This is a genomic window from Yoonia sp. 2307UL14-13 (genome assembly GCF_037572755.1).
Taxonomy (GTDB): Bacteria; Pseudomonadota; Alphaproteobacteria; order Rhodobacterales; family Rhodobacteraceae; genus Yoonia.
This window is the reverse complement of the sequence record NZ_JBBIFZ010000002.1, coordinates 358,286-411,586: the sequence shown is the minus strand read 5'-3', so window position 1 is coordinate 411,586 and position 53,301 is coordinate 358,286. Positions and strand designations below refer to the sequence as shown.

Below are 53,301 nucleotides of genomic sequence, written 5' to 3'. Positions count from 1 at the left end.
GGGATATTGTATATGATGATCGGCAACCCGCATTCCGCGGCCGCGGTGAAATGCGCGATGAGGCCCCGCTGCGTGGGCTTGTTGTAGTAGGGCGTCACAACAAGCGCCGCATCGGCACCCGCGTCTTTGGCTGCCTGCACCAACCGGACGGTTTCGTCAGTGTTGTTCGATCCGGCGCCGGCAATGACGGGGATGCGCCCCGCGGCCTCTTGCACCACGGTTTCGACAACCAGATCGTGTTCTTCATGGCTGAGCGTCGGGCTTTCGCCCGTTGTTCCCACCGGCACCAACCCGTGCGAGCCTTGCGCGACATGCCAGTTTACCAGTTTCTTGAGCGTGTCCACGTCGACTTGGCCGTTCGTGAACGGCGTGACGAGGGCGGGGAGTGATCCCTTGAACATGGCACGCTTCCTTCTGGTTGGTGGCGGGAGACCCGCCTTTCAAATCGCGCGGACATTAGGGGCCATTGCCCGGCCCGGCAAGCCCCCGATTTGCCGCCGATTGCCGCCATTGTGAGTTGTCATGATGTGTGGTGCAGTTAGGTTAGTAGCAATGAAATCGCGCGGTGAGCCTTGATGCGTCTTCTTTCCCTGATTGCCTTTTGTTGGCTGGCCACACCGGTAGCCGCGCAAGATGTCGATGCCACCGATATCGCGGCGATCAAAGCGGCTGGGCAGGGCTGGAATGTCGCCTATGCGCTGACGGATGATCCCGTGACCCAGGACGTGTTGACCTGGACGCGGCTGCGCGAAGGCGAGGCGGGCTTTGGCGAATACCCTGCGTTTTTCGAAAAACGGCCTGATTGGCCGGACCAGGAGCGCCTGCGGCGCGCCAGCGAAGAGGTGATCCCTCCGAATGCGAACCCCCGCGATGTGATCGCTTGGTTCTCCGACGTGCCACCTCAGACAGGCGAGGGTGCAGTGCGGCTGGCCGCCGCGTTGATCGCGACCGGCGATGAAGAGGCCGCGGTCGAGGCCTTGCGCCAGGCTTGGCTGGACCTGCGGCTAAGCGACGACGGGCACAAAGCGATGATCGATGCGTTTGGCGAACGGCTGGAACCCTTCCACGTCGCCCGCAGCGATGCGATGCTCTGGCGTTGGCGCACGAGCGATGCCCGCCGCATGTTGCCCCTGTTGGAAGCTGATCAGCGTGCTTTGGCGCAGGCGCGGATCGCCTATATCACGAATGCCGGTGACCGGCAGAAACGGTTCAATGCCGTCCCCGCTGGCCTGAAACAGGATGCCGGGCTGGCCTATGACCGCTATAGCTGGCTGGCTGATCGCGGCAGCCGCACCGATGCCGTCAAGATCATCCTTGAACGGTCCACCAGCCGTGCCGCCCTGGGCGAACCGTTTCGGTGGGCGGGCTGGCGCCGGTCACTCGCCCGTTGGGAAATGCGCGAAGGCCGGGTCGAACAGGCCTATCAACTGGCGTCCCGTCATTATCTGGATGACGGCTTTGCCTATAGCGATCTGGAATGGTTGGCAGGGTACATATCGCTGACCTATCTTGGGGACCCCGAACAGGCGTTGGAGCATTTCGAGAAAGCGGCACGGGCCGTAGAAACGCCTATCTCGGTTGCGAGGATGCAGTACTGGATCGGCCGTACCCATGAAGTGAAAGGCAATGCCGACGCGGCCGCCGAAGCCTTTGCCTTGGCGGCTGAACACCAGACGGCGTTCTACGGCCTCTTGGCAGGGGAAAAGCTGGGCCGGTCTTTGGACCGTATATGGTCGGATACGCCGATCATCCCGCAGACGGATGCCTTGGACGCCGATCTGACCCGCGCCGCCTTTATGCTCATGGAAGGCGGCCAGCGCGGCCATGCCGTGACTTTCTTTGCCGAACTTGGCGCAACGCTGAACCCCGGTGAACTGGCCGCCGTAGGTGCCGCGCTGGATGCGCGGGATGAGCAATATTACACGCTGCTTCTGGGCAAACGCGCCGCCACCCGCGGTGTGATCGTCCCGCAGAATTATTTCCCGATCCACGACCTGGCCCGGATGGATTTGCGCGTCGATCCGGCGCTCGCCCTGTCCATCGCGCGACGCGAGAGTGAATTCAACATCGGTATCGGCAGCCCCGTCGGCGCACTTGGCCTGATGCAGTTGATGCCCGGCACGGCGGAAGAGGTGGCGGGTTTCCTCGCGCTCCCCTATTCCCGCGCCCGTCTGACCCGCGACTGGCGTTACAACGCGACGCTTGGGGACAAATACCTCGATATGCTGACCGAACAATTCGGGCCCACCCCGGTCATGATCGCCGCCGGATACAATGCCGGCCCCAGCCGCCCTGAACGCTGGATGGACGAACGGGGCGACCCGCGTTTGCTGGAAATGGACGTGATCGACTGGATCGAACACATTCCGTTTCGCGAAACCCGAAACTATGTGCAGCGCGTAACGGAAAGCCTGCCACTCTACGAGGCGCGGTTAGGGGGCACCGCCGGACCGATCCGGTTCACCGAATTGCTGATCGGGCGCAAACCCCTGCTGCGCCCCATCGCGCGGCCCTTGCCGCAGGTGGTTGGGGATCAGCCCGCGATCCGGCCCCTGGCGCGTCCGTTGCCGCAAGTAGCAGAGGAAAGCCCCGATGTCCGCCCCGTCGCGCGACCAGAGCGTGGGGGTTAGAGACCCGGGGTGAAGCTCCGGGGCCTCTGGCATCCGCGCCACACCCGCGCTACCACTATCGCGATGCAAATGAATGTCCCAAATATCCTGACCATCCTCCGCCTGTTGGCGGCGCCTGGCGTCGTGGTGATGTTTCTATACTTCGCACGCCCGTGGGCCGATTGGTTCGCCTTGATCCTGTTCGTGGCTGCCGCCCTCACCGATTTCCTCGACGGCTATCTGGCCCGCGCGTGGAAACAGGAAAGCAAGCTGGGCGCGATGCTGGACCCGATCGCGGACAAGGCGATGGTGCTGATCGCTTTGCTCATGATTACGGCTTTGGCCAGTTTTCAAGGGCTTGATCCATGGATCCTGTTGCCCGCGACGGTGATTATCTTTCGCGAGGTGTTCGTTTCGGGCCTGCGCGAATTCCTGGGCGACACGGCGGGCACGCTGAAGGTCACCAATCTGGCCAAATGGAAGACGACCGCGCAGATGATCGCCATCGCGGTCCTCTTTTCGAATGGTGCATTCGAACATTATCTGACCGTGCAGTCCCTCGCCATGACCGAAGAAATGTTCACGGATGCGATTTCCGGCACCGGCCCCGATGAATTGGGTCTTTGGTGGAAGTATCAAGGCTGGTGGTTCAGCTGGTGGGGCGGTGTGCTGCTTTTGTGGTTGGCGGGCATTCTGACCCTGATCACCGGATGGGACTACTTTGCCAAGGCCCGCCCCTATCTTAAGGATGTCGGCTGATGAATGTGATGTATTTCGCCTGGGTGCGCGAACGGATCGGCGTCCCGCAAGAAGAGGTCGAGACGGATGCGGCGACCGTCAACGATCTGGTGGCCGAATTGAAAGCGCGGGAAGAACGCTATGCCGCCGCTTTTGCAGACACCAGCGCCTTGCGCGTTGCGTTGGATCAGGAACTGGCCGAATTCGACGCCCCTTTGGCAGGCATTCGCGAAGTCGCGTTCTTCCCTCCGATGACGGGCGGCTGATGCCGGTCCGTGTGCAGGCTGAACCGTTTGACGCCGGGGCGGAGTTGAACGCCTTTTCTGCGGGCCGGACGGATGTGGGGGCGGTGGTCAGCTTTACCGGTGTCGTCCGCGATACGGACGGCAATCTGACCGAGATGGTGATCGAGCATTATCCGGGCATGACCGAAAAGGCGATTGGCGGGATGGTGGATGAGGCGACAAAGCGTTGGGCGCTGGCGGATGCCTTGGTCATTCATCGTCATGGTCCGCTGCGCCCTGGTGAGCCGATCATGATGGTCGCCACGGCTGCGGCCCATCGTGCAGCGGCGTTCGCGGCAGCGGATTTTCTGATGGATTACCTGAAATCCCGCGCACCTTTCTGGAAGAAAGAGGTGACGGGAAAAGGCGCGGATTGGGTTGTGGCGAAGGATGCGGATGAGGACTCGCTGAAGCGGTGGTGAGGGCGCTCCCCAGTCCCGGGCTTGACCCGGGACCTCTACCTCAGCCCCCGTACGTGGCCCGGATCAGGTCCGGGGCGGGTGCTTGGGCTCAGCCATCGCCGCACATTCCGCATGCCGAAAGCACCCGGTCAGGTGGTTGTTGAACAAGCCGGTCGCCTCCATGAAAGCATAAACAATCGTGGGGCCACAAAACTTGAACCCTGCCGTCTTCAAATCCTTCGAAATCTGCGCCGATAAAGGCGATTGGGTCGGCACCTCTGCTCGATCCGCCGCGTCCGTCTGCAACGGCACACCGTCCACATACCGCCACAGAAACCGATCAAACCCCTCACGCGCCTCGATCTCTTGCCATGCCCGCGCGTTCCCGATGGTCGCCTCGATCTTGCCGCGGTGACGGATGATACCGGGATCGGCCAGCAGGCGCTGCACGTCGGCCTGACCCCAACCGGCGATCACATGCGGATCGAAACCGGCAAAGGCCGCCCGAAAATTCTCGCGCTTCTTCAGGATCGTGATCCAGGACAACCCCGCCTGAAATCCGTCCAGGATCAGCTTCTCCCACAGGGCTCGGCTGTTATATTCCGGCACGCCCCATTCGGTGTCGTGATAGTCGACATAAATCTGCTCGGGTCCGGCCCAGCCGCAGCGCTCTGGCATGATCGCCTCTTAAACAATTATTAGCAGGCCGTGGGCCATGGTACCGGCAGAGTATGGAACCTATGGATGCAAAACGCCACGCTTGCCCGCGCCGATATTGACGATGCCGCGCTGACGGACCCGCTGAGCTATGCGATGGCCAGTCGCGATGCCGACGTGATGTCACTGGTCGGCGATGCGCTGCAGGCGCAGCGGGCGCGGCTGGCGTTCCATCCGATCGTGACGGCGGCGGAACAACCGCGTGTCGCGTTTTACGAGGGGCTCGTGCGGCTGTTGGATGATGCAGGGCGCACGATCCCTGCCGCGCATTTCATGCCCACGGTCGAGGAAACGGGGTTCGGGCGGCAGATCGATTGCATTACGCTGGCGCTTGCCTTGAACACCTTGCGGCAAAATCCGCAGATCCGATTGTCGGTGAACCTTTCGGCGCGGTCGATCGGCGACGGGGAATGGCGGCGCATTCTGGACGATGGGCTGCGCCACCGCGATAACCTCGGCGACCGGCTGATTTTCGAGATCAGCGAAACCTCGGCCATGATGCTGCATGAAAACGTGATCCGGTTCATGGCGGAAATGCAGCCCAAGGGTGTGACATTCGCGCTGGATGGGTTCGGGGCCGGTATGACCGCGTTTCGGTATCTCAAGGATTTCTTTTTCGATCTGGTCAAGATCGACAAGAGTTTCATCAAAAACATCCAGAACGACCCCGACAATCAGGTCCTGACCGAGGCGCTGATTACCGTCGCCCATCAGTTCGAAATGTTTGCGATTGCCGATGGCGTGGAAACCGCGGAGGAGGCGGCGTTTCTGCGCGGGATCGGGGTGGATTGCCTGCAGGGTTATCATTTCGGGGTACCGCGCCTCGAACTGTGATCGTTATGCGCTGTCTGCATAGGGGAATCGCATTGCCCTGCGTCACCCAAGCCAATAAACAAGAGGAGAGCGGCAGGGGGGCCTGCTCACGCCAAGGCGCATCCGGCCTCGTCCTGCCAAGGGAGCAAACCTGAAGGGACCTTTCCATGACCAACGTTGTTATCGCATCCGCCGCCCGCACCGCCGTGGGCAGTTTCGGCGGCGCATTCGCCAACACGCCCGCCCATGATCTGGGCGCCACCGTGCTCGAGGCCGTCGTCGAACGTGCGGGCATCGACAAATCCGAGGTGAGCGAGACGATCCTTGGTCAGGTCCTGACCGCCGCCCAGGGCCAGAACCCCGCACGGCAGGCGCATATCAACGCAGGTCTGCCCCAAGAATCCGCCGCCTGGGGGATCAACCAGGTCTGTGGCTCCGGCCTGCGCGCCGTCGCTTTGGGCGCACAGCATATCCAGTTGGGCGATGCCGATATCGTCGCCGCTGGTGGGCAAGAGAATATGACCCTGTCGCCCCATGCGGCGCATCTGCGCGCTGGGCAGAAAATGGGTGATATGAAGTATATCGATACCATGATCCGCGACGGTCTCTGGGATGCATTCAATCAGTATCACATGGGTCAAACGGCCGAGAACGTCGCCGAGAAATGGCAGATTTCCCGCGACCAGCAGGATGAGTTCGCCGTCGCCTCCCAGAACAAAGCCGAGGCTGCGCAAAAGGCGGGCAAGTTCGCCGATGAGATCACAGCCTTCACGGTCAAGACCCGCAAAGGCGATATCGTCGTCGATCAGGATGAATACATCCGCCATGGCGCGACGATGGAGGCGATGCAAAAGCTGCGTCCGGCCTTCACGAAAGACGGGTCGGTAACGGCAGCGAACGCATCCGGCCTCAATGACGGGGCTGCGGCGACGATCCTGATGTCAGCAGACAATGCCGAAAAGCGCGGGATTGAACCTCTGGCGCGCATCGCGTCCTACGCCACTGCTGGCCTCGACCCATCGATCATGGGTGTCGGCCCGATCCATGCCTCGCGCAAGGCGCTCGAAAAAGCCGGGTGGAAGGTCGAAGACCTTGATCTGGTTGAAGCCAACGAAGCCTTCGCGGCCCAAGCCTGCGCCGTGAACAAGGATATGGGTTGGGACCCGGCCATCGTGAACGTCAACGGCGGCGCGATTGCCATCGGTCACCCGATTGGCGCGTCCGGCTGCCGGGTGCTGAACACGCTCCTGTTCGAAATGAAACGGCGCGATGCGAAAAAGGGTCTCGCAACCCTTTGCATCGGCGGTGGCATGGGCGTCGCGCTTTGTGTTGAACGCCCGTAAGTAATATCGTTGCGCCCACCACGGCGTGACGATAACAAGATTACGTCAATAAATTCCCCGGAGGAGAAATCATGTCCCGTGTTGCAATCGTAACAGGCGGCTCGCGCGGTATCGGCGCGGCCATTTCAACCGCGTTGAAAGACGCAGGCTATTCCGTCGCCGCGACCTATGCTGGTAACGATGAAAAGGCCGCGGCATTTACGTCGGAAACCGGCATCAAGACCTACAAATGGAACGTCGCCGATTACGAGGCCTGCACTGCGGGTGTGAAACAGGTCGCGGATGATCTCGGCCCGGTCGACATTTTGGTCAACAACGCTGGCATCACCCGCGACGCGCCATTCCACAAGATGACCCCCCAACTTTGGCACGAGTGCATCGATACGAACCTGAATGGCGTCTTCAACATGACCCACAACGTCTGGGGCGGCATGCGTGAACGCAAGTTCGGGCGGATTGTCACGATCAGCTCGATCAACGGTCAGAAAGGCCAGTTCGCGCAGGCCAACTATGCCGCGACGAAGGCCGGTGACATTGGTTTCACCAAAGCGCTGGCGCAGGAGGGTGCGCGGGCCGGGATCACGGTGAACGTTGTCGCGCCGGGTTACATCAATACCGAGATGATGAGCACGATCCCCGAAAAGGTGATGAACGAAGTCATCCTGCCGCAGATCCCAGTCGGGCGTCTGGGCGAGGCGGCAGAGATCGCGCGCGCGGTCCAGTTCCTTGTGTCTGATGAGGCGGGCTTTGTCACCGGCTCGACCCTGTCGGCCAATGGTGGTCAGTACATGAGCTAAGGCTTTCCAGCCTGACAAAACAAAGGCCGCGCTGATCAGGCGCGGCCTTTTTCGTTCGGCTACGGTGACGCAGCCGGAGCGAATTCTGGCGATTACCTGCGGAACGTCAACCAACGCCATGCGTCACGGACGGCCTTCGCGCGTTCCTCATGCGCTTTTTCGATGCCTTGGCGGATGCGTTCGTTTGTCGCGATCTCGATCATGGTTAAACTCCATTGTCGTGTGTGCTTGATTGCCCTCAATATGGCGATTGATATGCAAGCCGACAAACGAGACTTCCTATAGCTTCAGTTAAGCTGTATTGAACTGAACCATGAATGATCGTCTGCCACCCCTGACCGCCCTCCGCGCATTCGAGGCCGCCGCGCGCCATATGTCCTTCGCCAAGGCAGCCGCAGAGTTGAACGTGACACCTGCCGCCTTGTCCTATCAGATCAAATCGCTTGAGGCTGATCTGGGCCAACCTGTGTTCCGCCGCTTGAACCGTGCCGTGGAATTGACCGAGGCCGGGCGCGCGCTGGCACCGGGTACGACGGATGCCTTTGCGGCCCTATCCGCAGCCTGGCGCAAGACCCGACGGATGACGGATAGCGGCGTGCTGACGGTGACGGCGGGGCCTGCATTCACGTCGAAATGGCTCGCGCCGCGCCTCTATGCGTTTGCGCAGGCACATCCGGATATCGAATTGCGGTTCAATGCCAGCCTGCGTATCGCAGATTTCGACCGGGACGAAGTGGATGTGGCGATCCGCTTTGGGCTGGGCACGGACAAGGATGTTCATTCCGTCGATCTATCAAATGAATGGATCACGCCCATGATGACGCCAGCCATGGCGGACGACATAAAGACCCCCGGCGACTTGGCACAGGCGACGCTTATCCACGATGAATCGATGGCCAGCTTCAAGATGTCGGCGGATTGGACGGCATGGTGCGCTGTCGCTGGCATCGCGGCCGATACGACCCATGGCCCCCGGTTTTCACAAGCCGATCACGCGCTGGATGCTGCGATCGCGGGGGCTGGCGTGGTACTTGGGCGCATCTTGCTGGCGTCGCGCGATCTTGAGGCCGCGCGGTTGGTCGCCCCATTTGCGTTGGGGCTGGTGCCGACGTCGCAGTTTCGTTTTGTCTGCCCAAAAGGAACAGAAGACCGCCCACCGATCAAGGCGTTCTATGATTGGGTCGTCGCCGAAGTCGCAATGGCCGACCGTTTCGGGCACGGTCGGCGGTTGGTCCACACGTCGGATATCGGCGTGAAGGACGGCTAGGCGCTCAGCCGCGTGATTTCTTCCTTAAGCTGCAGCTTTTGCTTTTTCAGCTTTGCAATCTCAAGATCGTCAGTCGCTGGACTGCGCTGAAGCGCCTCGACATGTTCCGAGAGGTGTTGGTGCTTCTTCTTCAGTTCCTGCAAATGCGAACTCAAGCTCATGGTCGTCCTCCTCTGGATGTGGTTATGGTTGTATTGCAACACATATGCACGGCCCTGTCACGCCGCAAGGCAGCGAAAGATGCTTTACCCACAGACTTGCCCAGAAGTCTTGCCAAATAATTAGGCCGGAAAGGGGAGGGCGGCGCCGTTTCTAAGGCTATCGGCCACATCGGATCGGTAACTTTCCGAATCTGTCAGATGTGCCGCACCCTCATGCATGATCAGGGGCGCGGTCATGCGAAATGACGCGCGCCCACCCTGACGTGCCTGCAGCAGGAAGCGGTCCGGCGCCTTTCCGCTGCGCCCGGCGATAGGCCGTACCGTCAGCGATCCCAGACGCCCGGTCAGCGACGACAGAGTTTCGGGCAGCCGCTCCATCCGTTGGATCAAGGTCAGATATCCTTTGGGTGCCAGCCGCCGCGTTCCGATATCGATCCAGTCCGACAGGTTCGTTTCGCCGCGTAGCGCTATGTTGCGCCCACCGTCATTGGACCCGCTCCCTTTGCTCTGATCGAAATAGGGCGGGTTCATGATGACATGGTCAAAACGCTGCTGACGCAACCCTGTGGGCAGTTGCCGCAGATCGGCTGTGATGACATCGAACGGCAGGTCGTTTTCAATGGCATTGCGGCGGGCGAGGTCGGCATAGTCTGCCTGCATCTCAACCCCGGTCAGCGTCAGGCCATCAACGCGGGTCGCAAGGCAAAGCGCCGCAACCCCCACGCCGCAGCCAAGCTCAAGCACGGTTTGCCCCGGTTTGGCAGGCACCGATGCGGCCAACAGCACCGGATCGACCCCGGCACGATACCCAAGCCGCGGTTGCCAGATATCCAGCCGCCCGCCCAGAAATGCGTCTTTAGTCGCGTCCAAGATCGATCTCACCATCGCGCATGATCGCCTCTGCGATGAACAGATCCCTGTCCAGCACCATCAGCCGACGCGGCATTATGCCTATGCTCCCCTCGAGCACGCTCATATTTACGTCGAAGGTGAACCAGTCTATACCCTCGGCGTCCAGAAGGGCGGTTGCAAAGGCGATGATGGTGGGGTCGTTCGTGCGCAAAAGCTCTTTCATTCCCAAGACGTAAGGCGACGCCGCGCCGTTGTCTATTCACATGACGGAACCCTTGATGAGCCTTGATAGCGCCGCGACCAAACCGCATGAACAACTGGCGGCTGCCCTTTCTGATGACCTTGATCTGGTCAATGCAATGATCCGCGCGCGTATGGCCTCGGAACATGCCCCGCGCATCCCCGAAGTGACCGCGCATTTGGTTGAGGCGGGCGGCAAGCGTCTGCGCCCCATGCTGACCTTGGCAGCGGCGCGCATGTGCGGCTACGACGGCCCCTACCATGTGCATCTGGCCGCGACGGTCGAATTCATTCATACCGCAACCCTGCTGCATGATGACGTGGTCGACGAAAGCAAACAGCGGCGGGGCCGGCCCACGGCCAACCTCTTGTGGGACAATACATCCAGTGTGCTGGTCGGCGACTATCTGTTCGCCCGGTCGTTTCAGTTGATGGTCGAAACCGGGTCACTTCGTGTCTTGGACATTCTGGCCAACGCGGCTGCGACGATTGCCGAAGGCGAGGTGCTGCAGCTGACCGCCGCCAGCAATCTGGCCACCACGGAAGGGATTTACCTGAACGTCGTGCGCGGCAAGACCGCCGCACTCTTCTCGGCGGCGATGGAGGTGGGCGGAGAGATCGCGGGGCAGGACGCCGCGACCAAGCAGGCCCTGTTCGATTACGGCGATGCGCTGGGCATCGCTTTTCAGATCGTCGATGACCTGCTGGACTACGGCGGCACCGACGCGACAGGCAAGAACATCGGCGACGACTTCCGTGAACGCAAGCTGACCTTGCCCGTGATCCGCGCCGTGGCGAAAGCGGATGCCGATGAACGGGCGTTCTGGGTGCGGGTCATCGAAAAGGGCAAGCAGACCGACGGTGATCTGGACCATGCGCTGACGCTGCTGGCCAAGCACGGAGCGATGGAAAGCACCCGCATCGATGCCGTGAACTGGGCGGGCAAGGCCAAAACGGCCTTGGCCAAGGTCCCCGACCACCTGTTGAAAACCATGCTGATCGACTTGGCGGATTATGTCGTCGCGCGGGTGACCTGAGACCGCAAAACCTCCGCCGGGGCCACCCACCAGCCCATCTCTGACACCTGGATCACGCGGGCGACCTGCCGTGCCGTCGCCATGTCCTTGACCAGCCCATAGCATGTCGCGCCCGACCCGGACATGCGGGCGACGCTGACCGTGGGATTCGCCCTCAACTTCGTCAGGGCCGCCTTGATCTCGGGTGCGATTTTTATCGCGGCGGTCTCCATATCGTTGCGCTGCGCCTTCAGCCAATGGCCGAACCCGTCGAAATCAAGACCTTCGGGCAGCGGGTCCATGGCGGTACCGTTCTTGTTGGTCATGCCCGCGAAGACGTCCACCGTCGGCACCTCGACCGGGGGGCGGACAAGGACCATTGCGCAAGGGGGCAGGGCTGCAACCGGTGACAGGACCTCGCCAATGCCCGACATTCGTGTCGGCGCGGGCGCGCGCATGCACACCGGAACGTCGGCGCCAAGCGCCAGAACCTCTGGCGCGGTCGATGGCAAAGGCGGGACGGACCAAAGCTCGGCCAGCATCTTCAACGCGGCGGCTGCATCGGACGATCCGCTCCCGATCCCCGCGGCATGGGGCAGATGCTTTTCCAACATGATCGCGGCCCCTTGGGTCACACCACGCATATCGCGCAGGGCCCGCGCGGCACGCAGCACGAGGTTGCTGTCATCGGTCGGCACGCCAAAGCCAAATGGCCCACTGACCTGCAAGCGCAAGTCAGGCGCGACAGAGGCGGAAAGCTGATCACTGACCCCGCCGAACACCACCAATGAATCCAGCAGGTGATACCCATCATCACGCTGGCCGGTGACATGCAGGGTCAGGTTGACCTTGGCCGGGGCCTCACATTTCAGCGTGGCCACGGCGCCGTCTTACTCGTTCCCGCCGCCGGCAATGCGGATCGGGTCCAGCCCTTCGTTCAGGCGCACATGGTTCAAACCGCGCGCCAGTTTGTCGCGGATGCGGTCGGCATCCGCCGCCTTGGGGCCGAAGGACAGGGCGCGCTGCCATTGAAAATGCGCTTCGTTGACGCGACCAACGGCCCAGTACACATCGCCCAGATGGTCGTTGATGACTGGATCGACCGGTTCCAGTTCGGCGGCGCGCTCCATATGGCCCACGGCCTCTTCGTACCGGCCCAGCTGGAACAGCACCCAGCCCAGGCTGTCGATGATCGCGCCGTTATCCGGGCGGGCCGCAGCGGCGGCTTCGATCATTTCCAGCGCTTCGTCCAGCTTTTCACCGCGTTCGACCAGCGAATAGCCAAGATAGTTCAGCACCTGCGGGTGACCCGGGCGCAAGGCAAGGGCCGCGCGAAAGTCAGCCTCTGCCGACAACCAGTTATCCGTCTTGTGGTGCGAAATGCCACGGGTGTAATGGACGAACCATTTCACCGGGCTGGCCGCATCATAGATATCCAACGCACGGGAATAGGCCGCGACCGCATCACCATAGCGGCCCGCGCGACGCAGCGTATCGCCCTTGCTGGCATGTACCTGTGGCAGGTCGGGATGCGTGACCGCCAACGCCTCGAGCACCGCGATCGCCGCATCTTCCTGACCGGATGCATTCAGAACCTGGGCCCGGCCCAGTTCAGCCGCGTGAAAGTCTGGGTCCTCGCGCGACACCATGGCATAGGTTTCGTTTGCCAGATCGTATTGTCCCAGATCATCAAGGATCTCGGCACTCAGCAGGACCGCATCGGTGTTTCCCGGGTCCAGATGGGCCGCCGCGCGGGTATAAAGAAGGGTATAGGCATCCGGCGCATCATTTTTGATCGCCGCGGCGACCGCATGATAAATATCCGCCATGCCCTGCACCGGCCCGGCCACCGCGTCGAATGGCACATTGTCACCGGCCGCCAGCGCGTCGCGCGTGGTCGTGACGGTCGGGCCCATTGCGCCATCGAAAATGCTGTCGATAACGGCGATCGCATCGTCATTACGACCCAGCTGGCTCAGGATTTGGGCATGTGCTGTCGCGCTGCGGGCGCTATAGCGCAAAATGCCGCGTGTCCCGGCCTCGGCAAAGATCGCCTCGGCCCCTTCGAAATCACCGACCGACGCCAGCGCATAGGCCTTGTGGGTCATGCCATATAGCGCCATTCCCTCGGCTTCGATCACCTGATCGAAACTCGCCAGCGCCTTGGTGATGTCGCCTTCACCCAGATGCGCCCAGGCCTGTGACAGCCCATCGATCAGCGGCGCGACGCTGCGGCCCTGTTCGAGGGCTGCAAAAATCTGTGACCAATTCCCGCTTTCCGCTGCTTCGATATTCAGCAACAAATGCGCCATCTGGCTTTGATAACCATGTTCGACGATCCGATGCGCCACCGGGATCGCCCGTTCGACCTGACCCAAGGCAAAGAACGATGTCATCGCGTTTTCCAACAGATAACCGTTGGTCGGGTCCGACATCAGCGCCTTGGTAAAGTGGCGGGCACCGCTGATAAAATCGCTGTCATATGCTGCATGTTTCGCCGCAAGATAAGCACCGGCATCAAGGTCGGCCGTCGCTTGTGTTGCGGGGGAAAGAAGGCACACCAGCGCCAGGGCGGAAATAGAACGTCTAAGCACAGTCACAGAACACCCATTGTCAGTTTCGAAAAAGCCTAGTTGGGGGAACGCTGACATGCAAATGCGACATTGTCTGGGCGGCAAATTGTTGCGGGTAGGGCCACGATCCCCGCTTTGCAACCATGATTAGCCGCGACACTGATATCATTTAAAATTTTCCCATTTGGTGAGCCGGCACGGCGCCCCGCGTACGCCGACTTTTCTGGCAACAGTGCAACATACAAAGGTTAATCGCGTCTTCACATTTGCGGCGCGCGGTCAATTAATGGGCGCAATGCCGGGATTTGAGTCATATGGAATTCCGATGAAAGTCCGATAGAATTCCGATCGCGTGATCACTTACAAAACAAGGCGATTAACCACGATTCGCGCCCTTTCGACGATTTGCACCGCCAAGCCCCACCGAACGTTGAGCTACAGATGCAAAAAAGGGCCCCGAAGGACCCCGTTTTCGGATCACATATTCGGATAATTCGGCCCGTCCCCACCCTGCGGCACCGTCCAGTTGATGTTCTGGGCCGGGTCCTTGATATCGCAGGTCTTGCAGTGGACGCAGTTCTGAAAGTTGATGACAAAACGGGTATCCTTACCCTCTTCCTCGACGAATTCATACACCCCGGCGGGGCAGTAACGTGCTGACGGGCCTGCATATTTCGGCAGGTTGATGTTCACGGGCACCGACGGATCTTTCAGCTGCAAGTGGGCAGGCTGGCTTTCCTCATGATTGGTAAAACTGAACGACACGTTGGTCAGGCGATCGAAAGACAGCACGCCATCGGGCTTGGGATAGTCGATCGGCTTGTGTTTGCTGGCCTCTTCGGTCGCATCCGCATCCGATTTCCCGTGCGACAGCGTGCCCAGGATACCGCCGCCGAACGTATTCATCCACATATCCATTCCGCCGATACCAAGCGACGCCAATAGCCCATACTTGGACCACAATGGTTTGACATTACGGACTTTTTTCAGATCCTTCCCAATCTCGCCTTGGCGCACTGCGGCGTCGTAACCATCCAGCAGATCCCCCTCGCGACCGGCTTTCAGCGCCTTGACCACGGCCTCTGCGGCTTCGATGCCGGACAGCATCGCGTTATGGTTACCCTTGATCCGGGGGACATTGACCATGCCCGCCGCACAGCCCAGCAGCGCGCCGCCGGGGAATTCGAGTTTCGGCATGGATTGGAAACCGCCTTCGGAAATCGCACGCGCGCCATAGGCGACGCGCTTGCCGCCTTTCAATAGGTCGGTGACCAGCGGATGATGCTTGAACCGCTGGAATTCCATATAGGGGAACAGATGCGGGTTCTTGTAGTTCAGGTGAACGACGAAGCCCACATAAACCTGATTGTTTTCAAGGTGATAGATGAACGATCCCCCGCCCGCATTTTTCTCGAGCGGCCAACCCATCGTATGGGTGACGGTGCCTTCCTTGTGCTTGGCCGGGTCGATTTCCCAGATTTCCTTCATGCCCAGACCGTATTTCTGGACATCGGATTTTGCAGAAAGGTCGTATTTCGCGATCACTTCCTTGGACAGTGACCCACGCACCCCTTCACCCAGCAGCACGTATTTGCCGTGTAGCTCCATGCCGGGCTCATACCCGTCGCCATGCGTGCCGTCGGGGTTTTTACCGAATTCGCCGGCGACGACGCCTTTGACCTCACCGTTTTCGCCATAGACCAGTTCCGAACAGGCCATGCCGGGGAAAATCTCGATGCCCATTTCCTCGGCCTGTTCAGCCATCCAGCGGCAGACATTACCCATGGAGACGATGTAATTGCCATGGTTGTTCATCAGAGGCGGCATGACAAAATTAGGGATACGCAGCTTACCCGCCTCACCCAGCATGAAAAAATTGTCTTCTTTCACCGGCACGTTCAGGGGCGCGCCTTTGGCCTTCCAATCTGGGATCAGTTTGTTGAGGCCGATCGGATCCAGCACAGCGCCTGACAGGATATGCGCGCCAACCTCGGACCCTTTTTCAAGGACGACGACATTCAAATCGGCATCCATCTGCTTCAGGCGGATCGCCGCCGACAGACCGGCAGGGCCCGCACCCACGATGACCACATCGTATTCCATGCTTTCGCGTTCAATCTCGGCCATCGATTTTTCCTCTCAACGGGGGCGACACCCCTTTTCTTTAACGAGAGCAAGGGTTACCTCATGACCCGATCCGGGGCAATCAAGACACGACGTCAAAACCGCCCGACGCGACACCACATCGCGGGCAGGCTTGACTTTTATCTGCCCCGTTGCGCTATGAACGTCCGATTGAAGCACTTTGCCTTGGGGGCAAACATGGAAAAGATACCTTTGACCCGTGCGGGGTTCGAAAAACTGGATGCCGAGCTGAAACACCTGAAATCGGTGGAACGCCCGGCCATCATTCGCGCGATCTCCGAGGCGCGCGAGCATGGCGATTTGTCCGAGAATGCCGAATATCATTCGGCCAAGGAAAAGCAGTCTTTCATCGAAGGCCGCGTGAAAGAGCTGGAAGGCGTGATTTCGCTGGCTGACGTCATCGATCCGGCCAAGCTGTCGGGTGCGATCAAATTCGGCGCGACCGTCAAGCTGGTCGACGAAGACACAGATGAGGAAAAGACCTATCAGATCGTCGGCGAATACGAGGCGGATCTTGAGAGTGGTAAGTTGAACCTGAAATCCCCCCTCTCACGGGCCTTGATCGGGAAAGAGGAAGGTGACAGCGTGGATGTACGTACCCCCGGGGGCACGCGCAGTTACGAGATTTTGGAAATTTCCTACGTTTAGGTGAGGCGCAAGCGATGGCGCAGCCCTCGGACAACGCTTCCCCTGACGGGCTGAACCGGATTGCGATCGGCTTTTCGGTAGGCTGGCTTGTGGTCGTTGGTTTGTTTTTCTGGATCCTGCCACCCGCGCGCCAGTCAGAAGGCTTTGACAGCCTGCGCTTTGTCATGGTGTTGATCGCGGTTTTCATGCCGCTCGCCATGGTCTGGCTGGCTGTGGTAGCGGCCCGCGCGGCGCGCGAGGCCAAGGATGAAGCGTTTCGCCTGCAATCCGAGATCGACCTGCTGCGGCAGGCGTTCAAGGCGCAAAATCAGGAGGAGGCGAAGCCAGCCAAAAGCAGGTTCACCACACGGCGCGAGGTATCGCGCCTGATCGTACCCAAACCGGCGCCGCAGCCAGTGGCCCAGCAAACGCTGCCATTGGATGCTGAGAAGGAAGAAGAGCCGCCGCTGGATCGCCGCGATCTGATCAGCGCGTTGAACTTTCCCGATGATGAAAACGACACGGAAGGCTTTGCAGCCTTGCGTCGTGCCTTGCGCGACCGTTCTGCGCGCCGTTTGATCCAGGCCAGCCAGGATGTGCTGACGCTGTTGTCACAAGACGGGACATATATGGATGACCTGCGGCCGGGGCCGACCAGCGCCGATCTGTGGCGGCGCTTCGCGGGCGGCGAACGGGGCGGCGTCATGGGCATTCTGGGTGGCGTGCAGGATGAGGGGCGTCTGTCCGCCGCGACCACACGGATGCGCGAAGACGCGATTTTTCGCGACACCGTGCATCACTTCCTCCGCAAATTCGACCAGATGCTGGTGACATTCTCGGAACATGCGACGGATACCGATCTTTTGGCGCTGGCGGATACACGGACGGCACGCGCATTCATGCTGATGGGCCGGGCCGCTGGCACGTTCGACTGATGGTCGACATTTTTCTTAAGACTCTGCCGTTCTTTATGTTGATCGCAGTAGGTTATGGCGCCGGGCGTACCCGGTTCTTTTCACCCGAGGCGACGGCCTATCTGACGAAATTCGTCTTTTACTTTGCCTTGTCGGCGATGCTCTTCCGATTTTCGGCGAACCTGTCACTGGCAGACATCATCAACTGGCCCTTCGTGTGGGCCTATCTGGTGGCCTCTTTCGTCGTCTATCTGCTGGCGACATTCATCGCGATGCGCCGCGGGCGTGGCGTGGCCGAGGCGGCGGTCGAGGCGCAATGCGCCGTGATCGGCAATGTCGGTTTCCTGGGTATTCCGATGCTGGTGCTGTTGCTGGGCGAGGCCGCGATTGGTCCGATCATGCTGGTCCTCGCCGTCGACTTAATCGTCTTTGGCAGCCTGATCGTGATCCTGATCACCGGGTCCCGCGATGGGCGGATGTCGCCGCGTGTCTTGGTCACGGTAGGGCGCGGGTTGATCGAAAACCCGATGATCGTGTCGATTACCTTGGGCCTGATCGTATCGGCCTACGCAATTCCGATCCCTGATCCTGTGAACGAATTTCTAACATTGCTGGGCAATGCCGCGACGCCCGGCGCCTTGTTTGCCATCGGTGCGTCGCTTGCCACGAAATCGGCTGAGCGGGTGGTCGTCGCTGGGTGGCTCAGTATATGTAAATTGGTGTTGCACCCCGCGGCAGTGGCCATCGCCGCTTTGTTTATATTCGACATTCAACCCTATGCGGCGGGCGTCATGATCGCCGCGGCCAGCTTGCCGGTTGCGGGAAATGTTTACATTATCGCGCAACACTATCATGTAGCGCCTGCGCGGGTTTCGGCGTCAATCCTGATTTCGACGATGCTGAGCGTATTGACCGTGTCGGCCGTTATTGCTTGGGTGACCGGATTGTAGTGGCGTATTGATTGGGATGTATGTGATGGAAAAGATCGCGGAAAATCGGTGTTTTGGCGGAGTGCAGGGCGTGTACAAGCATGCCTCGACCACGTGCCAATGTGACATGACCTTTGCCGTCTACCTTCCGCCCGAGGCGGCGCATCGTACCGTGCCCGTGCTGTGGTTTCTGTCCGGTTTGACCTGCACCTACGAAAACGCCATGACCAAGGCGGGCGCGCAAGCGTGGGCGGCACGATCGGGTATCGCGCTGGTCTTTCCTGATACCTCGCCACGGGGCGACGGCGTCGCGGATGATGAGGCTTATGATCTGGGCCAAGGGGCCGGGTTCTATGTGAACGCGACCGAGGCGCCGTGGCAGCCGCATTATCAGATGTGGGACTATGTCACCGTCGAGCTGCCCGCGCTTTTGCGTGAGAATTTTCCGCTGGATATGGAAAATCAGGCGATTACTGGCCACTCGATGGGGGGGCATGGCGCGTTGACCATCGCGATGTCATTGCCCGGGCGGTTCCGGTCCGTTTCCGCCTTCGCGCCGATCTGCCATCCAACCGCCGGCGATTGGGGGCGCAAACAATTCGCGGCTTATCTTGGAACGGACGAGGAAACGTGGGCGCCCTATGACGCTTCGCTATTGATGCGCGATCATGGTTTTTCGGGGCCGATGCTGATCGATACGGGCACGGATGATCAGTTCGGTGATTTGCTGGGGACTGAGCATATGGCCGCCGCCATCGCCGCCCGTCGCCAATATGCGCATATCCGGCTGCAGCAGGGCTATGACCATTCGTATTTCTTCATCGCGAGCTTCATGGAAGATCACGTCAACTTCCACGCCGATACGTTATTGTCGTGATCTATGTCGATGCCGATGCCTGCCCGGTGAAGGCCGAGGTGGAGCGGGTGGGCACGCGGCATAAGCTGAAGATGTTCATCGTGTCGAACGGTGGGATCCGCCCGTCGCAGAACCCGTTCGTGGAAACCGTGGTGGTGCCGGATGGCCCGGATGTGGCGGATATGTGGATCGCCGATCGCGCGACGGCGGGGGATGTGGTGATCACCGGGGATATCCCTTTGGCAGCGCGTTGTGTCGAGAATGGGGCGCTGGCGCTGAAGCACAATGGCGAAGCGCTGACGGCTAAGAATATCGGCAATGCCTTGGCGACCCGCGATCTGATGACTGATCTGCGCGCGGCGGACCCGTTTCGACAGGGCGGTGGCAAGCCGTTCGGAAAGGCAGATCGCGCGCGTTTTCTGGACGCGCTGGAACGGGCCGTCCGCGCTGCCGCGCGACAATGATCGCGGCGCTGTCACCGGCCCGGCTGGGCGCGCTATGTGCTTTGGTGGCGGTGATGTTCCTGTCGATCAACGATGTGGCGATCAAGTTTCTAAGCGAGGATTACGCGCTGCATCAGGTCGTGCTGATCCGATCCATCATCGGCCTGTTCGTGATCGTCGCCCTGATTGCGCCCATGACCAACGGCCGCGCGGTCGCCCGCACGAAACGGTTGAAGATGCATATTTTGCGTGGGCTTTGCGTTGTCTTCGCCAACATGACGTTCTTTCTGGGCCTTGCCGCGATGCCGCTTGCCGATGCAGTGGCGATCTTTTTCGTCAGCCCGCTGCTGATCACCGTCTTTTCGGTGATCTTTCTGGGTGAGACCGTGGGCCCCCGCCGCTGGACCGCTGTCGCGCTTGGTCTGATCGGTGTGCTGTTGATGATGCGGCCCGGCACGGAGTCGTTTCGGATCGCCTCTTTGTTGCCCGTGGCAGCGGCGGTGTTCTATGCCACGATCCACATCATCACGCGGCGGATCGGTGCGACGGAGTCCGCGTCGACGATGGCGTTCTATATTCAGGTCATGTTCATCATCGTCTGTCTGGGCTTGGGGTTGGCCATCGGTGACGGCAAATTTGGCAATCAGTCCGACCCATCACTTGCCTTTCTGTTCCGTGCATGGGCCTGGCCCGCCATGGCCGATTGGCCGCTTTTCTTGATCATCGGCGTTGGCATAGGCATTGGGGGTTACTTGATCAGCCAAGCCTATCGCGTCACCGAAGCATCCTATGTCGCCCCGTTCGAATATCTTGCCCTGCCGATGTCGGTGGTTTGGGGGATGACCATTTTCGGCGAGTTTCCCGTTATGCGGGACTATCTCGGCATGGCGCTGATTCTCGGCGCCGGGCTTTTCATGGTTTGGCGTGACGGGCGGAGGCGATAGTTTACACAAGGTCACGGTCCGCTAAGGTGATCATCCAAAGCGGTTCGAAACCCGGAGATTGTCCATGACGGTGACCATTTCGTTCGAAGACGGCGAGGTGGGTCTAGATTGGCTGGCGCTGACCGATGCGTTGGCAGAGGGGCATTTGCGGTCCAGGGCCGAGGTGGCGGATACGTTTCTGTATCAGGGTGACAACACGTTGTTGAACCGATCGGCCTGGATCGAGGGGTTGGGGATCGCCGTCAAATGCGCCACGATTTTCCCGGGCAATACCGGCCGTGGGCAACCAGCAATCGGCGGTGCGGTCAATCTGTTTTCCGCTGATGACGGCGTGCTCGAGGCGATTTTGGATTTCCATCTTGTGACGAAATGGAAGACGGCTGGGGACAGCCTGCTGGCTGCCCGGCGGCTGGCGCGGCCCGATAGCCGCGACATTCTGATCGTGGGTTCGGGCACCGTCGCCCATTCACTGCGGGCGGCTTATGGTGCGGCTTTCCCGGACGCGCGGTTCACGGTCTGGAGCCGATCCCGGCAAAGTGCGAAGGTTTTCCACAAGGCGCATCCCGACGTAACCATCGCCGACGATCTGGAAACGGCGGTGCGCGCGGCGGATATCATTACCTGTGCGACGATGGCCACCGATCCTGTCATCAAGGGGGCGTGGCTGCGGCCGGGTCAGCACCTCGACCTGATCGGGGCCTACCGTCCCGACATGCGCGAGGCCGATGATGCGGCGCTGCAAAGTGGCACACTTTTCGTCGATAGTCGGGACACCACGATCGACCATATCGGAGAATTGAAAATCCCGATCGCCGCCGGTGTCATCACCCCCGATGCGGTACGCGCGGACTTTTATCAGCCTGATGTGTTCCGCCGCACAGATGACAAAGACATCACAGTGTTCAAGAATGGTGGCGGTGCGCATCTTGATTTGATGACCTGCCGTTACATACTACGCGCCTGGAGGGCACGTCGGACAAAGTAAGGAAGACATTCGGATGTCGTGGTTGATCGTTTTAGGTTTTTTTGTCGTCCTGGCCGCGCTTCCGTTCGTTATCGAACGTTTCCGCCCCGCCATCGGCTCGACCGCGCGTCATGGGGCCAGCGGTGATTTCGCACAGCTTTCACAAGGGGTGACGCATTATACATGGGTCGGCCCGACCCGCGGCCCGATCGCGGTACTGATCCATGGGCTGGCCTCGCCATCTGTCGCGATGGAGGGTGTGGCCGAGGGTCTGGGTGCCATGGGCTATCGCGTGTTGGCGTACGATCTTTACGGGCGGGGTCTGTCTGACGCGGTTCCCGGCCTGCAGGATCGGGCCTTTTTTCTCCGGCAGCTGTCGGATCTTCTGGCACATCAGGATGCACAGGAAGAACTGACCCTGGTGGGCTATTCCATGGGCGGGTCCATCGCCGTGGCCTATGCCGCTGAAAACCCGCATCGGATCAAGCGGGTGATCACACTTGCCAGTGCCGGGGTGCAGATGGTCGAAAGCGGTTTCGCCCGGTTCTGCCGCCGAACACCGTTGCTGGGGGATTGGGTTCATGCCATGTTCGCGCGGCGACGTATTCTGAATTCGATCCCCAAGGCCGCCCGCAGGCCTGCCGTGCAACGGGTGCAGATGGCGCAAACGCAGGAATTGCACCGGCGCGGGTATCTGCCCGCGATCCTATCCAGCCGCAGGGGCATGCTGTCAGAGGTGCAAGAGGCCGAACATCGCAAACTCGCCCGTGAGGACGTGCCGCTGGTCGCGATCTGGGCGCAGAACGATCAGGTCATCCCGATCTCGGCCCTCGGTGTTTTGGCACAATGGAACCGCGCGGCCCGGCAAGAGGTGGTGGACGGCGCTGATCACGCGCTGCCCTACAGCCACGACGACGCGCTGATCGACGCGCTTCGCAATGCAATGCGCGATTGATTATTCCGGCTTGAGGTTTTTCGCCGATTCCTTGATCGCGTCGTATTGTCCGGACGGACGGAACCGCCACAGATAGTCGGGCAGAACGGCCTCCATCGCGGTCGGCGTGATCCCCAGCGCATCAAAACCCTGCGCATCGTCTGCAACCACGTTATCGACGGCCAGGTTCAGCACCTGATCCTTGGTCACTGGCCCCTTGATCAGGCCCAGCGACAGCATCCGGCCCAGCCCAAAGACGGCAGCCATGATCCGCGCGGCCCAGAATGGAATATTGATGATCAGCCGTCGTCTGCGAACGATACCCAGCATCTGTTGCATCAATTCGCGGAACGTATGCACATCCGGTCCGCCAAGTTCGTAAATGCCCGGCTGTGCCTGCCCCAGAACACCCTTGACCGCAGCCGTTGCCACATCATCCACATAGACCGGCTGGAACCGTGTGTTCGCACCGATCACGGGTAGGATCGGACCAAACCGGGCCATGCCCGCGAAACGGTTGAAGAACTGATCTTCCGGGCCAAAGATGATTGAGGGGCGCAAGATGACGGCGCCTGGCATATGTTTCAGAACGCCCGCCTCACCTGCGGCCTTTGTCTTGGCATAATCGCTGCGCGCCTGCGCATCGGCGCCGATGGCTGACAAGTGGACAAGACGGGTGACACCCATATCGGCCGCAATCCGGGCGATCCGTTGGGGCCCGTCCGCTTGCACAGCGGCGAAGGTATTCTTACCGATCTCATCCAGCACCCCGACACAATTCACCACTGCATCCGCGCCTTGGGTGACGGCGGCGACGCTGGCATCGTCGCGGACATTGCAGAAGACCGGCTCGACCTGGCCGACGACGCCGTAAGGCTTTACATGCATCGCCTCGTTCACGTTGCGCACCGCAACGCGGACGCGCCAGCCCTCTTTCGCCATGCGTCGGGCGATATAGCGACCGACAAATCCTGATCCGCCGAAGATGGTCACAAGGTTGGACATGGCTGGGTCTTTCACTGTTTGCGGGCCCGGTTTACCCCCCGCCATGGGGCCAGACAAGGCGCAATACGATTTGTCGCAAGGTCCGACCGATTTCGCGGGGAATCAGATTGACAGGCCCCGAAACGGCGCTTACATCACGCGCTCACGACACCTGCCCAGGTGGCGGAATTGGTAGACGCGCCAGCTTCAGGTGCTGGTGTCTGTATGGACGTGGAGGTTCGAGTCCTCTCCTGGGCACCAAATTCCCCGACATCGTACGCTTCAACCCGGGTCGGGAATGCGCCGTGCCTTTGCAACAGCCGGGCGGGCGAAAAACCGCTCAACATAGGCGGGCACGTTTTTCAGGTCGTGATAGCCGACGGCGTCTTTCGTGCCATAGAATTCCAGTGCATTGATCCACGGCGCGATCGCCATATCGGCGATGGAGTAATCGCCCACGATCCAGTCTTTCCCTTCCAGTTGCTGGTCGACAACGGCCAGCAAACGGATCGCCTCGTCCCGATATCGTTCTCGGGGACGGGGGTCTTCGATGTCCTTGCCGGCGAATTTGTAGAAGAACCCCATCTGCCCCAACATCGGCCCAAGGCCACCCATCTGGAACATCAGCCATTGGGTGATATGGGCCTTGTCACTGGCGGTTTCGCCCAGATATTTTCCCGATTTTTCAGCAAGATAAAGCAGGATTGCCCCGCTTTCGAAAATGCCGATCGGACCGTCCGGGCCATTGGGATCGACGATCGCCGGGATCTTGTTGTTGGGGTTCAGCGATAGAAATTCAGGGCTTTTGACGTCACTATCCTTCAACGTGACAAGATGCGGTTCGTACGGCAGCCCCATCTCTTCCAAGGCGATTGAGACCTTTACGCCGTTCGGTGTGGGAAAGGAATAAAGCTGGATTACCGAAGTGTCATTCGCGGGCCAGCGTCGTGTGATCGGAAAGGCGGAGAGATCGGTCATCAGTTTGTATCCTTTGCGCTGATAGATCCAGTTCAAGCTAAGCATCTGGACTGGAAACAAAAACCCATGGATATGTGGATTGATTTCGGTATCAATGTGCGTAGTTGCGCAGTCATCGCAAGAATGGCGCGACGTTCAAAAGTGTAGGGGGATACCAACATGATCAACGAATTCAAAGACTTCATCGCCAAGGGCAATGTCATGGACATGGCGGTGGGTATCATTATCGGGGCCGCCTTCACGGCGATCGTGACATCGCTCGTGGGCGATCTGATCAACCCGATTATCGCACTCTTTACCGGCGGAATCGACTTTTCCGGCTGGTTCTACGTGCTGGGCGATGGCGAATGCGCGTCCGTCGAGGCCTGTACCGAGGCGGGGATTTCCGTATTCGCGGTCGGTAACTTTTTGATGGCTGTCATCAACTTCCTGATCATCGCATTCGTGGTGTTCATGCTCGTCAAGATGGTGAACCGGATCAAGAACGCAGCGGAAAAGCCCGACGAGGTCGCGCCCGAGGTCGAAAGCGGCCCGTCGGAACTGGATATTCTGATCGAAATTCGCGATTCGCTGGCCAAGCAAAGCTAAGCCGCGATTGATCGAGGCCCGCCCATCGGGCGGGTCTTGTAAGTTACGATCGTTCAGGCTTTCGCGCTGCACGCAGAAAGGAACAACCCCATGAAGCTGTTGTGGTCGCTGATGGTCACGTCAAGCCTTCTGATGACGGGATGCACTTTGGAAGAGCCGACACCCGCCGCCGCTTCGCCAGAGGCGTCGGGCCTTGTCACTGTGCGCCCCTATCCGACGCCCAAAGGAACGTGCCAGGTCATCGGTGAAAACGACCTGACCGTCGAATACCTCGACGATGCGGCGATCCTCGTGGGCTGTCCGGCAACGGCGACGGACGCGATCGCGTTTCGTCTTGCCGAAGGTGGTATGCAACTGACACAGATCGGCGAATGGGTTCTTTTCTCACAGCCGTTGCGCTGACCGCGACACCCTGCCGGTCGGATACGCTTTGCCCCTTCTACGCTTTCAAGGCCAGATTGGGCGACAGCACATCGATGCCCAAGGCTTTGCCCACGGCGTAGTATGTCAACCGCCCGGCATGCACGTTCAGCCCGTTCAACAGATGCGGATCATCCTCGCAAGCCTGTCGCCAGCCCTTGTCCGCCAATGACAGCATGAAAGGCATCGTCGCATTGCCCAGCGCGATGGTCGATGTCCGCGCGACCGCGCCTGGCATATTGGCGACGCAGTAGTGCATGATGCCGTCCACCTCGTAAATCGGGTCCTGGTGCGTCGTTGCGCGCGACGTCTCGAAACAGCCGCCCTGATCAATCGCGACATCGACGAGGGCCGCGCCGGGTTTGAGATCGGCCAACTGCGCCCGTGAGATGAGCTTGGGTGCCGCGGCACCGGGGATCAGAACGGCCCCGATGATCATGTCCGCGTAACCGGCCAGTTCGATCGTGTTGCCGGCGCTGGCATAGCTGGTCTTGAAGACACCGCTGAACGTATCGTCGAGATAGCGCAGCCGGGGCAATGATCGGTCGAGCACTGTGACATCCGCCCCCATCCCCGCAGCGATCCGGGCCGCATGCGTGCCGACCACGCCGCCGCCGATCACCAGAACCCGCGCTGGGCCGACACCCGGCACGCCGCCCATCAGCACACCACGTCCGCCGTTCGCCTTTTGCAGCGTCCAGGCCCCGACCTGCGGCGCGAGCCGCCCCGCAACCTCTGACATCGGCGCAAGCAAGGGCAAACCGCCGCGATCATCGGTGACGGTTTCATAGGCGATGCAGGTCGCGCCGCTTTCCATCAGGTCCCTGGTCTGATCCGGGTCCGGGGCGAGGTGCAGGTAAGTGAACAGAATCTGTCCTTCTCGCAGCATTTTGCGCTCGACAGCCTGCGGTTCTTTCACTTTTACGACCATTTCGGCGTTGGCGAAGATATCTTCCGCCGTCGGCGCAATGGCCGCTCCGGCGGCGATATAATCCGCGTCGGGAAAACCGGCCCCTTCACCCGCGCCGGTTTGGATTGTCACCTGATGGCCGTGTGCTACGGCCTCTGCCGCGGCATTCGGGGTGATGCCGACCCGGAATTCCTGCGGTTTGATCTCTTTTGGGCAACCGATATGCATGCGCCTTCCTCCTCTTGCTGCGCGCAATATCTGCCCTTTTCGATGCAATAACTTGGGCAATATCATTGGCTGCTGACGTTATCTGTGAAAGAAACGTGCGTATATATGACAAAAGTCGGGAGAACATAGTGCAATGGGCGGATTGGACAGTATTGATCGCCGAATCCTCGAGGTTCTGCAAAAGAAAGGGCGCATGTCGAACGCTGAGCTTTCCGAGGTCGCGAACCTGTCCGCCTCGGCCTGCCACCGGCGCGTGCAGCGGCTGGAGAAAGAGGGGTACATCCGCGATTACGTCGCCCTTCTGAACCCGCGAAAGATGGGGCGCCCGACGACCGTGTTCGTCGAAATCACCCTCAGCGGGCAGGCGGATGAGGTGCTGGATGCATTCGAACGTGCTGTGGCGCGGGTTCCGGACGTGCTGGAATGCCATCTGATGGCGGGGACGGCGGATTACCTGTTGAAGGTCGTCGCAGGCGACACCGAAGATTTTGCCCGCATTCACCGCCGTTACCTGGCGACGTTGCCCGGGGTGGCGCAGATGCAATCGTCATTTGCATTGCGCACGGTCAGGCAGACGACGGCCTTGCCGGTCTAAGATTGCCGTTCATCCAAGCCGTAGGTTTTGCCCAAATCCCAGACATGTTCAGGCACCATGTTTTTCATCTTTGCTGGTTCTTCCCGGTCCAGATGAAGAATGGTTTCCGCCGCCTTCATCTCGACCCGCGCGCGGGCGAATTCGAGGCCCCGCGGACCGATGCGCGGCATCAGCCAGCCCATGATTCCGCGCAGCCATTGGGGCATTCGTCGGAGGGGGAGACCGCCTGCGGCTAGTCGCGTGTTTTCGATGAAACCTTTCACGGCGCTCGTCCGCTTGCCGCGTGATCCGGGCGCGCGCAGCCGGACCTCGTCACCCAGCAGCTCCAGCATCCGCTGCCCCCGCCCGTTTCGCACGATCACCCACTGCTCACCTTCACCACCCATATAGCCGACCGTGATGTCAGCAAGTCGGTTGGTGTAGTCCACGCAGGTCCGGCAGGTCAGCGGAAAGAAATCGCTGGGCAGGTCGCTGATCGGCAGTTTGAGGAAAGGGATCAGCCGTTTGCGCCCGTCCTGAAAGCGTAGTTCGACATGATAGTCGGCGCGGAATTCGAGGTATGTGACGGTCTCTGGTTCTTCAGTCAGTAGCGACAAGAAATGGTGGAAATTCTCGGTCGTCGTATTGTCGGAACACGGCGTGCCGATGACATCGATCCGGTCGAAACCCAGCTGCTTTTCGAGCGCGCGCAAGGCGTAGATTTGGCAAGGAATGCCGATCACCGCGATCCGCTTGTGCCCGGCTGCGCGGGCGGGTTCCAGCAGAGCGAGCAAGGGCGCATATCCCATCCGCATGCCGCGGGCCTGCGCCATATCAGAAGGGTCGGTGATGATGGCCGGACGCGGTCGCCAGCGGTCAGTTGCGTCCGGGATCATGGTCAGAACCGCGTCCACCGCACCCGTTTCCAGCAACCGTTCGGCAATGCGTGTCGTTAGACCGGTCCACTGCGCGCCTTCAGCGGGTTCTTTCAGCACCGCGCGGTGCATGGCCAGTGTCACGCCAAAGAACCGTTCGTCGTTCTTACTGACAGCGATGCGCCCATGGACCGTGCTTTCCAGCGTCGGGTAGTCCGGCTTGATGAACTGACAGGCCTTGCCGCAAGCGGTCGGGTCCTTCATCCGCGACACCCCGCAATCGGTGCATAGGCCGCGGGCGGCGGGGGCGGCGAAGTCGGGTGTCGTTATCATCATGTCAGCCTAACGCGACAGGTTTGGCTGTCCAGCGGATTACGGGCGTGGGGCGGCGGCCCGGCGCAGGCGATCGTTGATCGCCTGACCCAGCCCATGATCCGGGATCGGTGAAACTGCGATTTTGGTGACGCCCATCGCGTCAAGCGCATGCAGATGCTTGAACAGGTTGGCGGCGGCCTCGGTCAGATCGCCGGTTGGTGACAGATTGAGTGGTACATCGACACGCCCGAAACCAAGCAGCGTTTCACCAACTTCCACGGACGTTGCGTTCAATCGGACCGCGCCATGGGGCGCGTAGTGGGACGCAAGCTGGCCCGGCGCCGTCGGCGTTGCCGGATCCTCTGCGATCAGGAGGGGCTGACCCAGGCATGCTTCCAGCGCCTCGGTCGGAATACCACCCGCCCGCAAAAGCGCGGGTTGTTCAACGCAGGCAACAATGGTCGACTCCAGCCCAACCGGACAGGCCCCCCCATCAACCAGCCCTGCGATCCTGTTACCAAGCCCCGCCTCGACATGTGCGGCCGTTGTCGGGCTGACCCGTCCCGAGGGATTGGCAGAAGGGGCTGCGATAGGCCCCTTAAATGCCCGTAAAAAATCATGCGCGACAGGATGATCGGGCACCCGAACGGCCAGTGTGTCCAGACCCGCCGTCACCAGCTTTGATATCCCGGCGTCGGCCCGCAATGGCAAGACAAGCGTCAGCGCCCCCGGCCAGAATGCGCCCGACAGCCGGTCAGCGTCAGCGTTGAAGTGGCACAATCTGGTGGCGGCCTCACCATCCGCGACATGCACGATCAGCGGGTTGAAACTGGGCCGCCCCTTTGCTGCGTAAATTTCGGCCACGGCACGGTCATTCGTCGCATCGGCGCCAAGGCCATAGACCGTCTCGGTCGGGAAGGCGACCAGTCGCCCATCCCGCAATAACCGCGCCGCCTGCGCGATCCCGTTTGGATCGTGGCGTAACTTGGCCATTGGCGTATCGGTCATGACGTGGCGTTTCAGTTTGATGGGTGCGCGCCGTGGCGTAGGCTGCGCTCAAGTCCATGATCCATAGCCGTGCGGTGCCATTTTGCCAAGCCGCGGCCCGAATTGGGGAAAATCAATGCCGTATCGCGCACCCGTCACCGACTATCGTTTCCTGCTCGACCATGTCACCGGCTTTGGTGAGGTGGCGGCAACCGATCTGTTTGCCGAGGCAACACCTGACATGGTCGATGCGATTCTGACCGAAGCCGCCAAGATGTGTGAAGAGGTGCTTGCGCCGCTGAACCGCAATGGTGACCTGCACCCCGCCTATCTGGAAAACGGTGTCGTGCGCACGTCGCCCGGTTTTGCCGACGGTTACAAGGCAATCGCCGAAGGTGGCTGGATCGGCATGTCGGCATCGCCCGAGAATGGCGGGATGGGCCTGCCGATGACGTTGACGACCGCCGTCAACGAAATGATGGCAAGCGCCTGCTTGTCGCTGCAGCTGAACCCGCTCATGACGCAGGGCCAGATCGAGGCGCTGGAGCATCATGCCTCTGACGCGATCAAGGAAACCTATCTGCCCAAGCTGATCTCGGGCGAGTGGTGCGGCACGATGAACCTGACCGAGCCGCAGGCAGGGTCCGACGTTGGTGCGCTGCGGTCCAAGGCTGAACCGAATGGCGATGGGTCCTTCGCGATTTCCGGCCAAAAGATCTATATCAGCTGGGGCGATAACGACTTTACCGAAAATGTTTGCCATCTGGTGCTGGCCCGCCTCCCCGATGGCGTACCGGGGACCAAGGGGATCAGCCTGTTCATGGTGCCCAAATTCATCCCCGATGAAAACGGCAATCCGGGCAAGCAGAACGACCTGCGTGTCGTCAGCCTGGAACATAAGATGGGCCTGCATGGCTCGCCCACCGCGGTCATGGAATATGACGGCGCGACCGGCTGGCTGGTCGGGCCCGAACATGGCGGGATGGCCGCGATGTTCACGATGATGAACAATGCCCGGCTTGGCGTTGCCACGCAAGGCATCGGCGTGGCTGAAGGTGCGCTGCAACACGCACTGGCCTACGCGCAGGATCGCAAACAAGGCAAGGCGCCCGGTGCCGGTACGATCATCGAACATGCCGATGTGCGCCGGATGCTGACGACGATGAAGGCCGACATTTTTGCCGCCCGGTCGATCGCGCTGATGAATGCCGTCGCGATCGATATGGCGACGGCGACCGGTGATGCGGGCTGGAATGCGCGTGCCGCGTTCCTGACACCGATCGGCAAAGCGTTCGGCACCGATGTCGGGATCGAAGCCTCCAGCACGGGCGTGCAGGTCCATGGCGGCATGGGCTTTATCGAGGAAACCGGTGCCGCTCAGTATTCCCGCGACGTGCGCGTCACTGCGATCTACGAGGGTACGAACGGCATTCAGGCGATGGATCTCGTGGCCCGCAAGCTGATGGATGGGGGCGAGGCCGCGTTCCGTCTGCTGGAAGAGATCGAACAGGGGGCCGAGGCCGCCAAGGCGAAACATCCCGAACTGGCCGAAGCCGTATGGCAATCGGCCGAAAGCCTGCGCGAGACGACAGAATGGCTGGTCGAGCAGGGGGACCTGAACCAGCGCTTCGCCGGGGCCGTGCCATACCTGCGTGCCTTTGCGCGGGTGCTGGGCGGGCATGCTCATCTGGCCGCCGCGGTCGACGGAGATGAGGCGCGGTTGAAATTGGCCACGTTCTATATCAAACGGCTCTTGCCAGAGCATGTGGGGCTTTTGGCGCATGTGCGCGAAGGCGCCGACGACCTGATGGCGATCACTGCCGACGACCTTGCGGCCTGAGCGCGGATACCTCATCTGCACCATGCCACGCAGCGGTAGCACGCTGCTGTGTGACCTGCTTAAGCAGACAAAGACGGCCGGAAAACCGGACTCGTTCTTCCGGCCGCAATCCATGGCTGATTTTGCCGCCCGTTGGGATGTTCCAGCGCAAACGCTTGAAACGTTCGACCATTCCTACCTCGGCACGGCCTTGGATCGTGGAACCGCAGGAACGGGCTGTTTCGGGATGCGGATCATGTGGAACAACATTCCCGGCTTGATCACGCGGCTGGACCAGCTGTTCCCGCAGACGACGACTGACCAGGGGCGTTTACAGACCGCCTTTGGACCCTTGCAGTTCATCCACCTATTCCGCCGGGACAAGGTGGCAGAGGCTGTTTCATATGCAATCGCAGAACAGTCCGGTCTGTGGCATCGCAATGCAGACGGGACAGAGCTTGAGCGCGTCGCACCCCCGGCAGAGCCGGTCTATGACGCCGCCCACATTCACAGGACCTATCGGATCGTGACCGAAGGCGGCGAGGCCTGGCTGCGATGGTTTGAGACGCACCAGATCACCCCGTTCGCATTGGCCTATGAAGATCTTGCCTGTGATCCCGTCCGGCAGCTGCACAGAGTCCTGCAGTTTCTGGGGCGCGACCCATCAAAGGCGGACGGAGTCGTTCCGGGGACCGCGCGGTTGGCCGATGGGCGGAACGCGGAATGGGTCGCCCGGTTTCGGGCAGAGGCGGGGATTGCCCCTGCCGCGATACAGGTTTAGGCGGGTCCGATGATCCGCTACGCTTGGGAAACACCGCCAGCCGAAGGCGAGGCAACGCAGGTTGCCGACGGCGTGCTGTGGATGCGGCTGCCGCTGCCTATGGCGCTGGATCATGTGAATGTCTACGCGCTGGATGACGGCGACGGCTGGTCGATCATCGACACCGGCTTTGCCTCCAAACGCAGCCGCGCGATCTGGAATGCTTTGCTCGATGGCCCTCTTGACGGCAAGCCGGTCAATCGCGTCATTGTCACGCATCACCACCCTGATCATGTGGGCCTTGCCGGGTGGTTTGTCATCAGCGGCGCGGAGTTGTGTATGCCGCGCACTGGCTGGCTGATGGCGCGAATGCTGACGCTGGATGTGCAGGACACCTACCCGCCTGAGACGATGCGCTTTTATCAGCGGGCCGGGATGGATGCCGAGGTTTTGGATAAGCGCAAGTCAGAACGCCCCTTCAATTTCGCCGACTGCGTCGTCCCGCTGCCGCTGGGTTTCACCCGTCTGCAAGAGGGCGGGACGATCACGATGGGTGGCCGGACATGGGACATTCGGATGGGTAACGGGCACGCTGCGGAACACGCCACGTTCTGGAGCCGGGACGACAATGTGGTCATCGGCGGCGACCAGCTGCTACCGTCAATCAGCCCAAACCTTGGTGTCTACCCGACCGAGCCAGAAGCGGATCCGGTGGCGGAATGGCTGACTTCTTGCGAGCGTTTCCGGCCATACGCCCGACCGGAACATCTGGTGCTGGGCGGACACAAACTGCCTTTTACTGGTCTGCCACTGCGCCTGAAACAGTTGATCGACAACCACCACGGTGCTCTGGAACGGCTTGTCGATTTTCTGTCCGAACCCCACAGCGCAGGCGAATGTTTTCCACCGCTGTTCAAGCGCAAGATAGGTGCAGGTGAATACGGCCTGGCGCTGGTCGAAGCCGTTGCACATGTGAACCATCTGCATCAGGCCGGCCGGGTGAAGCGGGAATTGAGCGATGCTGGCGCCTATCTTTATCAGGCGGTCTGAAGCGCTTTCACGTCCAACGGCGCCGTAGTCATGCCATCGGCGGCCAGCGCGCAAAGCGCATTGTGGGGCAGTGCCATCCAGCGCGAAGGGTTGCCACACAGCGGCTCAGACGCCAAGGCCCGCCCGCCATTGTCCAACACGCCCGATGCATAAAGCGTCGGCGCCATCCCGGACGAGGCATAGCGGAACCCATAAAGTGTCCCGCCATCCGACAACACACAGGTCAGCTTGATCGGTCCGGCCTCGGTCGCGGGCCCGATATCGCGCAGCGTCGCATTGATCGCCGCCAATGGATCGGCCTCGAGCCAATGAGACAGCAGCGTCAGAAAGACCATCTCACTATCCGTCGTCCCGCGTTGCGCGGCGAATAGATCATCCGGCAGCGCCTCTGACAGACGCCGCCGGATGTTGACGAAATGCGGGATTTGCCCGTTATGGCAGAGCGACCAGCGACCATAGACAAAGGGATGGCAATTCGCCCGGCTGGTTTCACCGACGGTGGACGCCCGGATGTGGGCGATGAAATGATGCGACCGGACCATGCGGCACAGGTTGATCAGGTTGTCATCTGCCCATGCTGGCAGCACATCGCGATAAAGACCCGGCATGTCGTCGTCGCCATACCAGCTGATCCCGAAACCATCGCCATTCACGGCCAGCTTCGCCTCGGTCGCGTGCTGGCTTTGGGTCAGCAGCGAATGGGCCGGTCGTATGATGATGTTCTGCAGCGGGATCGCAGGGCCGGTATAGGCGGCGATGCGGCACATCAATGGCGGCTTTCGATCTTGGCGTGCAGGCGTTTGAGGATACGGCTGGCCGTCGTCTCGCACAGCGCGGGGATAAGCGCGTGAACAAGAGCCGCCATCGCCGCAACGCCAAGCCAGAAGGCAAAGCCAAACGCAAAGACCATATGCTGCAGATAGCTTTCATTCACCTTGGCAGGGTGGTCGAAAAACAAGGTCGAAAACCAGTTTGGACGTGGTGCGGTATTGGCGTGGGACTTGTGCATTGCATATCTCCTTCGTGCAGGAAAATATGCGGTGTTTGGCGTAAATTGATCTCAAAATTTGGCGGTCGACACTATGCAAGAGAGATCTTGTCCCGTAATTTGACAAAAAATGGGACGTACCTATCCCGCAACATATGGGTCATCACGCATTTTCGTCTCGGATATCCGCGACACTTTGATATGCATGACCTGACAATGGATTTAAGGATGCGCCGATGACCAAAACCACCATGAGTATCGATACCTCCGCCGAACTGATGGAAAACGACATCCTGCCGGGTATCAAAGAGGTTCACACCGATCCCGATGCGCCCGTCGCGTCGCGCGAAGGATTGCCCAAGGCGCTGGCAGAGCCGGTGACCAAGAAAAGCCCGGCGCAATGGGCCTATGAGCGGGTGATCATGTATATCCAGAACTTCGAAAAGCAGTTGGACAATGACCATGAGGTCGGGATGGGCCTGATCGGCGGCGGCACGGGTGTGATCAAGATCGAAGGTCTGGGCTATTTCGACCCCGATATCGTCACCTATTACGGCACGAACGAGGTCGGTGCAAAAACCCAACTGATCCAGCATGTCAGCCAGTTGAACGTCACCCTTGTCGCCAGCCCCAAACATATCGACCAGCCCGAGCCGAAGCGGATCGGTTTCCGGCTCGCACAGGCGCTGGAACGCGGCGAAGATGTGACCGCATGACCGGGTGACACCGGTGCAAGAATGGTCTATTCGACCGCAAAGATTTGATGAAAGGGCGCGTTATGGCTGAGCACAAGCATGGTGAAATGGATGTCACCGTTCAGGAAAAGACCTTTGCCGGCTTCATGAGCATGGTCAGCAAGGCCACGATCATCATCATCGTCGCATTGATCTTTTTGGCCTTGATCGGCGCCTGACCCTTTCATGCATCGTCGTACTTTTTTGATGGGCTTGCCCTTTGCGCTGTCGGCCTGCGCCGGAGAGCGTGTTTGGGCCCCCGATGACGTGGTCTCGCGCGCGTTCACGCCGGGCAGCGACATCAAGTCGCTGACGCTTTACACGATGAAAAACACCGGGTCCGACAATGGGGCCCATTCGGCGCTGATGATCGATGCCAGTCAGCGGGTCATGTTCGACCCGGCGGGCACGTGGAAACAGAATTACATGCCCGAACGCAACGACGTGCTGTTTGGTGTGACCCCACGGATGGAGCAGTTCTATGTCAGCGTCCATGCCCGGGTGACGTACTATGTCGTCGGACATCGCATCACCGTCGCGCCCGAGATCGCCGAACAGGCCTTGCAAAAGGCGCTGGTCGCGGGGCCGGTCGCACCGGCAAATTGCACGCGCTATACCGCCCGCCTTTTACGGTCTTTGCCCGGTTTTGAAAGCCTGCCGCAAACGTGGTTCCCGAATGCATTGTCGGATGCGTTTGGCCAGTTGCCGGGTGTAACGACGCGCGAATATCGCGAAACAGACTCGGACGACAAAAACCGTGCCCAAGCCGTTGTGCCTACAGCAGGGCAGTGATCCCAAGGCCTGCATACAGCACAAAGGCCCCGCCGATGATTCCCCACAATACGTTGCGCGACCACAATCCAATGGCCAGCGTCGCCACGGCGGCGATCAGACGTACCGGGTCCGGTTGACCACCTGTGGCTGCGGGCCACAAAACCAACGGCGCGACCATGCCCGGCAAAACGGCCACCGGTGTGAACCGGAGCAGCCGCAAGACAAGCGGCGGCATGGGCCTGTCCCCGATCAGGCCAAGAAACGAAAAGCGAATCAGAAAGGTGCCGACGGCAAGGATGGCGATGATCAGCCAGATTTCGGTGGTCGTGTAACTCATGCCCGGTTCTCCAACCACGTCTCAACCGCCGCGCCCGTGATCATGGCGGCAAAGGCAGCGATCAGCAGACCGGTGCCCGATGGTAATCCGATCAGCAAAAGCGCCACGATGATCGACACCGCTGCCGCAGCGATGTGCGCAGGTGACTTCAGCATCGGCGCCACCATGGCCAGGAAGGTGATCGGCAGAATGAAATCCAGCGCCCACGCATCGGGGATCGCCGTCCCCGCATAGATCCCCACCAGCGTCATCACATACCAGAATGGTGTGATCGGCGTCGCCACACCCAAAAAGTACTGCACCCGCTCGCGCACGCTCATCTCGGGTCGCGCCTCGTACCGGGTGACGCTTGTCAGATAGGTCTGGTCGAAGTTGAGGTAAGCAACCAACGCCCGCTGCCACATCGGCGCGGCCCCCAGATAAGGGACAAGAGACGCCGAATACATGGCCATACGCAGGTTGACCGCCAAGGCCGCCAGCAGCACCAGCGCAAAGGCGGCATCCTCCATCATCATCTGCAACGCCGCGAATTGCGCCGCACCCGCGATCACCAGAACGGTGAACCCCATTGCCTGCGCCAGCGTCAGCCCGGCATCCGTCGCGACCACGCCGAACAGCGTCGAAAACGGAATCACGACGAAGACGAACGGCAATCCGTCACGAATGCCATCGAAATAGGCCCGGCGGGTCGCTACTTTGGCGGTGGAAGTTGTCATGTGATTGCCCTAGCGTGAGCGTGTTGTGACAGGCTTAGCCGTGCTGACGGGGAATGACAATTCGTGCGTCTTGAGGATGTGACAGATTATCTGATCGCACCGTCACCACAGGCGGCGGGGCTGACGCGGCGCGTCCGTGGGACGGACCAGACTGGCGCAGCCACCGATTTGAACGTGGTCGAAGAACGCCCTTTGACGATCTTCCTCAACGGGCAGGAAATCGTCACCGCGATGACGATCGGCGACTACCCCGAATACCTCGCGCTGGGCTTTCTGCGCAATCAGGGCATGTTGCGCGATGATGATCTGATCAAGGGTGTCGACTACGATGATGAACTGGAAACGGTCGTGGTCCGCACCGAAGCGCAGACCAGCTATGAGGAGAAGCTGAAGAAAAAGACCCGGACAAGCGGCTGCGCCGTTGGCACGGTGTTCGGCGACATGATGGAGGGGTTGGAGGACGTCGTTCTGCCAGACCTTCGGGTCCGTACCTCCGAACTCTATGCACTCGCCGCCCGGATCAACCGCACCCCATCGCTTTATCTCGAGGCCGGGGCGATCCACGGCACCGTGCTGTGCCAAGGCGCCCGCCCGCTGGTCTATATGGAGGATGTGGGTCGCCACAATGCCGTCGACAAGATCGCGGGCTGGATGCTGTCTGAGAAGGTAAGCGCCGCTAACAAAGTGCTCTACACAACGGGCCGGCTGACATCCGAGATGGTGATCAAGACGGCACTCATGGGCATTCCGGTGCTCGCCTCACGATCGGGGTTCACGGCATGGGGCGTCGAAATCGCACAGCAAGTCGGACTGACGCTGATCGGGCGGATGAAAGGGCAACGGTTTGTCTGTCTGTCTGGGGAAGAGCGGCTGGTGCGGGATGCTGACCCGGCGCAAGTGGCGAATGAGCCACGTAAGCTGGGACGAAAGGCCGCTAAATGATCCAACCTCTTGGTGTCATCCTCGCCGGTGGGCAGGCGACCCGCATGGGCGGCGGCGACAAGGGGCTTTTGCCGTTGGGCAACGGCACCATTCTCGGCCATGTGATCGATCGCTTTGCCCCGCAAGTCGGTTCCCTGGCGCTGAATGCTAACGGTGACCCAACCCGGTTTGCCGACCTGAGTCTGCCGGTCCTTGCCGACGGAATCGATGGGCTCGCCGGTCCCTTGGCAGGGGTTCTCGCAGGGCTCGATTGGGCCGCCGAAAAAGACGCAACCCATATCGTCACCGCCGCCGCCGACACGCCGTTCTTTCCTTGCGATCTGGTCCCGCAACTGATCCTTGCCGCCGATGATGCGGACGTCGGTATCGCACTGGCGGCCACGCCTGATGGGCGGCACCCGACCTTCGGCCTCTGGCCCGTCGCGTTGCGCGATGATCTGAGGACCGCACTGCAGAGCGGCCTGCGCAAGGTCGTGCAATGGACAGACAGGCACGGTGCCGCGACCGCCACCTTCCCCGACGATGCCGCCTTTTTCAACGTCAACACGCCTGATGATCTGGCCAAGGCAAAGGCGATGTTGTGAGGCTCTACGGCGTCGTCGGATACAAGAACGCGGGCAAAACCGGCCTGATGGAGCGGCTGGTGACCGAGATCACCAGGCGCGGCTTCACCGTCTCCACCCTCAAACACGCGCATCACACATTTGACGTCGATCAACCGGGCAAGGACAGCTTTCGCCATCGCAATGCGGGTGCGCAACAGGTGCTGCTGGCATCGGCCACGCGCTGGGCATTGATGACCGAGCTTCGCGGCGACGCAGAGCCACATTTGGCCGATCTTCTCGCGCGACTGGACCCGGTCGATCTGGTGCTGGTCGAAGGCTACAAACGCGACGCGCACCCCAAGATCGAGGCATTTCGCGGGGTCTCCGGTCATCCGCTGATCGCACCGGACGACCCGACCGTCAGGGCGGTGGCAAGCGACACCGGCATGACGCTCGACCGCCCGGTATTCGATCTGAACGACACCAAAGCCATCGCCGATTTCATCCTGACCGAGGTGGGCTTGTGAGGTTCGACAGCGTCCTGATGGTGGATTGGTCCGGCGGGAATGACCGCGGGGCCACACCCAAAAAAGACGCGATCTGGGTCTGCGCTGCAAGGGGCGGCGAGGCTGATGAACCCGTCTATCTGCGCAACAGGCAGGTGGCTGAGGCATGGATCACCGCGTTCTTAGAAAACGAACGGCAAGCGGGTCATCGCGTTCTTGCCGGGTTCGACTTCGCCTTCGGCTATCCGACCGGTCTCGGCAAGGCACTGACCGGATCGGACGATCCGCTCGCCGTCTGGGATTGGTTCGCGGAACGTGTGGAGGATGCGCCCAACACCAACAACCGTTTCGATCTGGCGGGGCAGATCAACGGCATGTTTCCCGGCGTCGGGCCATTTTGGGGCAACGGCCTCAAACGCGATATCGCGGACCTGCCCCGCAAGGGCCTTGCCCGTAACGGTCACAATCAGCCCGAAAAACGCGAGGCTGAGAAACGGACCAAAGGCGCTTTCCCGGTCTGGCAGCTTGCCGGGGCAGGCGCCGTGGGATCACAGGTCATCATGGGCCTGCCGATGCTGTGCCGGCTGCGCACCCGCTTCGGTGCCGCCGCCTGGCCGTTCGAGCCGCTGACGACCGATATCGCCCTGGTCGAGATTTGGCCGTCGCTTATCGCCAAGGCGGTCGCGGCCAGCCGACCCGCCGATGCGATCAAGGACGCGCATCAGGTTCACCTCCTCGCGCAAATCCTGTCGGGATTGCCCGACAAGCAGTTGCAAACGCTTCTGGATGTCCCAACCAACCCCGAAGGCTGGATCCTCGGGCTGGGACATGAGGCGATGCTGGAAGACGCAGCCCTCCGCGCAATCGCGCCGCCACCGCTCCGCAACGATTGTTTCGCCATGCCGCGCGGCGCACATTGGACCCCTGTCGATACAGCGCTCGATCACCTGCGTGGTGCATTGCATCCCGTGACCGCCGTCACGCAGATATCGGTGCCCCAAGCCGCCGGTCGCATTCTGGCCGAACCCGTTGTCGCCGACAGATCACACCCGCCCGCACCGAATGCGGCTGTAGACGGCTATGGCTTCGCCGGACCGTTACCGGATGGCGCGCATGTCTTGCCGCTGGTCGATGGCCGCGCTGCCGCCGGACAGCCTTATCAGGGCACGGTTCCCAGCGGTCACGCGATCCGTATCCTGACCGGTGCGCTTTTGCCTGAAGGCGTCGATACAGTCGTTCTGCAAGAGGACGTAAAGGTTGCCGATAACCGCATCGCTTTGCATGGGCCGTTGAAACAGGGCGCAAACGCACGGGCCGCCGGTGAAGACATGACAGCGGGTCAGGTCATCGCAACCGCAGGCCGCTGCCTGACACCCGCCGACATCGCAACCTTGACCGCGGCAGGCGTCGGAAAGGTAGCGGTTCGCGAACCGCTTAGGGTCGGTATTCTGTCGACCGGTGATGAACTGGCAGAGGCGGGGCAAACAGCCGCCCCCGGCCAGATCTACGACGCGAACCGTCCGATGCTGAATGCTGTGGTCAACAGGTGGGGGCATCAGACCATCGACCTTGGCCGCGCGCCGGATGATCGGGTGGCTCTGCGCAACATCCTCGACGATGCCGCATCCCGATGCGATGCGATCATCACGTCCGGCGGGGCCTCTGCGGGTGACGAAGACCATGTCTCGGCACTGCTACAGGATACGGGCACCTTTGCTCTTTGGCGCATCGCGATCAAACCGGGGCGGCCGCTGGCGCTTGGGCAATGGCGGGGCAAACCCGTCTTCGGCCTGCCGGGTAATCCCGTCGCTGCGATGGTCTGCGCACTGGTCTTCGCGCGACCCGCCTTGTCCGTTCTGGCAGGGGGCGCATGGCAAGAACCGCAGGCCTATCCGATGCCCGCCGGTTTCACCAAATCCAAAAAGGTGGGACGGCGTGAATACCTGCGCGCACGGATCGAGGACGGACAAGTCATGATTTTCCCGTCCGAGGGATCGGGCCGCGTTTCGGGCCTAAGCTGGGCGACGGGGCTTGTCTGCCTTGACGACGGGGCGCGAAAGATCGTACCCGGCGACCCGGTACAATTCGTTCCTTTTGGCAGTTTCGGCCTATGAAGATCATGACCGGCATTCCCGACGCGAACCGGGCCGAAGCCGCCGCCCTTTATTGGGAGGCTTTTGGCGAAAAGCTGTATTTCACCATGGGCCCCAAATATCGTGCGCTGTCCTTCATTACGCGGGTCCTTCGCTCGGACCACGGAATTTGCGCGTTTGACAAAGACGGTCGTCTCTTGGGCGTTGCCGGGTTCAAGACGGAACACGGCGCGCTGGTCGGCGGCGATTTCCAGGACCTGCGCAAGGTCTACGGCTGGGTCGGGGCATCCATCCGGGTGTTGCTTCTGGCCGCGCTGGAACGGGACACCGAGAATGAACGCTTTCTGATGGACGGTATCTTCGTCGCGGAAGAGGCGCGGGGCAGGGGTGTCGGAACCAAACTGTTAAAGGCAGTCTATGCAGAGGCACGGTTGCGCGGCTATCGTCAGGTACGCTTGGACGTGATCGATACGAATCCCCGGGCGCGGGCACTATATCTTCATGAAGGGTTCGAAGAGGTCGAAACGCGGTCCATCGGTATTTTGCGCCACATCTTCGGGTTCAATGCGGCGACCACAATGGTGCGTGACGTCTGAAAGTATCGAAATTTATCAATATGTTGTCGAATAAGTAAACTATTCAGTTCATTTTCTGATTGAAAAGCGAACTGAACTGTTTAGTTAATTTCGTATGACAAACAGAGGAGCCTACCATGAAACATCTCGTCTTTGCCGCCTTCGCATCGCTGACTATCGCCGCAGCCGCGCCAGCCTCGGCCTTCGGCGTTGCCATCAGCTTTCCCAACCTGACCTACCCACCGCAGCCCGGCCCCGAAACCACGCAAAGCTGCACGGCACCTGCCACATTGAAAGGCGATGCTTGCGTCATCCCCGCAAAGTAGCGCCATCAGCGGCGGGCCGTCGTTCATGGCCCGCCGCAATCTTCTTGCCGGAAGTGAACTGGTCAGTTTATAATTATTCCAAGCAAGGAGAGACGAATGCCAGATGGCGTGATTGAACCCAAAAGAGGCCGGAAATACGATCAGGTGCTGGATGGTGCCAGGCAGGTTTTCATGGCCGACGGGTTCGAAGGCGCGTCGGTCGATGACATCGCCCGCGCCGCCGGTGTCTCCAAGGCGACGCTTTACAGCTACTTTCCCGACAAGCGGATGTTGTTCATGGAGGTGGCGAAAAATGAATGCTGCCGCCAGGCGGATGAGGCGATCGAATCCATCGAAATGGACGCGCCGGTGCAGCAAGTGCTGTGCGACATCGCCGGTCAGATGATCGATTTCATCACATCGAATTTCGGCCAGCGGATTTTTCGGATTTGTGTGGGCGAAAGTGACCGTTTCCCCGAATTGGGGCGCGAATTCTACGAAAGCGGCCCGATGATGATCCGTGATCAACTGGTTGCATACTTCGACGAGGCCATCGCACGGGGCGAATTGCGGATCGAGGACAAGATGCTCGCCGCTGATCAGTTCCACGAATTGTGCAAGGCTGACCTGTTCCCCCGCATGGTTTTCAACCTGTCGGACGAATTCACCAAGGCCGAAAAGATGCGTGTCGTGAATGGCGCCGTTGACATGTTCATGGCGCGTTACGGCACCTGAAGGTCGGCGATCGCCTGGAAAATCCGATGTTCTTCGGGGACGAGGTCGTCGCTTTCGTCGCCAATGGGAAAGCCGTTCAGGGCATAGGCAAAGCTCAGGTCGCGCGTTTCATCAAACCAGACTCCGCCGCGAAATCCGTAAGCATTGGCAAAATGGCCGATGATTGGGTGTGGATAACCCACAGACTCATTTTCAAACATCAGACCTGCACCGTAGCCACTATGCGCACCATAGGTGGATTGCCAAAGGACCGTCAAATCGGCGTTTCTTATGCCCTCTGCGATGTCCAGCAGGCCGCGCATTGAAACCCGCAACCCGCCTTGGGGTGAGTAAACACCGGGGTGGATGCCCGCGGCGATCGGGGCAATCTCCTCATCGATCTGCGCAATCAGTCCATGTGGCCCGCGCCGATAAGTGGGCAGGCGATTTGCGCGGTTTATTTGGCTGACGCCGTGCCAGTTGAACCCCGCATTTTGCGGCAAGAGATCAGCGACGATATCGGGAAAAGGTGCCTGACACAGATCCTCAAGAAGCTGCGCCAAGATAATATATCCCAAATTGCAGTAATGGTGCTCGCCGCTACGCTGATGATCAAACACATCGCGGCCCGCGCACCAATCAGACAGCGTCTGATCCGGAGGAATAAGATACCCCCCGTCATCGGTCATCCCCGATGTATGGCTTGCCAGGGCACTGGCCGTCAGAGGTATGTCACCAAAGGCAAAATCGCCGAACTGAATGCCAAGGATGTCGGACAGGTCTTCGTGCCACTGGATCAGATCCTCATTCACCAGCTGTGCAACTGCCTGCCCGACGATGACCTTCGAGATTGAGGCAGCGCGGAACATTGTATCCTGATCTGCCTTAATGCCGTCGGCCGTTGCCAAGGTCATGGATCGCTGCTCACCAAAAGCCACCCCAATCCCGCAAAACGCAAAAGGCCCGGTCAGTGACCGGGCCAGTTCGTCCAGCGCGTCGGTGTTCAAAACTCCACAACCGCCCGGATGGATTTCCCTTCGTGCATCAGGTCAAAACCATGGTTGATCTCATCCAACGTCAATTTATGCGTGATCATCGGATCGATCTCGATCTTGCCTTGCATGTACCAATCCACGATTTTCGGCACATCCGTCCGACCCGAAGCTCCACCAAATGCCGTCCCACGCCAACTGCGGCCCGTGACCAACTGAAAAGGGCGCGTCGAAATCTCGGCACCCGCCGGGGCCACGCCGATGATGATGCTTTCGCCCCAGCCTTTATGCGCAGCCTCGAGCGCGGTGCGCATGACATCCACATTTCCGGTTGCATCAAAGGTATAGTCGGCACCGCCGCCGGTCAGTTCGACCAGATGTGCCACCATATCGCCGTCTACATCCTTCGGGTTGACGAAATCGGTCATGCCGAAGTGCTTGGCCATCTCGACCTTGCCCGGGTTCAGGTCAACACCCACGATCTGATCCGCACCGGCGAGGCGCAAACCCTGGATCACGTTCAAACCGATCCCGCCAAGGCCGAAAACGATGGCGCGCGACCCGATCTCGACCTTTGCCGTGTTGATCACCGCCCCGATGCCCGTGGTCACGCCGCACCCGATATAGCAAATCTTGTCGAACGGCGCGTCATCGCGCACCTTCGCCAGCGCGATCTCGGGCAGGACCGTATGGTTCGCGAAAGTCGAACAGCCCATGTAATGCAGGATCGGCGTACCATCGAGCATCGAAAACCGACTGGTCCCATCTGGCATGACACCTGCGCCTTGGGTGCTGCGGATTTTCTGACACAGGTTCGTCTTCGGGTTCAGGCAGTATTCGCATTCACGACATTCCGGCGTGTAAAGCGGGATGACGTGATCGCCGGGTTTAAGACTGGTCACACCTTCCCCAACCTCAACGACGACGCCCGCGCCCTCGTGGCCGAGGATCGCGGGGAACGCACCTTCGGGGTCCGCGCCGGACCGGGTGAATTCGTCCGTATGGCAAAGACCGGTCGCCTTGATCTCGACCAGCACTTCGCCGGCCTTCGGACCATCAAGATTGACCTCCATCACCTCCAAAGGCTTTCCCGCTTCCAAAGCGACCGCTGCACGTGTCCGCATTGTCGTTCCTCCCGTCGTGTTCGAAAAAACCATCAGCGAAAGGCGACACGATTTCAACCATGCATCTTGCAACCGGAACGAGGCGGGGTGATGATAGCAGTATGAAGAGACTAGCTTATTTGATGATATTGGCCGCCTGCGGCGAAACCACCGTCGGCGGATCCTGCGACCTGTCACGCTATGATGCGTTGGTCGGACAGGACGCCTCCGTCCTATCCCGGCAAAGCGGCGATTTCGTCGTGATCGAAAGCGGTGAAGTCTGGACCGGCGGCACAACCGGACGGCAAACGATTGTGTTCCTCGACGGTGACGGCAACATTCTGAGCTTCGGATGCGGATAGGACCGGCGATCATAGGATTGGTCACGTTGACGGCCTGCACCGTCACCGAACCGACGGCGCCCATTCCATCGACGACCGAAGATACCTGTGACGCACGCCAATACGCGAACCTGATTGGTCAGGACGCCACGGCATTGGAAAAGGTGCTGATCCTCGGGCAGGTCCGCGTGATCCGCCCCGGTGACGCCGTCACGCAGGATTTCCGGCCCGAAAGGATCAATTTCGGCATCGATACGGCCAATCGGATCAGCGACATCTCTTGTGGGTGATTGGCGAAAGTCTCCGGTGCCGCGAACTGGGTGGGGGCTATTGACCGCGACACCGGAGTAGCATTTCGCTATGACCCTACTCTCGCGATCACTTGTGTCCCGAGTGGGCAAGGCGCGGGGCTTTGCCATGGTCATTTTGGGGCAGAACCAAGGCAGCATTCACGGACGCTTGATTTTCGACGGGTTTGCGGCAACCTTGCAGTATGAACGTTCAGCAGGTTCCCGCCTTTCAGGCCCCCCAACAGGTTGCATTTCACCGGACAGAGCTTGGGTTGATCCTCGGGCTATACGGACGGATGGTCGCCGCGGGCGAATGGCGCGATTATGGAATTTCATGCCTCAAGGATGTGGCCATCTTCTCCGTGTTTCGTCGCACCGCCGAACATCCGCTCTACCGGATCGAAAAGCGCCCGAAGCTGCGGCTGAAACAGGGGCAGTATGTGATTATCGGAATGGATGGCCGGATATTGAAGCGCGGGAACGACTTGCGGCAAGTGCTGCGAGTGCTCGAGCGGAAACTGATCCGGGCGGTGGAGTAGGTGGCAAGCCCGGGACGGGTTAAGGCAACCGTTTGCGCGCCAGAACCGGCCCATCCCCCTGCGCTTCGATCCGGGTGATCGCCTGGTCAATGTTCTCGTACCGCGTCGCCATATGATGCGCGTTCGCGTGGATGAGTGTTTCACCATCCACCATCAAGCCCACATGACCTTTCCAGAAGATCAGATCGCCGCGTTGATAATCGCCGGTAAACGGCGATCCGAGCGCCTCGCGCTGCATATCGCTGTCGGCGGGGCAGGGTATGTCACAGGCCGTCAGACTGGCGGCGATCAGGCCTGAACAATCGATCCCGTGGGTCGAATTCCCACCCCACAGGTACGGGACACCAAAATGCATCTGCGCGATCGTCGCCGGATCGGAAAACGGCTGATCCAGCGGGCGCAGATGCTTTTTCGGGATATAGCCCTGCGGCGTTTTGAAAAACTTCTGCCGCTCTGCCTTCACGACAATCTGCGCGCCGAATGTCAGCGCCATCAGGTCCGGCGACTTGAAATCCTCCGCCGCATAGACATGCGTTGCAAAGGTGGCAACGCGATGGGTCGCCGCCTGCGCTGCCCCAAGCGCATGGGACCGGACATAACCGACATAGCCATCGGGCGCCTGAACGAATGACCAGCCGTCGCGATCCTCAAAAATTGTGACCGGCGCGCCGAACAAAAGTTGCCTATCGCGCGCGCGCTCTGGCGCGGCGCAAAGATCGACAACGGGCGCATTCACGCGCATCGCCCAACCTTCGACATATCGCTCGGCCGCGACCTGACCCGCCAACTGCATCGCGGCGACCCGCCCATTCGCCGGTGTCAGGCGCCTGTCGCTCACAGCCCCAGCATCTCGGGCAAAGCCTCCAGCACGGCCCGCGCCCCCATGCCGACCCCGCCCTTGGGTCGCGCGGGCGCATCGCTTGGCTGCCAGCCATAGATGTCGAAATGCATATAGGGGTTTTCGACGAAACGACGCAGGAACAGGGCCGCGGTGATCGATCCGGCGAACCCACCCTTGGGCGCATTGTCCAGATCTGCGATACTAGGTTCGATCATCGCCTCATAGGGTTCGTGAAACGGCATCCGCCACACCGGGTCAGCAACGCGCGCAGCCGCCTTGGCCAGTGCAGCGGCGTGATCATCATTGTCGGTATAGAATGGTGATAAATCAGGCCCGACAGCAACCCGCGCTGCGCCGGTCAGTGTCGCCATCGAGACGACCAAATCAGGATCGTCCTCATCCGACAGCGTCAGCGCATCCGCCAGCACCAGCCGCCCTTCGGCATCGGTATTGTTGATCTCGACCGTCAGACCCTTGCGCGAGGTCAGGATATCCTGCGGCCGATAAGCGTTGCCGTCGATGCTGTTTTCGACCGCCGGAATCAGGACCCGCAGGCGCAATTTCAGACCCAGCCCCATGATCATATGCGCAAGGCCTAGCACCGTCGCCGCGCCGCCCATATCCTTTTTCATCAGACCCATCGATGCGGCAGGCTTGATGTTCAGCCCCCCCGTGTCAAAGCACACGCCCTTGCCGACAAGTGTCAGTCCGGGGCCGCTGTCGCCCCAGCGCATGTCGATCAGTCGTGGCGCACGGGTGGAGGCACGCCCGACCGCATGGATCATCGGAAAGTTCGACGAAACCAGACTATCACCCTTGATGACGTTGATGCGGGCATCATGCGTGCTGGAAAGCGATTGTGCGGCCTCTTCAAGCTCTTTCGGGCCCATATCGGCAGCGGGCGTATTGATCAGATCGCGGGTCAGCGCCTCACCTTCGGCGATGACCTGCAAACGCGCGGCGTCCACGCCATCCGGTGCGATAAGGCGCGCACCGTCCTTGCCGGGTTTGCGATAACGATCAAAGCGATATGCCGACAGCAACCAGGCCAGCGCCGCCTCTTCCAATGCGTCACCCTCCAGTCCGCTTGCCAGATGATACACCCCTGCCGGCAACTTTTTCGCCGCCACGGCAAGATGAAACCTGTCGCGGGCACGCTTGGCCTGCGTGCCATAACCGATCAAAACGGCTGCGATGCCATTCTTGTCAGCCGGGACCGTCAACACCTCACCCAGCCCACCCATGAAATCATGCGCCTTGGCCCAGCTCCGCGCGGCGTCAGGCAGTCGTGCCAGGGCATCGTCTGCCTTATCCGCAGAAATCACATGAATGGGGATCGCATTCGGGTTCGGTTCGGCGAACGTAAGGGTCATTTTCCATCCTGACAGGTCCGGTCAAATCCACACTAAGGCCCTGCCACCTGTCCGCAAGATCAGTTTGCGTCGGACATCGGTGCCCAAAGCCTATTCGACTTGAAAACGCCAAACCTCCGACACGGCCAGATCAAAGCTGCGCTCCAGCCGCGCCATCGTCGCCTCCAGCGCGACACCGTCCTGTTGCTGCAGGCAGGTTGCCACATGGTTGGCCGACATGGATACATCCACCAGACCGATGCGGTCCGCGATCTGGGCGATGCGATGTGACGGCTGTTTCATCGTGGAAAAGTCACCTTGGGCCAGTCCCGCCTGGAGTTGATCCAACAGGATGACGATATCCTCCAACGTCTTGCAAAGGTGATCTTCGACCGCTTCCACGCCGCGTTCGGCGCACATCCGGCGCAACGGTTGCGGATCCAGCCGCGCGATGTCGGCACAGCGCAGCATGATGACGTCGGTCGGAGCGGGGGCCGGGAAAGGCTGAAGATGCGTGATACATGTCATGACACCGTTCTAGCCGTCCAAGGTTCCCAGAAGGTTGAGCGCAAAGCAAAAAATCTCTCGAAATCCATGAAAATGCGACGTATCTACGCAGGCAAAAGGACAACGTGAATGGAACATGCGCGCCCGCTGCCCGCCTATCTGGTCACCCGCTACAAAGGGTGGAAGGCCACGACCTACACGGAAAACAAGGAGTGGTATCGCCATCTGGCCGAAGACGGACAGCACCCCCGCGCGATGGTCATTTCCTGTTGCGACAGCCGCGTGCATGTCACATCCATGTTTGGCGCCGATCAGGGCGAGTTTTTCCTGCATCGCAACGTCGCCAACCTCGTCCCGCCCTACAATCCCGACGGGCATCATCACGGGACGTCGGCCGCGATCGAATACGCGGTGATGGCGCTCAAGGTCAGCCATGTCATCGTCATGGGGCATTCAGGCTGCGGCGGGGTCGAGGGCTGCTATGAAATGTGTTCCGGCAACGCGCCGGCCTTGGACGAACCCGGCAGCTTTGTCGGGCGCTGGATGGACATCCTGCGACCCGGTTTCGACCGGTTGCCCAATGGCGACGACGATACCCGCAAACGTGCCCTTGAAAAGGCGTCGGTCGTCGTGTCACTGGAAAACCTGATGAGCTTCCCGTTCGTCAATTCGGCCGTCGAAGAAGGCAAGCTGTCCCTGCATGGGCTGTGGAACGACATCGGCGAGGGCGGGCTGGAGTGTTATGATCCGACCTCGGGTGAGTTTGTGGCGCTTTAGGGGAGTGGCGGCACAAACCACGCTCAGCATGCATGCGGGCGCCGTCTACAACCTCTGGACACTCTAGTCGTCGATACCTACGCTGAAACCAAAGATCGTTGGACAGCGCATTGAACAGACCTCTCCTTCCTCCTCGCAGCGATTTGGCGGCAAGATCATGCGAACCGTCGCGAACTGCGTCGGCAACATCTGCGAATGTTTGGACGATGCGATTGAAGAGCTGCTGAACAATGAAACGACGCACCGCAATGGTGCAAAGGGCCTGGGTCAGTTGGTGAGTGAACAGACTGCCGCCGGAGCAGCGGGGCTTGGTACACGCGAGTGGAATGTTCACGACCGAAAAATAAGGCAGCAGAAGAATGATTTGGAAGATCATCTTGAAGAGCATCGGCTGAGAGGATGTGGTGGTCCACCAAATGGCGGTTCTCCGGTGCCAGCTGATGCTATAAATGGCACGATGGCACCAAATCCCACGAAAGCGGATTGGGAGGTGAACAATCCCCCGACAACGTCTGAGGGGGTTACTGGCGGTGCCGCTGGCGATGTTGCCGCCGCTGGCACGGGTACGTTGGTGATCTATGGGATTTACAGGGCGGCACGGATGCTCCCCTCGCTTTGGCCACCGCTCTGGCCAACAATTCCAGCAAATGCAGCTGCTCCACGAATAAAGCGGATATGCTATGATTTATCCAGAACATGCACGTCCCGGCGATCTGTTGCCGCCACTGGCTTTGGATGTGGCAAGAACGTTACTACCCCGCCTTGATCTGGACCTGCCTGACCTTCCCGCCGATGCCGTACATCAAACACTTAAAGAGGCGCTTGAATGGGGAAAGATGCCCCGTTTTCATGAAGAGTGTTGGGAGTGTTTGCAGTCTTACGCAAAAGCCACTTTGCCCAAGCCCGCACAGGACCAGCTGCTGGACTGGTTCTGGCGCGGATATAGCGGCTATCACGCCGCCAATCCCGATCTGTCCGACTGGATAGATGTCCTGATGATGTTGGCATTCATTCCGCAACAATCCTATGAGATGCAGCTGACGCCCGTTCAGCGTGATCAACTGGACGAGTTCCTGGCGACCTTCGCTGCCGAGGTGGACATGGACAACCTCGCAGACCTGTTCGACGAACTGCGCAGCCTGCCGCCATCACCGTGGGATCGCAAACTGCTCATGCGCTACGAAATGGTCTATTTCGATCGTCAGACCGGAAGTGATCCTTTCCTGATCATCAAGCAGGCGAACAAGGCCCAGGCATTCCGCCGAACAATGCGCCTCAAACCACCAAGCGTAGCGGCCGGGTTTCCGCTTGAGATACTGAACGCATACGCTGTGAACTACGTCCAGGAACGGGGCACATGGTATCCCCCAGGGGTGACCATGTGCGGTCTGACCGAGGTGGAATAGTGATGACGGCGCCAACGGAAGATGACTTCAAACACTGGGGTATAGCATGCTATTGCTTCAGCCTCGATTTGTCCGACGGGCTCGTTCCACTGGCGATCCCCGCGGTCGCACCACTCATCTCGAAACAGGCCTGTCGAGAGGCGATCATCCGCAACCGCGAACACATCACACACACTGGCCGACCGACTTATATGAGGGACCTTGTTCGCGACAGCTGGCAAGGTTCGGGACACGCCGAATTTGACCTATATGTCGAGCAGGTCTTCATCTCCCCGGCGCGGCGTTCGAACCTCGATCTGAAACTGCTACGCCCCTTGAATGACGCTGACCGCCTTGCCGCCGCAAATAAGGCTTTGGCGGATGAGTTGGATGGCGAAAGCTATGCGGCGGCACTGCACAGCCTCATATCGACGGACATATCGCAGGCACTTTTCGATACAGTAATGGAAATCGACAGCGCGATTGACGGACAAAAACTGACAAATTGGGACGAGGATTTGATCGCGCGAAATTCCGAAATTCACAGCCCCGAGTCGCCGCTTACCTTGATCATACACACCTTGATGCAAAGCATAACTTATGACGCTGCGCACCGGTTGCATGACAGATTATCTGCCTCCACTCAACAAGCATTGAACCTGGCCTGCGAAGCGCCCGCCCATGCATAGCATTGATCCATTGACAGCAGCGGCACGTTCGCAAATCCTGACTTTGGCAGATGAAATTGCCGAGGCTTTCCCCGCCTATTGGGGCCGCGTTCCCAGAACGTTTCTTGCATTGAAGGTCAGAGAATGGGCGCGTCAGATCGAGGATAGCAACGTGTGGGAGCCGAAGCATGTGAAGCGTATCGTAAGAGCGGTCTTTTCACCTGCCCCCGAGCTGATCAGTCAGGATGAGATGGATTACGTTATGTCCGTGCTCTCGCATAGCGGGGCTGGTGGTGAGGCGCGGTCCAGAACCATCTGGTCAGCCTTAAGCCCACGTTTGTAAGGCTGATTTTCCCTGACATCCCAGCGCTGTACTCGACTTTGGTTTCGTACTACATCTCCGCGGACAGCAACTTGTAATTGAACAAACGTTCAATTAAGCGAAGGCAATCATCGTGGAGGCGCAATGACCGAAATCCTCTCCCTTGCCGGTGAGAACCTGATCTCACCGATAATCCTCAGCTTCGCGCTCGGGCTGCTCGCGGCGTTGGCACGGTCCGACCTGACCATCCCCGAGGCCGTGGCCAAGGGGATGTCGATCTATCTGCTCTTTGCGATCGGCTTCAAGGGCGGCGTGGCGGTCAGCGCGCATGGGATCGACGCGACGCTGATCCTGACCCTGATCGCGGGGATCGTCCTGTCGTTCGGCCTGCCGATACTGGCCTTCGCTTTGCTCCGCGTGATGACCGGGCTGTCGGTGATCGACGCGGCGGCTGTTTCGGCTCACTATGGATCGATCAGCATCGTGACATTCGTGGCGGGCACGTCGGTCTTGCAAGGCCGCTTGATCGACGCCGAAGGTTATATGGTCGCCGTCGCCGCCGCGATGGAGGCGCCCGCGATCCTCTCGGCCCTCTGGTTGGTCGCGCGCAGCGGGGGCAAGGGCAGCATGGCACCCGGGCTCATGCGGGAAATCCTTCTCAACGGGTCCATTGTTCTTTTGGTCGGGTCCTTCTTTATCGGCGCGATCACCGGGGACGAGGGGCTGGAACAGATCAGCGCCTTCATCGTCTCGCCGTTCCAGGGGGTGCTGTGTCTGTTCCTTCTTGATATGGGCCTCATCGCGGGGCGTGGCCTGCGGCAATCCAAAGGCGTGCTGGGGATAGGCGCGATCGGTTTCGCCATCCTGATGCCCTTGATCAGCGCGTCCATCGCCGTGGTCATCGGCACCATGATCGGCCTCTCGACAGGGGGGGTGGTGCTGTTGATGGTACTTGCGGCCTCGTCCAGCTACATCGCCGTCCCTGCCGCAATGCGGGTGGCCTTGCCCGAGGCGAACCCGTCGGTCTATCTGACCTTGTCGCTGGGTGTGACCTTCCCGTTCAATCTGACCCTTGGCATCCCGCTTTACCTTGCCATCGCCCAAACCGTGACCGGAGGCTGATATGGAAACCCACACCGCAAAGCGCGTCGAAATCGTGATCGAGGCCCCGCTGGAAAGGCGGCTGACCGACGCCCTGACCGAGGCCGGGGTCACCGGCTATACCATCCTGCCCGTGCGCGGCGGCTCTGGCCGGTCCGGAAAATGGACCCGCGAAGGGCAGGTTGGCCGCGCCGGTATGGTGGCGGTGGTCTGCCTCATCCGGCCCGAACGATTGGACGGCCTGCTGGAAGCGGCCTTTGCCGTGGTCGAAAAACACATCGGCGTCGTTAGCGTGACCGACGCGCAAGTGCTACGGGCCGAGCGGTTCTAATTCCCGATTGATTTCCGCTGACGTCGTGGTTTGATGCGCAAGCGCAATAGCAGGAACGCACGCATGTCACACCGCCAGTTCGAAGCCGCACGGTTGGATATCACCACACTCGGCAACGCGACGACGCTGTCGGTCCACACGATTCGCAAGGCCGAGTGGAAAAAGCTGAAGGGCCTCGACACCTTGACGTTGGAAGGGTTGTCATTGCGCTGGTTGTCCGCCCCCGACCTGACGATGGTGCCATTCCCCGCCTGTCTCAAATCGTTCAGCCTCTGGCACTCCTCGAAACTCAAAAGCCTCGCGGGGATCGAACAAGCTGTCGCGCTACAGGATGTGCATCTGCGCGAGAATGGCAATCCACTGGACCTCAGCGCCCTTGCAGAACTGACGTCCTTGCGCGTTCTGGGGATCGAGGGCGGTTACAACACCGCCCAACAGGTCGTTGATCTGGCGCCGCTCGCTGGCTTG

General features: G+C 60.3%; 66 protein-coding genes and 1 tRNA gene (2 of these 67 only partly in view). 45 read left to right on the top strand and 22 right to left on the bottom strand.

The window, feature by feature from the left end:
* On the bottom strand, positions 1 to 401 hold the beginning of the coding sequence (gene dapA / locus V8J85_RS09435; protein WP_339953476.1) for a 4-hydroxy-tetrahydrodipicolinate synthase. It extends 472 nt beyond the left edge of the window; 401 of the gene's 873 nt are visible here — the first part of the coding sequence; it begins with the start codon at positions 399 to 401; its stop codon lies beyond the left edge, outside the window.
* Positions 402 to 575: 174 nt separating this feature from the next.
* On the opposite strand from dapA, the gene V8J85_RS09430 reads away from it, so the two are divergent.
* From V8J85_RS09430 to V8J85_RS09415, 4 genes are all read left to right on the top strand, one after another.
* Complete coding sequence (locus tag V8J85_RS09430) at positions 576 to 2,630, top strand: lytic transglycosylase domain-containing protein (protein ID WP_339953475.1); 2,055 nt, start codon at positions 576 to 578, stop codon at positions 2,628 to 2,630.
* Positions 2,631 to 2,693: 63 nt separating this feature from the next.
* Positions 2,694 to 3,368: a CDP-diacylglycerol--glycerol-3-phosphate 3-phosphatidyltransferase gene (gene pgsA / locus V8J85_RS09425; protein WP_339953474.1), complete on the top strand. Its 675-nt coding sequence runs from the start codon at positions 2,694 to 2,696 to the stop codon at positions 3,366 to 3,368.
* On the top strand, positions 3,368 to 3,613 hold the full coding sequence (gene moaD / locus V8J85_RS09420; protein WP_339953473.1) for a molybdopterin converting factor subunit 1: 246 nt from the start codon (positions 3,368 to 3,370) through the stop codon (positions 3,611 to 3,613). The genes pgsA and moaD overlap by 1 nt, the downstream gene beginning before the upstream one ends.
* Positions 3,613 to 4,053 carry a molybdenum cofactor biosynthesis protein MoaE gene (locus V8J85_RS09415; RefSeq protein ID WP_339953472.1) on the top strand — a complete coding sequence of 147 codons (441 nt, stop codon included), beginning with the start codon at positions 3,613 to 3,615 and terminating at the stop codon, positions 4,051 to 4,053. Before moaD ends, V8J85_RS09415 begins: the two co-directional genes overlap by 1 nt.
* Positions 4,054 to 4,116: 63 nt before the next feature.
* On the opposite strand, the gene V8J85_RS09410 is transcribed toward V8J85_RS09415, so the two are convergent.
* Positions 4,117 to 4,710, bottom strand: coding sequence for a DNA-3-methyladenine glycosylase I (locus tag V8J85_RS09410; protein WP_339953471.1), 594 nt, complete (start codon positions 4,708 to 4,710; stop codon positions 4,117 to 4,119).
* 66 nt (positions 4,711 to 4,776) lie between these two features.
* Between V8J85_RS09410 and V8J85_RS09405 the strand changes: the two genes are divergently transcribed.
* The 4 genes from V8J85_RS09405 to V8J85_RS09390 all read left to right on the top strand — a co-directional run bounded on the left by V8J85_RS09405 (position 4,777) and on the right by V8J85_RS09390 (position 8,969).
* On the top strand, positions 4,777 to 5,583 hold the full coding sequence (locus tag V8J85_RS09405; RefSeq protein ID WP_339953470.1) for an EAL domain-containing protein: 807 nt from the start codon (positions 4,777 to 4,779) through the stop codon (positions 5,581 to 5,583).
* Positions 5,584 to 5,729: 146 nt separating this feature from the next.
* Entirely contained in the window at positions 5,730 to 6,905 is a 1,176-nt protein-coding gene (locus V8J85_RS09400) for an acetyl-CoA C-acetyltransferase (RefSeq protein WP_339953469.1), read from the top strand.
* A gap of 71 nt (positions 6,906 to 6,976) precedes the next feature.
* The gene (phbB, locus tag V8J85_RS09395) at positions 6,977 to 7,702 is read left to right on the top strand and encodes an acetoacetyl-CoA reductase (RefSeq protein WP_339953468.1); all 726 of its coding nucleotides are present in this window, start codon (positions 6,977 to 6,979) and stop codon (positions 7,700 to 7,702) included.
* Between the two features lie 313 nt (positions 7,703 to 8,015).
* The gene (locus tag V8J85_RS09390; protein ID WP_339953467.1) at positions 8,016 to 8,969 is read left to right on the top strand and encodes a transcriptional regulator GcvA; all 954 of its coding nucleotides are present in this window, start codon (positions 8,016 to 8,018) and stop codon (positions 8,967 to 8,969) included.
* On the opposite strand, the gene V8J85_RS09385 is transcribed toward V8J85_RS09390, so the two are convergent.
* The 3 genes from V8J85_RS09385 to V8J85_RS09375 all read right to left on the bottom strand — a co-directional run bounded on the left by V8J85_RS09385 (position 8,966) and on the right by V8J85_RS09375 (position 10,205).
* Entirely contained in the window at positions 8,966 to 9,130 is a 165-nt protein-coding gene (locus V8J85_RS09385) for a YdcH family protein (protein WP_339953466.1), read from the bottom strand. The genes V8J85_RS09390 and V8J85_RS09385 overlap by 4 nt on opposite strands.
* Positions 9,131 to 9,250: 120 nt before the next feature.
* Positions 9,251 to 10,015 carry a tRNA1(Val) (adenine(37)-N6)-methyltransferase gene (locus V8J85_RS09380; RefSeq protein WP_339953465.1) on the bottom strand — a complete coding sequence of 255 codons (765 nt, stop codon included), beginning with the start codon at positions 10,013 to 10,015 and terminating at the stop codon, positions 9,251 to 9,253.
* Positions 9,987 to 10,205: a putative signal transducing protein gene (locus tag V8J85_RS09375; protein WP_339953464.1), complete on the bottom strand. Its 219-nt coding sequence runs from the start codon at positions 10,203 to 10,205 to the stop codon at positions 9,987 to 9,989. Before V8J85_RS09375 ends, V8J85_RS09380 begins: the two co-directional genes overlap by 29 nt.
* A gap of 55 nt (positions 10,206 to 10,260) precedes the next feature.
* Here V8J85_RS09375 and V8J85_RS09370 point away from each other — a divergent pair, with 55 nt between their 5' ends.
* Entirely contained in the window at positions 10,261 to 11,259 is a 999-nt protein-coding gene (locus tag V8J85_RS09370) for a polyprenyl synthetase family protein (RefSeq protein WP_339953463.1), read from the top strand.
* Here the strand turns inward: V8J85_RS09370 and V8J85_RS09365 are convergent.
* From V8J85_RS09365 to V8J85_RS09355, 3 genes are all read right to left on the bottom strand, one after another.
* A complete protein-coding gene (locus V8J85_RS09365) occupies positions 11,235 to 12,119 on the bottom strand; it encodes a 4-(cytidine 5'-diphospho)-2-C-methyl-D-erythritol kinase (RefSeq protein ID WP_339953462.1) in 885 nt (294 codons plus the stop codon). The two genes, V8J85_RS09370 and V8J85_RS09365, sit on opposite strands and share 25 nt — an antisense overlap.
* A gap of 9 nt (positions 12,120 to 12,128) precedes the next feature.
* Complete coding sequence (locus tag V8J85_RS09360; protein WP_339953461.1) at positions 12,129 to 13,832, bottom strand: tetratricopeptide repeat protein; 1,704 nt, start codon at positions 13,830 to 13,832, stop codon at positions 12,129 to 12,131.
* Between the two features lie 456 nt (positions 13,833 to 14,288).
* Positions 14,289 to 15,938: an electron transfer flavoprotein-ubiquinone oxidoreductase gene (locus V8J85_RS09355; RefSeq protein ID WP_339953460.1), complete on the bottom strand. Its 1,650-nt coding sequence runs from the start codon at positions 15,936 to 15,938 to the stop codon at positions 14,289 to 14,291.
* 195 nt (positions 15,939 to 16,133) lie between these two features.
* On the opposite strand from V8J85_RS09355, the gene greA reads away from it, so the two are divergent.
* The 8 genes from greA to V8J85_RS09315 all read left to right on the top strand — a co-directional run bounded on the left by greA (position 16,134) and on the right by V8J85_RS09315 (position 22,588).
* On the top strand, positions 16,134 to 16,604 hold the full coding sequence (gene greA, locus V8J85_RS09350) for a transcription elongation factor GreA (protein ID WP_339953459.1): 471 nt from the start codon (positions 16,134 to 16,136) through the stop codon (positions 16,602 to 16,604).
* 14 nt (positions 16,605 to 16,618) lie between these two features.
* Positions 16,619 to 17,518 (top strand): hypothetical protein, encoded by a 900-nt coding sequence (locus tag V8J85_RS09345; protein WP_339953458.1) that lies wholly within the window; start codon positions 16,619 to 16,621, stop codon positions 17,516 to 17,518.
* Positions 17,518 to 18,447, top strand: coding sequence for an AEC family transporter (locus V8J85_RS09340; RefSeq protein ID WP_339953457.1), 930 nt, complete (start codon positions 17,518 to 17,520; stop codon positions 18,445 to 18,447). The genes V8J85_RS09345 and V8J85_RS09340 overlap by 1 nt, the downstream gene beginning before the upstream one ends.
* A 25-nt stretch (positions 18,448 to 18,472) precedes the next feature.
* Positions 18,473 to 19,303 (top strand): S-formylglutathione hydrolase, encoded by an 831-nt coding sequence (fghA, locus tag V8J85_RS09335; RefSeq protein ID WP_339953456.1) that lies wholly within the window; start codon positions 18,473 to 18,475, stop codon positions 19,301 to 19,303.
* Complete coding sequence (locus V8J85_RS09330) at positions 19,300 to 19,746, top strand: YaiI/YqxD family protein (RefSeq protein ID WP_445285888.1); 447 nt, start codon at positions 19,300 to 19,302, stop codon at positions 19,744 to 19,746. Before fghA ends, V8J85_RS09330 begins: the two co-directional genes overlap by 4 nt.
* Entirely contained in the window at positions 19,743 to 20,669 is a 927-nt protein-coding gene (locus tag V8J85_RS09325; protein WP_339953455.1) for a DMT family transporter, read from the top strand. Before V8J85_RS09330 ends, V8J85_RS09325 begins: the two co-directional genes overlap by 4 nt.
* 64 nt (positions 20,670 to 20,733) lie before the next feature.
* Positions 20,734 to 21,654: an ornithine cyclodeaminase family protein gene (locus V8J85_RS09320; protein WP_339953454.1), complete on the top strand. Its 921-nt coding sequence runs from the start codon at positions 20,734 to 20,736 to the stop codon at positions 21,652 to 21,654.
* Positions 21,655 to 21,667: 13 nt separating this feature from the next.
* Positions 21,668 to 22,588 (top strand): alpha/beta fold hydrolase, encoded by a 921-nt coding sequence (locus V8J85_RS09315; RefSeq protein ID WP_339953453.1) that lies wholly within the window; start codon positions 21,668 to 21,670, stop codon positions 22,586 to 22,588.
* On the opposite strand, the gene V8J85_RS09310 is transcribed toward V8J85_RS09315, so the two are convergent.
* Complete coding sequence (locus V8J85_RS09310) at positions 22,589 to 23,572, bottom strand: complex I NDUFA9 subunit family protein (protein ID WP_339953452.1); 984 nt, start codon at positions 23,570 to 23,572, stop codon at positions 22,589 to 22,591.
* A 153-nt stretch (positions 23,573 to 23,725) separates the two neighbouring features.
* Between V8J85_RS09310 and V8J85_RS09305 the strand changes: the two genes are divergently transcribed.
* Positions 23,726 to 23,812, top strand: a tRNA-Leu gene (locus tag V8J85_RS09305).
* A 21-nt stretch (positions 23,813 to 23,833) separates the two neighbouring features.
* On the opposite strand, the gene V8J85_RS09300 is transcribed toward V8J85_RS09305, so the two are convergent.
* Complete coding sequence (locus V8J85_RS09300; RefSeq protein ID WP_339953451.1) at positions 23,834 to 24,529, bottom strand: glutathione S-transferase family protein; 696 nt, start codon at positions 24,527 to 24,529, stop codon at positions 23,834 to 23,836.
* Positions 24,530 to 24,688: 159 nt separating this feature from the next.
* On the opposite strand from V8J85_RS09300, the gene mscL reads away from it, so the two are divergent.
* Positions 24,689 to 25,117, top strand: coding sequence for a large conductance mechanosensitive channel protein MscL (gene mscL / locus V8J85_RS09295; RefSeq protein WP_339953450.1), 429 nt, complete (start codon positions 24,689 to 24,691; stop codon positions 25,115 to 25,117).
* Positions 25,118 to 25,207: 90 nt separating this feature from the next.
* Positions 25,208 to 25,519, top strand: coding sequence for a hypothetical protein (locus V8J85_RS09290; RefSeq protein WP_339953449.1), 312 nt, complete (start codon positions 25,208 to 25,210; stop codon positions 25,517 to 25,519).
* A gap of 37 nt (positions 25,520 to 25,556) precedes the next feature.
* On the opposite strand, the gene ald is transcribed toward V8J85_RS09290, so the two are convergent.
* Positions 25,557 to 26,675 carry an alanine dehydrogenase gene (ald, locus tag V8J85_RS09285; protein WP_339953448.1) on the bottom strand — a complete coding sequence of 373 codons (1,119 nt, stop codon included), beginning with the start codon at positions 26,673 to 26,675 and terminating at the stop codon, positions 25,557 to 25,559.
* Between the two features lie 133 nt (positions 26,676 to 26,808).
* On the opposite strand from ald, the gene V8J85_RS09280 reads away from it, so the two are divergent.
* Complete coding sequence (locus V8J85_RS09280; protein ID WP_339953447.1) at positions 26,809 to 27,270, top strand: Lrp/AsnC family transcriptional regulator; 462 nt, start codon at positions 26,809 to 26,811, stop codon at positions 27,268 to 27,270.
* Here the strand turns inward: V8J85_RS09280 and V8J85_RS09275 are convergent.
* Together V8J85_RS09275 and V8J85_RS09270 are read right to left on the bottom strand one after the other, a co-directional pair.
* Entirely contained in the window at positions 27,267 to 28,460 is a 1,194-nt protein-coding gene (locus V8J85_RS09275; RefSeq protein ID WP_339953446.1) for a Coenzyme F420 hydrogenase/dehydrogenase, beta subunit C-terminal domain, read from the bottom strand. The two genes, V8J85_RS09280 and V8J85_RS09275, sit on opposite strands and share 4 nt — an antisense overlap.
* Before the next feature lie 36 nt (positions 28,461 to 28,496).
* The gene (locus tag V8J85_RS09270) at positions 28,497 to 29,447 is read right to left on the bottom strand and encodes an L-threonylcarbamoyladenylate synthase (RefSeq protein ID WP_339953445.1); all 951 of its coding nucleotides are present in this window, start codon (positions 29,445 to 29,447) and stop codon (positions 28,497 to 28,499) included.
* A gap of 115 nt (positions 29,448 to 29,562) precedes the next feature.
* On the opposite strand from V8J85_RS09270, the gene V8J85_RS09265 reads away from it, so the two are divergent.
* Genes V8J85_RS09265 through V8J85_RS09255 form a run of 3 tightly spaced genes read left to right on the top strand, consistent with a single transcriptional unit; the run spans position 29,563 to position 33,055 of the window.
* Complete coding sequence (locus V8J85_RS09265; RefSeq protein WP_339953444.1) at positions 29,563 to 31,266, top strand: acyl-CoA dehydrogenase; 1,704 nt, start codon at positions 29,563 to 29,565, stop codon at positions 31,264 to 31,266.
* A complete protein-coding gene (locus tag V8J85_RS09260; RefSeq protein ID WP_339953443.1) occupies positions 31,256 to 32,026 on the top strand; it encodes a Stf0 family sulfotransferase in 771 nt (256 codons plus the stop codon). The genes V8J85_RS09265 and V8J85_RS09260 overlap by 11 nt, the downstream gene beginning before the upstream one ends.
* Positions 32,027 to 32,035: 9 nt before the next feature.
* The gene (locus V8J85_RS09255; RefSeq protein ID WP_339953442.1) at positions 32,036 to 33,055 is read left to right on the top strand and encodes an MBL fold metallo-hydrolase; all 1,020 of its coding nucleotides are present in this window, start codon (positions 32,036 to 32,038) and stop codon (positions 33,053 to 33,055) included.
* Here the strand turns inward: V8J85_RS09255 and V8J85_RS09250 are convergent.
* On the bottom strand, positions 33,043 to 33,822 hold the full coding sequence (locus tag V8J85_RS09250) for a class II glutamine amidotransferase (RefSeq protein ID WP_339953441.1): 780 nt from the start codon (positions 33,820 to 33,822) through the stop codon (positions 33,043 to 33,045). The genes V8J85_RS09255 and V8J85_RS09250 overlap by 13 nt on opposite strands.
* On the bottom strand, positions 33,822 to 34,064 hold the full coding sequence (locus V8J85_RS09245) for a DUF6356 family protein (protein WP_339953440.1): 243 nt from the start codon (positions 34,062 to 34,064) through the stop codon (positions 33,822 to 33,824). Before V8J85_RS09245 ends, V8J85_RS09250 begins: the two co-directional genes overlap by 1 nt.
* A 215-nt stretch (positions 34,065 to 34,279) precedes the next feature.
* Here V8J85_RS09245 and V8J85_RS09240 point away from each other — a divergent pair, with 215 nt between their 5' ends.
* From V8J85_RS09240 to V8J85_RS09230, 3 genes are all read left to right on the top strand, one after another.
* Positions 34,280 to 34,759, top strand: a complete 480-nt coding sequence (locus V8J85_RS09240; RefSeq protein WP_339953439.1) for a DUF6173 family protein — start codon at positions 34,280 to 34,282, stop codon at positions 34,757 to 34,759.
* A 62-nt stretch (positions 34,760 to 34,821) separates the two neighbouring features.
* A complete protein-coding gene (locus V8J85_RS09235) occupies positions 34,822 to 34,956 on the top strand; it encodes an aa3-type cytochrome c oxidase subunit IV (RefSeq protein ID WP_339953438.1) in 135 nt (44 codons plus the stop codon).
* A gap of 7 nt (positions 34,957 to 34,963) precedes the next feature.
* A complete protein-coding gene (locus V8J85_RS09230; protein WP_339953437.1) occupies positions 34,964 to 35,569 on the top strand; it encodes a hypothetical protein in 606 nt (201 codons plus the stop codon).
* On the opposite strand, the gene V8J85_RS09225 is transcribed toward V8J85_RS09230, so the two are convergent.
* Positions 35,553 to 35,888, bottom strand: a complete 336-nt coding sequence (locus V8J85_RS09225; RefSeq protein ID WP_339953436.1) for an AzlD domain-containing protein — start codon at positions 35,886 to 35,888, stop codon at positions 35,553 to 35,555. The two genes, V8J85_RS09230 and V8J85_RS09225, sit on opposite strands and share 17 nt — an antisense overlap.
* On the bottom strand, positions 35,885 to 36,604 hold the full coding sequence (locus V8J85_RS09220; protein WP_339953435.1) for an AzlC family ABC transporter permease: 720 nt from the start codon (positions 36,602 to 36,604) through the stop codon (positions 35,885 to 35,887). The genes V8J85_RS09225 and V8J85_RS09220 overlap by 4 nt, the downstream gene beginning before the upstream one ends.
* A 78-nt stretch (positions 36,605 to 36,682) precedes the next feature.
* Here V8J85_RS09220 and fdhD point away from each other — a divergent pair, with 78 nt between their 5' ends.
* The 7 genes from fdhD (at position 36,683) to V8J85_RS09185 (ending at position 42,305) form a co-directional block, all read left to right on the top strand.
* Complete coding sequence (fdhD, locus tag V8J85_RS09215) at positions 36,683 to 37,546, top strand: formate dehydrogenase accessory sulfurtransferase FdhD (protein WP_339953434.1); 864 nt, start codon at positions 36,683 to 36,685, stop codon at positions 37,544 to 37,546.
* Positions 37,543 to 38,130: a molybdenum cofactor guanylyltransferase MobA gene (gene mobA, locus V8J85_RS09210; RefSeq protein ID WP_339953433.1), complete on the top strand. Its 588-nt coding sequence runs from the start codon at positions 37,543 to 37,545 to the stop codon at positions 38,128 to 38,130. The genes fdhD and mobA overlap by 4 nt, the downstream gene beginning before the upstream one ends.
* Positions 38,127 to 38,618: a molybdopterin-guanine dinucleotide biosynthesis protein B gene (mobB, locus tag V8J85_RS09205; RefSeq protein WP_339953432.1), complete on the top strand. Its 492-nt coding sequence runs from the start codon at positions 38,127 to 38,129 to the stop codon at positions 38,616 to 38,618. Before mobA ends, mobB begins: the two co-directional genes overlap by 4 nt.
* 17 nt (positions 38,619 to 38,635) lie before the next feature.
* Positions 38,636 to 40,711 (top strand): molybdenum cofactor synthesis domain-containing protein, encoded by a 2,076-nt coding sequence (locus tag V8J85_RS09200; protein ID WP_339953497.1) that lies wholly within the window; start codon positions 38,636 to 38,638, stop codon positions 40,709 to 40,711.
* Entirely contained in the window at positions 40,708 to 41,286 is a 579-nt protein-coding gene (locus V8J85_RS09195) for a GNAT family N-acetyltransferase (protein WP_339953431.1), read from the top strand. The genes V8J85_RS09200 and V8J85_RS09195 overlap by 4 nt, the downstream gene beginning before the upstream one ends.
* A 116-nt stretch (positions 41,287 to 41,402) precedes the next feature.
* Entirely contained in the window at positions 41,403 to 41,591 is a 189-nt protein-coding gene (locus V8J85_RS09190) for a hypothetical protein (RefSeq protein ID WP_339953430.1), read from the top strand.
* 96 nt (positions 41,592 to 41,687) lie between these two features.
* The gene (locus tag V8J85_RS09185) at positions 41,688 to 42,305 is read left to right on the top strand and encodes a TetR/AcrR family transcriptional regulator (RefSeq protein ID WP_339953429.1); all 618 of its coding nucleotides are present in this window, start codon (positions 41,688 to 41,690) and stop codon (positions 42,303 to 42,305) included.
* Here the strand turns inward: V8J85_RS09185 and V8J85_RS09180 are convergent.
* Together V8J85_RS09180 and V8J85_RS09175 are read right to left on the bottom strand one after the other, a co-directional pair.
* Positions 42,293 to 43,291 carry a serine hydrolase domain-containing protein gene (locus V8J85_RS09180; protein WP_339953428.1) on the bottom strand — a complete coding sequence of 333 codons (999 nt, stop codon included), beginning with the start codon at positions 43,289 to 43,291 and terminating at the stop codon, positions 42,293 to 42,295. The genes V8J85_RS09185 and V8J85_RS09180 overlap by 13 nt on opposite strands.
* Complete coding sequence (locus V8J85_RS09175; protein ID WP_339953427.1) at positions 43,288 to 44,400, bottom strand: S-(hydroxymethyl)glutathione dehydrogenase/class III alcohol dehydrogenase; 1,113 nt, start codon at positions 44,398 to 44,400, stop codon at positions 43,288 to 43,290. The genes V8J85_RS09180 and V8J85_RS09175 overlap by 4 nt, the downstream gene beginning before the upstream one ends.
* Before the next feature lie 101 nt (positions 44,401 to 44,501).
* Between V8J85_RS09175 and V8J85_RS09170 the strand changes: the two genes are divergently transcribed.
* The 3 genes from V8J85_RS09170 (at position 44,502) to V8J85_RS09160 (ending at position 45,549) form a co-directional block, all read left to right on the top strand.
* Positions 44,502 to 44,741 carry a hypothetical protein gene (locus tag V8J85_RS09170; RefSeq protein WP_339953426.1) on the top strand — a complete coding sequence of 80 codons (240 nt, stop codon included), beginning with the start codon at positions 44,502 to 44,504 and terminating at the stop codon, positions 44,739 to 44,741.
* Positions 44,732 to 45,010, top strand: coding sequence for an I78 family peptidase inhibitor (locus tag V8J85_RS09165; protein ID WP_339953425.1), 279 nt, complete (start codon positions 44,732 to 44,734; stop codon positions 45,008 to 45,010). The genes V8J85_RS09170 and V8J85_RS09165 overlap by 10 nt, the downstream gene beginning before the upstream one ends.
* A gap of 203 nt (positions 45,011 to 45,213) precedes the next feature.
* A complete protein-coding gene (locus tag V8J85_RS09160) occupies positions 45,214 to 45,549 on the top strand; it encodes a DUF2794 domain-containing protein (RefSeq protein WP_339953424.1) in 336 nt (111 codons plus the stop codon).
* Between the two features lie 19 nt (positions 45,550 to 45,568).
* Here the strand turns inward: V8J85_RS09160 and V8J85_RS09155 are convergent, their stop codons facing one another.
* From V8J85_RS09155 to V8J85_RS09145, 3 genes are all read right to left on the bottom strand, one after another.
* On the bottom strand, positions 45,569 to 46,387 hold the full coding sequence (locus tag V8J85_RS09155; protein ID WP_339953423.1) for a C40 family peptidase: 819 nt from the start codon (positions 46,385 to 46,387) through the stop codon (positions 45,569 to 45,571).
* A complete protein-coding gene (locus tag V8J85_RS09150; RefSeq protein ID WP_339953422.1) occupies positions 46,384 to 47,763 on the bottom strand; it encodes a leucyl aminopeptidase family protein in 1,380 nt (459 codons plus the stop codon). The genes V8J85_RS09155 and V8J85_RS09150 overlap by 4 nt, the downstream gene beginning before the upstream one ends.
* Before the next feature lie 90 nt (positions 47,764 to 47,853).
* Positions 47,854 to 48,270, bottom strand: a complete 417-nt coding sequence (locus tag V8J85_RS09145) for a hypothetical protein (RefSeq protein ID WP_339953421.1) — start codon at positions 48,268 to 48,270, stop codon at positions 47,854 to 47,856.
* 108 nt (positions 48,271 to 48,378) lie between these two features.
* Between V8J85_RS09145 and V8J85_RS09140 the strand changes: the two genes are divergently transcribed.
* The 8 genes from V8J85_RS09140 to V8J85_RS09110 all read left to right on the top strand — a co-directional run.
* Positions 48,379 to 49,026, top strand: coding sequence for a carbonic anhydrase (locus V8J85_RS09140; protein WP_339953420.1), 648 nt, complete (start codon positions 48,379 to 48,381; stop codon positions 49,024 to 49,026).
* Between the two features lie 157 nt (positions 49,027 to 49,183).
* Complete coding sequence (locus V8J85_RS20055; protein WP_445285887.1) at positions 49,184 to 49,792, top strand: hypothetical protein; 609 nt, start codon at positions 49,184 to 49,186, stop codon at positions 49,790 to 49,792.
* On the top strand, positions 49,707 to 50,432 hold the full coding sequence (locus tag V8J85_RS09135) for a hypothetical protein (protein ID WP_339953419.1): 726 nt from the start codon (positions 49,707 to 49,709) through the stop codon (positions 50,430 to 50,432). Before V8J85_RS20055 ends, V8J85_RS09135 begins: the two co-directional genes overlap by 86 nt.
* Positions 50,433 to 50,434: 2 nt before the next feature.
* Positions 50,435 to 51,100, top strand: a complete 666-nt coding sequence (locus V8J85_RS09130) for a hypothetical protein (protein ID WP_339953418.1) — start codon at positions 50,435 to 50,437, stop codon at positions 51,098 to 51,100.
* On the top strand, positions 51,093 to 51,422 hold the full coding sequence (locus V8J85_RS09125) for a hypothetical protein (protein ID WP_339953417.1): 330 nt from the start codon (positions 51,093 to 51,095) through the stop codon (positions 51,420 to 51,422). The genes V8J85_RS09130 and V8J85_RS09125 overlap by 8 nt, the downstream gene beginning before the upstream one ends.
* Before the next feature lie 123 nt (positions 51,423 to 51,545).
* Positions 51,546 to 52,523 carry a sodium-dependent bicarbonate transport family permease gene (locus V8J85_RS09120; RefSeq protein ID WP_339953416.1) on the top strand — a complete coding sequence of 326 codons (978 nt, stop codon included), beginning with the start codon at positions 51,546 to 51,548 and terminating at the stop codon, positions 52,521 to 52,523.
* A gap of 1 nt (position 52,524) precedes the next feature.
* The gene (locus V8J85_RS09115; RefSeq protein WP_339953415.1) at positions 52,525 to 52,833 is read left to right on the top strand and encodes a DUF3240 family protein; all 309 of its coding nucleotides are present in this window, start codon (positions 52,525 to 52,527) and stop codon (positions 52,831 to 52,833) included.
* Positions 52,834 to 52,896: 63 nt separating this feature from the next.
* Positions 52,897 to 53,301 carry the 5' portion of a hypothetical protein gene (locus V8J85_RS09110; RefSeq protein ID WP_339953414.1) on the top strand. 165 nt of this gene lie beyond the right edge of the window, so 405 of the gene's 570 nt are visible here — the first part of the coding sequence; the start codon lies at positions 52,897 to 52,899; its stop codon lies beyond the right edge, outside the window.

Bases quoted from the DNA above. Each gene is read 5' to 3' on its own strand.
- mobA (WP_339953433.1), top strand. From the start codon at position 37,543: ATGATCCAACCTCTTGGTGTCATCCTCGCCGGTGGGCAGGCGACCCGC.
- ald (WP_339953448.1), bottom strand. From the start codon at position 26,675: ATGCATATCGGTTGCCCAAAAGAGATCAAACCGCAGGAATTCCGGGTC.
- V8J85_RS09185 (WP_339953429.1), top strand. From the start codon at position 41,688: ATGCCAGATGGCGTGATTGAACCCAAAAGAGGCCGGAAATACGATCAG.
- V8J85_RS09270 (WP_339953445.1), bottom strand. From the start codon at position 29,447: ATGACCGATACGCCAATGGCCAAGTTACGCCACGATCCAAACGGGATC.
- V8J85_RS09415 (WP_339953472.1), top strand. From the start codon at position 3,613: ATGCCGGTCCGTGTGCAGGCTGAACCGTTTGACGCCGGGGCGGAGTTG.
- V8J85_RS09165 (WP_339953425.1), top strand. From the start codon at position 44,732: ATGCGGATAGGACCGGCGATCATAGGATTGGTCACGTTGACGGCCTGC.
- V8J85_RS09275 (WP_339953446.1), bottom strand. From the start codon at position 28,460: ATGATGATAACGACACCCGACTTCGCCGCCCCCGCCGCCCGCGGCCTA.
- V8J85_RS09190 (WP_339953430.1), top strand. From the start codon at position 41,403: ATGAAACATCTCGTCTTTGCCGCCTTCGCATCGCTGACTATCGCCGCA.
- V8J85_RS09250 (WP_339953441.1), bottom strand. From the start codon at position 33,822: ATGTGCCGCATCGCCGCCTATACCGGCCCTGCGATCCCGCTGCAGAAC.
- V8J85_RS09380 (WP_339953465.1), bottom strand. From the start codon at position 10,015: ATGGTGAGATCGATCTTGGACGCGACTAAAGACGCATTTCTGGGCGGG.
- V8J85_RS09235 (WP_339953438.1), top strand. From the start codon at position 34,822: ATGGCTGAGCACAAGCATGGTGAAATGGATGTCACCGTTCAGGAAAAG.
- V8J85_RS09175 (WP_339953427.1), bottom strand. From the start codon at position 44,400: ATGCGGACACGTGCAGCGGTCGCTTTGGAAGCGGGAAAGCCTTTGGAG.
- V8J85_RS09405 (WP_339953470.1), top strand. From the start codon at position 4,777: ATGCAAAACGCCACGCTTGCCCGCGCCGATATTGACGATGCCGCGCTG.
- greA (WP_339953459.1), top strand. From the start codon at position 16,134: ATGGAAAAGATACCTTTGACCCGTGCGGGGTTCGAAAAACTGGATGCC.
- V8J85_RS09265 (WP_339953444.1), top strand. From the start codon at position 29,563: ATGCCGTATCGCGCACCCGTCACCGACTATCGTTTCCTGCTCGACCAT.
- V8J85_RS09255 (WP_339953442.1), top strand. From the start codon at position 32,036: ATGATCCGCTACGCTTGGGAAACACCGCCAGCCGAAGGCGAGGCAACG.
- moaD (WP_339953473.1), top strand. From the start codon at position 3,368: ATGAATGTGATGTATTTCGCCTGGGTGCGCGAACGGATCGGCGTCCCG.
- V8J85_RS09150 (WP_339953422.1), bottom strand. From the start codon at position 47,763: ATGACCCTTACGTTCGCCGAACCGAACCCGAATGCGATCCCCATTCAT.
- V8J85_RS09130 (WP_339953418.1), top strand. From the start codon at position 50,435: ATGACGGCGCCAACGGAAGATGACTTCAAACACTGGGGTATAGCATGC.
- V8J85_RS09120 (WP_339953416.1), top strand. From the start codon at position 51,546: ATGACCGAAATCCTCTCCCTTGCCGGTGAGAACCTGATCTCACCGATA.
- V8J85_RS09410 (WP_339953471.1), bottom strand. From the start codon at position 4,710: ATGCCAGAGCGCTGCGGCTGGGCCGGACCCGAGCAGATTTATGTCGAC.
- V8J85_RS09375 (WP_339953464.1), bottom strand. From the start codon at position 10,205: ATGAAAGAGCTTTTGCGCACGAACGACCCCACCATCATCGCCTTTGCA.
- V8J85_RS09430 (WP_339953475.1), top strand. From the start codon at position 576: ATGCGTCTTCTTTCCCTGATTGCCTTTTGTTGGCTGGCCACACCGGTA.
- mscL (WP_339953450.1), top strand. From the start codon at position 24,689: ATGATCAACGAATTCAAAGACTTCATCGCCAAGGGCAATGTCATGGAC.
- V8J85_RS09230 (WP_339953437.1), top strand. From the start codon at position 34,964: ATGCATCGTCGTACTTTTTTGATGGGCTTGCCCTTTGCGCTGTCGGCC.
- V8J85_RS09325 (WP_339953455.1), top strand. From the start codon at position 19,743: ATGATCGCGGCGCTGTCACCGGCCCGGCTGGGCGCGCTATGTGCTTTG.
- V8J85_RS09200 (WP_339953497.1), top strand. From the start codon at position 38,636: ATGGTGGATTGGTCCGGCGGGAATGACCGCGGGGCCACACCCAAAAAA.
- V8J85_RS09370 (WP_339953463.1), top strand. From the start codon at position 10,261: ATGAGCCTTGATAGCGCCGCGACCAAACCGCATGAACAACTGGCGGCT.
- V8J85_RS09280 (WP_339953447.1), top strand. From the start codon at position 26,809: ATGGGCGGATTGGACAGTATTGATCGCCGAATCCTCGAGGTTCTGCAA.
- V8J85_RS09170 (WP_339953426.1), top strand. From the start codon at position 44,502: ATGAAGAGACTAGCTTATTTGATGATATTGGCCGCCTGCGGCGAAACC.
- V8J85_RS09340 (WP_339953457.1), top strand. From the start codon at position 17,518: ATGGTCGACATTTTTCTTAAGACTCTGCCGTTCTTTATGTTGATCGCA.
- V8J85_RS09160 (WP_339953424.1), top strand. From the start codon at position 45,214: ATGAACGTTCAGCAGGTTCCCGCCTTTCAGGCCCCCCAACAGGTTGCA.
- V8J85_RS09300 (WP_339953451.1), bottom strand. From the start codon at position 24,529: ATGACCGATCTCTCCGCCTTTCCGATCACACGACGCTGGCCCGCGAAT.
- V8J85_RS09220 (WP_339953435.1), bottom strand. From the start codon at position 36,604: ATGACAACTTCCACCGCCAAAGTAGCGACCCGCCGGGCCTATTTCGAT.
- fghA (WP_339953456.1), top strand. From the start codon at position 18,473: ATGGAAAAGATCGCGGAAAATCGGTGTTTTGGCGGAGTGCAGGGCGTG.
- V8J85_RS09140 (WP_339953420.1), top strand. From the start codon at position 48,379: ATGGAACATGCGCGCCCGCTGCCCGCCTATCTGGTCACCCGCTACAAA.
- V8J85_RS09310 (WP_339953452.1), bottom strand. From the start codon at position 23,572: ATGTCCAACCTTGTGACCATCTTCGGCGGATCAGGATTTGTCGGTCGC.
- V8J85_RS09145 (WP_339953421.1), bottom strand. From the start codon at position 48,270: ATGACATGTATCACGCATCTTCAGCCTTTCCCGGCCCCCGCTCCGACC.
- V8J85_RS09355 (WP_339953460.1), bottom strand. From the start codon at position 15,938: ATGGCCGAGATTGAACGCGAAAGCATGGAATACGATGTGGTCATCGTG.
- V8J85_RS09320 (WP_339953454.1), top strand. From the start codon at position 20,734: ATGACGGTGACCATTTCGTTCGAAGACGGCGAGGTGGGTCTAGATTGG.
- V8J85_RS09240 (WP_339953439.1), top strand. From the start codon at position 34,280: ATGACCAAAACCACCATGAGTATCGATACCTCCGCCGAACTGATGGAA.
- V8J85_RS09115 (WP_339953415.1), top strand. From the start codon at position 52,525: ATGGAAACCCACACCGCAAAGCGCGTCGAAATCGTGATCGAGGCCCCG.
- V8J85_RS09195 (WP_339953431.1), top strand. From the start codon at position 40,708: ATGAAGATCATGACCGGCATTCCCGACGCGAACCGGGCCGAAGCCGCC.
- V8J85_RS09125 (WP_339953417.1), top strand. From the start codon at position 51,093: ATGCATAGCATTGATCCATTGACAGCAGCGGCACGTTCGCAAATCCTG.
- V8J85_RS20055 (WP_445285887.1), top strand. From the start codon at position 49,184: ATGCGAACCGTCGCGAACTGCGTCGGCAACATCTGCGAATGTTTGGAC.
- V8J85_RS09290 (WP_339953449.1), top strand. From the start codon at position 25,208: ATGAAGCTGTTGTGGTCGCTGATGGTCACGTCAAGCCTTCTGATGACG.
- V8J85_RS09345 (WP_339953458.1), top strand. From the start codon at position 16,619: ATGGCGCAGCCCTCGGACAACGCTTCCCCTGACGGGCTGAACCGGATT.
- pgsA (WP_339953474.1), top strand. From the start codon at position 2,694: ATGCAAATGAATGTCCCAAATATCCTGACCATCCTCCGCCTGTTGGCG.
- V8J85_RS09390 (WP_339953467.1), top strand. From the start codon at position 8,016: ATGAATGATCGTCTGCCACCCCTGACCGCCCTCCGCGCATTCGAGGCC.
- V8J85_RS09385 (WP_339953466.1), bottom strand. From the start codon at position 9,130: ATGAGCTTGAGTTCGCATTTGCAGGAACTGAAGAAGAAGCACCAACAC.
- V8J85_RS09225 (WP_339953436.1), bottom strand. From the start codon at position 35,888: ATGAGTTACACGACCACCGAAATCTGGCTGATCATCGCCATCCTTGCC.
- V8J85_RS09245 (WP_339953440.1), bottom strand. From the start codon at position 34,064: ATGCACAAGTCCCACGCCAATACCGCACCACGTCCAAACTGGTTTTCG.
- V8J85_RS09400 (WP_339953469.1), top strand. From the start codon at position 5,730: ATGACCAACGTTGTTATCGCATCCGCCGCCCGCACCGCCGTGGGCAGT.
- V8J85_RS09135 (WP_339953419.1), top strand. From the start codon at position 49,707: ATGATTTATCCAGAACATGCACGTCCCGGCGATCTGTTGCCGCCACTG.
- V8J85_RS09315 (WP_339953453.1), top strand. From the start codon at position 21,668: ATGTCGTGGTTGATCGTTTTAGGTTTTTTTGTCGTCCTGGCCGCGCTT.
- phbB (WP_339953468.1), top strand. From the start codon at position 6,977: ATGTCCCGTGTTGCAATCGTAACAGGCGGCTCGCGCGGTATCGGCGCG.